Annotated in this window: 55 protein-coding genes and 1 tRNA gene (1 of these 56 cut by a window edge); 29 read left to right on the forward strand and 27 right to left on the reverse strand. The window is 63.4% G+C overall.

The window, feature by feature from the left end; genetic code table 11:
* Nucleotides 1-725, forward strand: partial view of a M23 family metallopeptidase gene (locus ACYG9Z_RS10105; RefSeq protein WP_023751721.1) — the 3' portion only. 1,246 nt of this gene lie to the left of the window's left edge; the window shows 725 of its 1,971 coding nt (coding positions 1,247-1,971); the start codon falls outside the window, past its left edge; the stop codon is at nucleotides 723-725.
* 173 nt (nucleotides 726-898) lie between these two features.
* Here ACYG9Z_RS10105 and ACYG9Z_RS10110 read toward each other — a convergent pair whose 3' ends face one another.
* From ACYG9Z_RS10110 to ACYG9Z_RS10150, 9 genes are all read right to left on the reverse strand, one after another.
* Nucleotides 899-2,458 carry an MFS transporter gene (locus ACYG9Z_RS10110; RefSeq protein WP_023751720.1) on the reverse strand — a complete coding sequence of 520 codons (1,560 nt, stop codon included), beginning with the start codon at nucleotides 2,456-2,458 and terminating at the stop codon, nucleotides 899-901.
* Between the two features lie 102 nt (nucleotides 2,459-2,560).
* A complete protein-coding gene (locus ACYG9Z_RS10115) occupies nucleotides 2,561-4,078 on the reverse strand; it encodes a L,D-transpeptidase family protein (RefSeq protein WP_023751719.1) in 1,518 nt (505 codons plus the stop codon).
* A gap of 292 nt (nucleotides 4,079-4,370) precedes the next feature.
* Nucleotides 4,371-4,727 carry an MmcQ/YjbR family DNA-binding protein gene (locus ACYG9Z_RS10120; protein ID WP_023685771.1) on the reverse strand — a complete coding sequence of 119 codons (357 nt, stop codon included), beginning with the start codon at nucleotides 4,725-4,727 and terminating at the stop codon, nucleotides 4,371-4,373.
* A 71-nt stretch (nucleotides 4,728-4,798) separates the two neighbouring features.
* Nucleotides 4,799-7,405 carry an ATP-dependent chaperone ClpB gene (gene clpB / locus ACYG9Z_RS10125; RefSeq protein WP_023672968.1) on the reverse strand — a complete coding sequence of 869 codons (2,607 nt, stop codon included), beginning with the start codon at nucleotides 7,403-7,405 and terminating at the stop codon, nucleotides 4,799-4,801.
* Between the two features lie 208 nt (nucleotides 7,406-7,613).
* Nucleotides 7,614-8,609 (reverse strand): DUF4167 domain-containing protein, encoded by a 996-nt coding sequence (locus ACYG9Z_RS10130; RefSeq protein WP_023693990.1) that lies wholly within the window; start codon nucleotides 8,607-8,609, stop codon nucleotides 7,614-7,616.
* A gap of 304 nt (nucleotides 8,610-8,913) precedes the next feature.
* The gene (gene prmC / locus ACYG9Z_RS10135) at nucleotides 8,914-9,792 is read right to left on the reverse strand and encodes a peptide chain release factor N(5)-glutamine methyltransferase (RefSeq protein WP_023748457.1); all 879 of its coding nucleotides are present in this window, start codon (nucleotides 9,790-9,792) and stop codon (nucleotides 8,914-8,916) included.
* On the reverse strand, nucleotides 9,785-10,864 hold the full coding sequence (prfA, locus tag ACYG9Z_RS10140) for a peptide chain release factor 1 (protein ID WP_023712842.1): 1,080 nt from the start codon (nucleotides 10,862-10,864) through the stop codon (nucleotides 9,785-9,787). Before prfA ends, prmC begins: the two co-directional genes overlap by 8 nt.
* 8 nt (nucleotides 10,865-10,872) lie before the next feature.
* Complete coding sequence (gene ptsP / locus ACYG9Z_RS10145; RefSeq protein WP_023693992.1) at nucleotides 10,873-13,143, reverse strand: phosphoenolpyruvate--protein phosphotransferase; 2,271 nt, start codon at nucleotides 13,141-13,143, stop codon at nucleotides 10,873-10,875.
* Between the two features lie 83 nt (nucleotides 13,144-13,226).
* Nucleotides 13,227-14,480 carry an aspartate kinase gene (locus tag ACYG9Z_RS10150; protein WP_023685777.1) on the reverse strand — a complete coding sequence of 418 codons (1,254 nt, stop codon included), beginning with the start codon at nucleotides 14,478-14,480 and terminating at the stop codon, nucleotides 13,227-13,229.
* A 245-nt stretch (nucleotides 14,481-14,725) separates the two neighbouring features.
* Here ACYG9Z_RS10150 and ACYG9Z_RS10155 point away from each other — a divergent pair, with 245 nt between their 5' ends.
* The 4 genes from ACYG9Z_RS10155 to ACYG9Z_RS10170 all read left to right on the forward strand — a co-directional run bounded on the left by ACYG9Z_RS10155 (nucleotide 14,726) and on the right by ACYG9Z_RS10170 (nucleotide 18,057).
* Nucleotides 14,726-16,567: a CHASE3 domain-containing protein gene (locus tag ACYG9Z_RS10155; protein ID WP_023751718.1), complete on the forward strand. Its 1,842-nt coding sequence runs from the start codon at nucleotides 14,726-14,728 to the stop codon at nucleotides 16,565-16,567.
* Nucleotides 16,564-16,863, forward strand: a complete 300-nt coding sequence (locus ACYG9Z_RS10160) for an antibiotic biosynthesis monooxygenase (protein WP_023685779.1) — start codon at nucleotides 16,564-16,566, stop codon at nucleotides 16,861-16,863. Before ACYG9Z_RS10155 ends, ACYG9Z_RS10160 begins: the two co-directional genes overlap by 4 nt.
* Before the next feature lie 84 nt (nucleotides 16,864-16,947).
* Entirely contained in the window at nucleotides 16,948-17,697 is a 750-nt protein-coding gene (ubiG, locus tag ACYG9Z_RS10165; protein ID WP_023672976.1) for a bifunctional 2-polyprenyl-6-hydroxyphenol methylase/3-demethylubiquinol 3-O-methyltransferase UbiG, read from the forward strand.
* A gap of 126 nt (nucleotides 17,698-17,823) precedes the next feature.
* Nucleotides 17,824-18,057, forward strand: a complete 234-nt coding sequence (locus tag ACYG9Z_RS10170; RefSeq protein ID WP_460222897.1) for a hypothetical protein — start codon at nucleotides 17,824-17,826, stop codon at nucleotides 18,055-18,057.
* Nucleotides 18,058-18,144: 87 nt separating this feature from the next.
* Here ACYG9Z_RS10170 and ACYG9Z_RS10175 read toward each other — a convergent pair whose 3' ends face one another.
* Nucleotides 18,145-19,035 (reverse strand): DMT family transporter, encoded by an 891-nt coding sequence (locus tag ACYG9Z_RS10175; RefSeq protein ID WP_023727011.1) that lies wholly within the window; start codon nucleotides 19,033-19,035, stop codon nucleotides 18,145-18,147.
* A 101-nt stretch (nucleotides 19,036-19,136) separates the two neighbouring features.
* Here ACYG9Z_RS10175 and ACYG9Z_RS10180 point away from each other — a divergent pair, with 101 nt between their 5' ends.
* Nucleotides 19,137-19,622 carry a MarR family winged helix-turn-helix transcriptional regulator gene (locus ACYG9Z_RS10180; protein WP_023672979.1) on the forward strand — a complete coding sequence of 162 codons (486 nt, stop codon included), beginning with the start codon at nucleotides 19,137-19,139 and terminating at the stop codon, nucleotides 19,620-19,622.
* Nucleotides 19,623-19,626: 4 nt separating this feature from the next.
* On the opposite strand, the gene ACYG9Z_RS10185 is transcribed toward ACYG9Z_RS10180, so the two are convergent.
* The 4 genes from ACYG9Z_RS10185 to ACYG9Z_RS10200 form a co-directional block, all read right to left on the reverse strand.
* The gene (locus ACYG9Z_RS10185; RefSeq protein ID WP_023701430.1) at nucleotides 19,627-20,052 is read right to left on the reverse strand and encodes a DUF1178 family protein; all 426 of its coding nucleotides are present in this window, start codon (nucleotides 20,050-20,052) and stop codon (nucleotides 19,627-19,629) included.
* The gene (locus ACYG9Z_RS10190) at nucleotides 20,049-20,915 is read right to left on the reverse strand and encodes a carbon-nitrogen hydrolase family protein (protein ID WP_023751717.1); all 867 of its coding nucleotides are present in this window, start codon (nucleotides 20,913-20,915) and stop codon (nucleotides 20,049-20,051) included. Before ACYG9Z_RS10190 ends, ACYG9Z_RS10185 begins: the two co-directional genes overlap by 4 nt.
* Nucleotides 20,916-21,001: 86 nt before the next feature.
* Entirely contained in the window at nucleotides 21,002-21,283 is a 282-nt protein-coding gene (gene grxC, locus ACYG9Z_RS10195; protein ID WP_023672982.1) for a glutaredoxin 3, read from the reverse strand.
* Between the two features lie 21 nt (nucleotides 21,284-21,304).
* Entirely contained in the window at nucleotides 21,305-22,090 is a 786-nt protein-coding gene (locus ACYG9Z_RS10200) for a ComF family protein (RefSeq protein WP_196813620.1), read from the reverse strand.
* Nucleotides 22,091-22,162: 72 nt separating this feature from the next.
* Between ACYG9Z_RS10200 and ACYG9Z_RS10205 the strand changes: the two genes are divergently transcribed.
* The gene (locus tag ACYG9Z_RS10205; RefSeq protein WP_023733657.1) at nucleotides 22,163-23,035 is read left to right on the forward strand and encodes a methyltransferase domain-containing protein; all 873 of its coding nucleotides are present in this window, start codon (nucleotides 22,163-22,165) and stop codon (nucleotides 23,033-23,035) included.
* 12 nt (nucleotides 23,036-23,047) lie between these two features.
* On the opposite strand, the gene ACYG9Z_RS10210 is transcribed toward ACYG9Z_RS10205, so the two are convergent.
* The 5 genes from ACYG9Z_RS10210 to argJ all read right to left on the reverse strand — a co-directional run bounded on the left by ACYG9Z_RS10210 (nucleotide 23,048) and on the right by argJ (nucleotide 26,194).
* Nucleotides 23,048-23,230 (reverse strand): Flp family type IVb pilin, encoded by a 183-nt coding sequence (locus tag ACYG9Z_RS10210; protein ID WP_023672984.1) that lies wholly within the window; start codon nucleotides 23,228-23,230, stop codon nucleotides 23,048-23,050.
* Between the two features lie 124 nt (nucleotides 23,231-23,354).
* Nucleotides 23,355-23,663 carry a hypothetical protein gene (locus tag ACYG9Z_RS10215; RefSeq protein ID WP_023751716.1) on the reverse strand — a complete coding sequence of 103 codons (309 nt, stop codon included), beginning with the start codon at nucleotides 23,661-23,663 and terminating at the stop codon, nucleotides 23,355-23,357.
* Nucleotides 23,664-23,760: 97 nt separating this feature from the next.
* Nucleotides 23,761-24,177, reverse strand: a complete 417-nt coding sequence (mutT, locus tag ACYG9Z_RS10220) for an 8-oxo-dGTP diphosphatase MutT (protein WP_023685791.1) — start codon at nucleotides 24,175-24,177, stop codon at nucleotides 23,761-23,763.
* Nucleotides 24,174-24,923 carry a GNAT family N-acetyltransferase gene (locus ACYG9Z_RS10225; RefSeq protein WP_031244048.1) on the reverse strand — a complete coding sequence of 250 codons (750 nt, stop codon included), beginning with the start codon at nucleotides 24,921-24,923 and terminating at the stop codon, nucleotides 24,174-24,176. Before ACYG9Z_RS10225 ends, mutT begins: the two co-directional genes overlap by 4 nt.
* 29 nt (nucleotides 24,924-24,952) lie before the next feature.
* Entirely contained in the window at nucleotides 24,953-26,194 is a 1,242-nt protein-coding gene (argJ, locus tag ACYG9Z_RS10230; RefSeq protein ID WP_023751714.1) for a bifunctional glutamate N-acetyltransferase/amino-acid acetyltransferase ArgJ, read from the reverse strand.
* A 169-nt stretch (nucleotides 26,195-26,363) separates the two neighbouring features.
* Between argJ and ACYG9Z_RS10235 the strand changes: the two genes are divergently transcribed.
* Nucleotides 26,364-27,590, forward strand: a complete 1,227-nt coding sequence (locus ACYG9Z_RS10235; RefSeq protein ID WP_023751713.1) for a caspase family protein — start codon at nucleotides 26,364-26,366, stop codon at nucleotides 27,588-27,590.
* A 139-nt stretch (nucleotides 27,591-27,729) separates the two neighbouring features.
* A complete protein-coding gene (locus tag ACYG9Z_RS10240; protein ID WP_023714960.1) occupies nucleotides 27,730-28,317 on the forward strand; it encodes a TetR/AcrR family transcriptional regulator in 588 nt (195 codons plus the stop codon).
* Nucleotides 28,318-28,361: 44 nt separating this feature from the next.
* Here ACYG9Z_RS10240 and ACYG9Z_RS10245 read toward each other — a convergent pair whose 3' ends face one another.
* A complete protein-coding gene (locus ACYG9Z_RS10245) occupies nucleotides 28,362-29,282 on the reverse strand; it encodes a peptidylprolyl isomerase (protein ID WP_023686683.1) in 921 nt (306 codons plus the stop codon).
* A gap of 244 nt (nucleotides 29,283-29,526) precedes the next feature.
* Here ACYG9Z_RS10245 and secA point away from each other — a divergent pair, with 244 nt between their 5' ends.
* Nucleotides 29,527-32,259, forward strand: a complete 2,733-nt coding sequence (gene secA / locus ACYG9Z_RS10250; protein WP_023751712.1) for a preprotein translocase subunit SecA — start codon at nucleotides 29,527-29,529, stop codon at nucleotides 32,257-32,259.
* Nucleotides 32,260-32,451: 192 nt separating this feature from the next.
* Here secA and ACYG9Z_RS10255 read toward each other — a convergent pair whose 3' ends face one another.
* The gene (locus ACYG9Z_RS10255) at nucleotides 32,452-35,040 is read right to left on the reverse strand and encodes a helix-turn-helix transcriptional regulator (RefSeq protein ID WP_031244046.1); all 2,589 of its coding nucleotides are present in this window, start codon (nucleotides 35,038-35,040) and stop codon (nucleotides 32,452-32,454) included.
* 244 nt (nucleotides 35,041-35,284) lie between these two features.
* Here ACYG9Z_RS10255 and ACYG9Z_RS10260 point away from each other — a divergent pair, with 244 nt between their 5' ends.
* The 6 genes from ACYG9Z_RS10260 to ACYG9Z_RS10285 all read left to right on the forward strand — a co-directional run bounded on the left by ACYG9Z_RS10260 (nucleotide 35,285) and on the right by ACYG9Z_RS10285 (nucleotide 39,032).
* Nucleotides 35,285-35,557: a DUF4242 domain-containing protein gene (locus ACYG9Z_RS10260; protein WP_023673765.1), complete on the forward strand. Its 273-nt coding sequence runs from the start codon at nucleotides 35,285-35,287 to the stop codon at nucleotides 35,555-35,557.
* Entirely contained in the window at nucleotides 35,535-35,840 is a 306-nt protein-coding gene (locus tag ACYG9Z_RS10265; protein WP_081731383.1) for a hypothetical protein, read from the forward strand. Before ACYG9Z_RS10260 ends, ACYG9Z_RS10265 begins: the two co-directional genes overlap by 23 nt.
* Before the next feature lie 156 nt (nucleotides 35,841-35,996).
* The gene (locus tag ACYG9Z_RS10270; RefSeq protein ID WP_023751710.1) at nucleotides 35,997-36,500 is read left to right on the forward strand and encodes a hypothetical protein; all 504 of its coding nucleotides are present in this window, start codon (nucleotides 35,997-35,999) and stop codon (nucleotides 36,498-36,500) included.
* Nucleotides 36,501-36,947: 447 nt separating this feature from the next.
* Nucleotides 36,948-37,898, forward strand: a complete 951-nt coding sequence (locus tag ACYG9Z_RS10275; protein ID WP_023711755.1) for an IS1595 family transposase — start codon at nucleotides 36,948-36,950, stop codon at nucleotides 37,896-37,898.
* Nucleotides 37,883-38,581, forward strand: coding sequence for a DUF433 domain-containing protein (locus tag ACYG9Z_RS10280; protein ID WP_023711754.1), 699 nt, complete (start codon nucleotides 37,883-37,885; stop codon nucleotides 38,579-38,581). The genes ACYG9Z_RS10275 and ACYG9Z_RS10280 overlap by 16 nt, the downstream gene beginning before the upstream one ends.
* Before the next feature lie 4 nt (nucleotides 38,582-38,585).
* Nucleotides 38,586-39,032, forward strand: a complete 447-nt coding sequence (locus ACYG9Z_RS10285; protein ID WP_023711753.1) for a DUF5615 family PIN-like protein — start codon at nucleotides 38,586-38,588, stop codon at nucleotides 39,030-39,032.
* A 359-nt stretch (nucleotides 39,033-39,391) separates the two neighbouring features.
* Here the strand turns inward: ACYG9Z_RS10285 and ACYG9Z_RS10290 are convergent, their stop codons facing one another.
* Nucleotides 39,392-39,736, reverse strand: coding sequence for a hypothetical protein (locus ACYG9Z_RS10290; protein WP_023711751.1), 345 nt, complete (start codon nucleotides 39,734-39,736; stop codon nucleotides 39,392-39,394).
* Between the two features lie 524 nt (nucleotides 39,737-40,260).
* On the opposite strand from ACYG9Z_RS10290, the gene ACYG9Z_RS10295 reads away from it, so the two are divergent.
* From ACYG9Z_RS10295 to ACYG9Z_RS10310, 4 genes are all read left to right on the forward strand, one after another.
* Nucleotides 40,261-41,604 carry a lipopolysaccharide biosynthesis protein gene (locus ACYG9Z_RS10295; RefSeq protein ID WP_245259877.1) on the forward strand — a complete coding sequence of 448 codons (1,344 nt, stop codon included), beginning with the start codon at nucleotides 40,261-40,263 and terminating at the stop codon, nucleotides 41,602-41,604.
* Nucleotides 41,604-42,884: a GNAT family N-acetyltransferase gene (locus ACYG9Z_RS10300; protein WP_023751708.1), complete on the forward strand. Its 1,281-nt coding sequence runs from the start codon at nucleotides 41,604-41,606 to the stop codon at nucleotides 42,882-42,884. Before ACYG9Z_RS10295 ends, ACYG9Z_RS10300 begins: the two co-directional genes overlap by 1 nt.
* A gap of 75 nt (nucleotides 42,885-42,959) precedes the next feature.
* Complete coding sequence (locus tag ACYG9Z_RS10305; RefSeq protein WP_023751707.1) at nucleotides 42,960-44,111, forward strand: YncE family protein; 1,152 nt, start codon at nucleotides 42,960-42,962, stop codon at nucleotides 44,109-44,111.
* Nucleotides 44,112-44,250: 139 nt separating this feature from the next.
* Nucleotides 44,251-44,826, forward strand: a complete 576-nt coding sequence (locus ACYG9Z_RS10310) for a cation transporter (protein ID WP_023673757.1) — start codon at nucleotides 44,251-44,253, stop codon at nucleotides 44,824-44,826.
* Nucleotides 44,827-45,014: 188 nt separating this feature from the next.
* On the opposite strand, the gene ACYG9Z_RS10315 is transcribed toward ACYG9Z_RS10310, so the two are convergent.
* Nucleotides 45,015-45,099: transfer RNA gene (locus ACYG9Z_RS10315), tRNA-Leu, on the reverse strand.
* A gap of 206 nt (nucleotides 45,100-45,305) precedes the next feature.
* Between ACYG9Z_RS10315 and ACYG9Z_RS10320 the strand changes: the two genes are divergently transcribed.
* Together ACYG9Z_RS10320 and ACYG9Z_RS10325 are read left to right on the forward strand one after the other, a co-directional pair.
* Nucleotides 45,306-45,890, forward strand: coding sequence for a YqaA family protein (locus tag ACYG9Z_RS10320; protein ID WP_023751706.1), 585 nt, complete (start codon nucleotides 45,306-45,308; stop codon nucleotides 45,888-45,890).
* A 62-nt stretch (nucleotides 45,891-45,952) separates the two neighbouring features.
* Nucleotides 45,953-46,471: a disulfide bond formation protein B gene (locus ACYG9Z_RS10325; protein ID WP_023714966.1), complete on the forward strand. Its 519-nt coding sequence runs from the start codon at nucleotides 45,953-45,955 to the stop codon at nucleotides 46,469-46,471.
* A gap of 265 nt (nucleotides 46,472-46,736) precedes the next feature.
* On the opposite strand, the gene ACYG9Z_RS10330 is transcribed toward ACYG9Z_RS10325, so the two are convergent.
* Nucleotides 46,737-47,294, reverse strand: a complete 558-nt coding sequence (locus ACYG9Z_RS10330; RefSeq protein ID WP_008874122.1) for an HNH endonuclease — start codon at nucleotides 47,292-47,294, stop codon at nucleotides 46,737-46,739.
* Between the two features lie 127 nt (nucleotides 47,295-47,421).
* The gene (locus ACYG9Z_RS10335) at nucleotides 47,422-48,063 is read right to left on the reverse strand and encodes a DNA-3-methyladenine glycosylase family protein (protein WP_023685318.1); all 642 of its coding nucleotides are present in this window, start codon (nucleotides 48,061-48,063) and stop codon (nucleotides 47,422-47,424) included.
* 74 nt (nucleotides 48,064-48,137) lie between these two features.
* Between ACYG9Z_RS10335 and gluQRS the strand changes: the two genes are divergently transcribed.
* Nucleotides 48,138-49,013 carry a tRNA glutamyl-Q(34) synthetase GluQRS gene (gene gluQRS / locus ACYG9Z_RS10340; protein ID WP_023685319.1) on the forward strand — a complete coding sequence of 292 codons (876 nt, stop codon included), beginning with the start codon at nucleotides 48,138-48,140 and terminating at the stop codon, nucleotides 49,011-49,013.
* Here the strand turns inward: gluQRS and ACYG9Z_RS10345 are convergent, their stop codons facing one another.
* Nucleotides 49,014-49,301: a hypothetical protein gene (locus ACYG9Z_RS10345; protein WP_023671677.1), complete on the reverse strand. Its 288-nt coding sequence runs from the start codon at nucleotides 49,299-49,301 to the stop codon at nucleotides 49,014-49,016.
* 218 nt (nucleotides 49,302-49,519) lie between these two features.
* Between ACYG9Z_RS10345 and ACYG9Z_RS10350 the strand changes: the two genes are divergently transcribed.
* On the forward strand, nucleotides 49,520-50,395 hold the full coding sequence (locus ACYG9Z_RS10350; RefSeq protein WP_031193215.1) for a DMT family transporter: 876 nt from the start codon (nucleotides 49,520-49,522) through the stop codon (nucleotides 50,393-50,395).
* On the opposite strand, the gene ACYG9Z_RS10355 is transcribed toward ACYG9Z_RS10350, so the two are convergent.
* A complete protein-coding gene (locus tag ACYG9Z_RS10355; protein ID WP_023671675.1) occupies nucleotides 50,392-51,243 on the reverse strand; it encodes a YihY/virulence factor BrkB family protein in 852 nt (283 codons plus the stop codon). The two genes, ACYG9Z_RS10350 and ACYG9Z_RS10355, sit on opposite strands and share 4 nt — an antisense overlap.
* Nucleotides 51,244-51,303: 60 nt before the next feature.
* Here ACYG9Z_RS10355 and ACYG9Z_RS10360 point away from each other — a divergent pair, with 60 nt between their 5' ends.
* The 5 genes from ACYG9Z_RS10360 to ACYG9Z_RS10380 all read left to right on the forward strand — a co-directional run bounded on the left by ACYG9Z_RS10360 (nucleotide 51,304) and on the right by ACYG9Z_RS10380 (nucleotide 54,781).
* The gene (locus ACYG9Z_RS10360) at nucleotides 51,304-52,170 is read left to right on the forward strand and encodes an SDR family oxidoreductase (RefSeq protein ID WP_081732471.1); all 867 of its coding nucleotides are present in this window, start codon (nucleotides 51,304-51,306) and stop codon (nucleotides 52,168-52,170) included.
* Nucleotides 52,171-52,194: 24 nt separating this feature from the next.
* On the forward strand, nucleotides 52,195-52,386 hold the full coding sequence (locus tag ACYG9Z_RS10365) for a twin transmembrane helix small protein (RefSeq protein WP_023671673.1): 192 nt from the start codon (nucleotides 52,195-52,197) through the stop codon (nucleotides 52,384-52,386).
* A 19-nt stretch (nucleotides 52,387-52,405) separates the two neighbouring features.
* On the forward strand, nucleotides 52,406-52,987 hold the full coding sequence (locus ACYG9Z_RS10370; RefSeq protein WP_023671672.1) for a cob(I)yrinic acid a,c-diamide adenosyltransferase: 582 nt from the start codon (nucleotides 52,406-52,408) through the stop codon (nucleotides 52,985-52,987).
* A gap of 29 nt (nucleotides 52,988-53,016) precedes the next feature.
* The gene (locus ACYG9Z_RS10375) at nucleotides 53,017-53,817 is read left to right on the forward strand and encodes a rhomboid family intramembrane serine protease (protein WP_023685321.1); all 801 of its coding nucleotides are present in this window, start codon (nucleotides 53,017-53,019) and stop codon (nucleotides 53,815-53,817) included.
* Nucleotides 53,818-54,031: 214 nt separating this feature from the next.
* Entirely contained in the window at nucleotides 54,032-54,781 is a 750-nt protein-coding gene (locus tag ACYG9Z_RS10380) for an electron transfer flavoprotein subunit beta/FixA family protein (RefSeq protein WP_023685322.1), read from the forward strand.
* Nucleotide 54,782 lies beyond the last annotated feature (1 nt).

Below are 54,782 nucleotides of genomic sequence, written 5' to 3' on the forward strand. Positions count from 1 at the left end.
GCGTCGACTTCCAGTCCAGGCTCAATCCATCTGACCGCATCGACGTGCTGTTCTCGCAGCCGGACGGCGACGACCAGGCCTCCGACGAATCGGAACTGCTCTATGTCTCGTCGACCTTCGGCGGCCAGACGCGCAATTTCTACCGATTCCAGATGCAGGACGGCTCGACCGACTATTTCGACGAGGACGGATCTAGCGCCGAGCAGTTCCTGTTGCGCAACCCCCTGCCCGCCGGGAAATTCCGCTCCGGCTTCGGCGCCCGCCGACATCCGATCCTCGGTTATGTCCGCATGCATACCGGCGTCGACTGGGCGGCGCCGATCGGAACGCCGATCATCGCCGCCGGCAACGGCACCATCGAAAAGGCCGGCTGGGCCGGCGGCTACGGCAAACAGATCATCATCCGCCATGCCAATGGCTACGAGACCTCCTACAATCACCAGAGCGCCTTTGCCAAAGGCATCGAACCGGGCGTTCATGTCCGCCAGGGCCAGACCATCGGCTTCCTCGGTCAGACCGGCCTCTCCACCGGCCCGCATCTTCACTACGAGCTGATCGTCAACGGCACCAAGGTCGACCCGATGCGCGTGCGCCTGCCGGTCGGCAAGGTGCTGAAGGGCGACGACCTGGTCGCTTTCAAGCGCGAGCGCGAGCGCATCGATGAACTGCTCAAGCAGGAAGACAGCAATCCGCTGAAGGTCGCGAGCGCCAAGATCGAAGGCTAATGCATGTCGCCCAGAAGTGTGCCGCGGTTCTGGGACAACGACATGCCTCAAAACAAACACTTAAAGCGCGTCGTATGAATCCGTTTCAACGCGACGCGCTTTAAGCCGTCACACTCGACGCCGGCGAATCATCATCGCCCCATCAGAGCATTCCGAATCGGGTCGGCTCCGAATCAGGTCGACTGCTCCTCTTCGGCTCGTGACCAAGGCAGCTTTTGCCCCGAAACGGTGTGCCAGGCGATAATAGCGGCAAGCAGGCAAAGCACGGCCGTCACTGTCGACACGGCCGCGAACGCCGCATCGCTGGCGGCGAGCCGTGTTGCATCAAGGTCTGGCGCCAGGCCGGCCAATGCCGGTTCGCCGAATCCCGGAATGCCCGGCCTAGCGCTGGTATCGAGCATCGTCGAATAGACCCAGGCCGCGAGCGAGCCCATCGCCGCCACAGCAATCAGCCCGCCAATGCGCGAAACCGCATTGTTGATGCCGGAAGCGGCGCCGGTATCCTTGTCCTCGACCGCGGTCATGACCGCCGTCGACAGCGGCGACACCACCAGCGCCATGCCGAGCCCCATCACGGCCATCAGCGGAAAGATACCGGTCCAGAAATTGTGCATGCCGGCATGAGTGAGCAAAGCCAGCCCGGCAAAGGCGATGGCGACCACCAGGCAGCCGCTGGCGATCGGAAAACGCGGACCGATGCGATCCGACCACTGGCCGACGAGACCCGACAGCATCGCGATCGACGCCGACAGCGGCAGGAAGATGAAACCGACCTCTTTGGTGCTCAGCCCCCATCCGGCGATCAACAGCATCGGCAGGTAGAACAGATTGGCCGACAGCGCGAAATATAGGAAGAAGGTGGCGAGGTTGGCGCCGGCGAAGGCGCCAATCCGAAACAGCTTGAGATCGATCATCGGCTCGCGCTGCCGAAGCTCGAAGACGATGAAGATGATAAGCAGCACGGCGCCTGCGGCGATGCTCGGCCCCGACATCAGCCCGCTGCCTTCGGCGCTCATCGAGGTTAGTCCGTAGGCAAGCGCCCCGAAGGCAAGCGTGGCGAGAGCGGCGCCGCCGAGATCGAGGCTTCGCTGCTCCGTCGGCGCGTCGGCGGGAATCTTGGCCAGCAGGAGATAGATCGAGATCAGCCCGAGCGGCAGGTTGACGGCGAAGATCGCCCGCCAGATACCGCCGCCAAAGGCCGACAGAACGAAGCCGCCGAGCACCGGACCGAGCGCCGTCGTCAGCGCCGAGGCGGCGGCCCAGATGCCGATCGCCCGGCCGCGCTCCTTCTTCGGATAGGCCTTGGCGATGATGGCGAGGCTGCCCGGCACCATGATCGCCGCACCAATGCCCTGAATGGCGCGAAAGGCGATGAGCACCAGCGCATTCGGCGCCACCGCGCAGGCCAGCGAAGCGACGATGAACAGCGCAATGCCGGCAACGAAGGCGCGCCTGAGGCCAAACCGGTCGCCGGCGGCGCCGCCGGCCAGAATCAGCGCCGACAGCGTCAGCGCATAGGCGTTGGAAATCCACTGGACCTCGGCCAGGCTGGCGCCGAGGTCGACGCGCATTGCCGGCATGGCAATGGCCAGGATCGACCCGTCGATGAAGCCGAGCGCTGACGCCAGGATCGCCGCTACCAGCACGAACTTGCGCTGCGACTGCGGACAAAATGTACCGTTGGAAAGCGACCTGGTCAGGGGAACGGCTGCGGCTTCGCTCGGAGACTTCATGAGCGTCTGCTTAGACTTGTTGCGGGCCGGCAACAACCAGCCAGCACCCTGCGCTCATGAATCCAGCTTTGGATATCGGCCTGCCTTATGGGCAGGCCGATATCACTGCGCTGGAGCGCTCACTTGCTCCGCAATATCATCGGCCGAGGGACCGCCGACGAACTCGACGGTGACGCCCGGCGACACCAGCTTGGCCAGTTCACGCGCATCCCAATTTGTCAGGCGCACGCAGCCATGGCTTTCGGTCTTGCCGATCTTGGAGGGATCGGGCGTGCCGTGAATGCCATAGGTCGGCTTGTCCAGCGCAATCCACACCGAGCCGACCGGGCCGTTCGGACCCGGCGGGATGGTCAGGATCTTGTCGTTCTGGCCCTGCTTGAAATTGATGCTGGGGTTGTAGGTGTAGTTAGGATCGAGCGCCACGCGCGACACCGTATGGGTGCCGGTCGGCGAGGGCGTGTCGGCTGAACCGATGGTGGCCGGATAGGCCGCGACCAGCTTGCCACCGGCGTCATAGGCGAACACCTGCTTCTTGTCCTTGTCGGCGACGATGCGGGCAACCGGCGTCGCCACCAGCCTGCCGAAATTGGCGACCTTGATGATGGTGCCGGGACGGCTGAAGTCGGCCTCGGGATTGAGCCCCTTCAGGTAGTTCTCGTCCATGTGGAACCGTTCGGCCAAGGCTTCGGTGACGGAGGTGTAAGCCATGCGGTCGAGCTGCGCCTTCTGGCTGTAATCCTCCGGTATCGAGGCGACATAAGGCCCGGCCGCGTCCTCGGGCGTGATCGTATAATTGGCGAAAGCATCGCCACCGGTTTGCGCCAGCGCAGCCTGGATGCCGACCGCGTCGGTCGAGCGCAGATTGCTGCCGGTGATCTGGTTGTAGGCGGCAAGCGCCTTGTCGACATTGGAGCCGAAGCGCCCGTCGACGACGCCGGGTGAAGCGCCGGCGCGGTCGAGCAGCACCTGCAAGGCGGCTACATCCTGGCGTGCGCCGAGTGAAAGCGAGGGATCGACCACGGTCTTGCCACCGGCTTTCGGCGGCAGCGCGCCCTGGTCGGCGGGCGCCGCCGGTTCGGCGGGATCGATAGAGGCTTCGTTCAGCGGCTGGCGCTTGACGGGCCGCGGTTCAGCGGATTTCGGCGCTTCCGGATAGGTGTCGCTGTCATTGGCATCATCCTGCGGAGCGGCCTCCAGGAATCTGTCGCTTTCAGGATCGTATTCATCAACCGGCGGGCCGGGGATTCGTCCCTGATCGTCCAGTTGCCTGCGGCGGAAACGCGCCATGTCTTCGGGATCGTCGAGATAGTAGCGGTCGTCGTCTTCGACCGGTGCGCGTCCAAGCTCACGTGCCCGCATTTCCCGGCGCAGCGCGCGGCGGTCGAGCCTGGTCTGCGGCGGCTGGATGGCGATGACCTTGCCGGTCTCGGCATCGACGATGACGCGGTTGCCCCTGGCGTCGTAATAGATGTCGAGATTGCCGTCCTGGGCAAGCACAATGCCGCCGCTATCGGCGGCGCGGACGGCCGGCAGTGCGTTGTCCATAGTCGGCGATGCCATGGCGCTGGACGTGAGCAGCCCGGCGGCGAGCACCGAAAAGGCAAGGATCGTGCGGAACATGGTGGTCAAACTCTCCGGTACTTACAGCGCCGCGCGTCCGTTTGGACGCGCAAAGGACGCTGTAACACTTCATGTCTGCGCATGATCCTTTCCGAAAATCGAATTTCGATTTTCGGGGTCATGCGTAATTGCCGCCGCCCGGCAGTGTTCCCACCAGAACGTTCTCGCCACCGTTTGGATGCGCAAGGAACGCCCTGATCGTCAAAAGCCTGCAGGCAAACCCCTTCGCCAGCAAACCACAACATAAGCTTTCCAACATGAACCGGGCATGAAGATGGCGGATTACTGGTTGCTACAGGCCCAATTCCTTGCGCGTCTGCTTCGTCAGCTTGAGGACGACGAGGCGGTGGCTTTCGCCGAGATAGTCCTTCAGCGCATCATCATCCATGCTCTGGCTTGTCTGACGCTGGATCCATTTCATGCCGCGCGAGGCGAGATAGGGCGCCGGCCGGCAGCCGGGCTGATCCTTCAGCACGTCATAAGCCATTTCAGAGCATTTGAAGGTGACGAAGACGCCACCCTCCCGGTCATGGCCGGCGATGGTGAAGACCTTGCCACCGACTTTCCAGACATCGGCCCCGCCCCACTGCACGACATGCGTCGTCTGCGGCAGCGAGGCGCAGAAGCTGTTGTAGTCGTCCAGCGTCATCTGCACCCCCGTCAAAGGATTGTTGTTTCATAAGAAAATGCCGCGCGTCCGGTCGGACGCGCGGCGTTGGATCAGGCTGCCGCGTCGGTCGGCACCACAGTGGGCCTGGACCGGAAATTCAACCGGTCGGAGCCGGCGGTGACCTTGACGGTCGAGCCGTCGAGTATCTCGCCAAGCAGGATTTTTTCCGCCAGCGGATCTTGCAGGTCCTTCTGCATCACCCGCTTCAGCGGCCGCGCGCCATAGGCCGGGTCGTAGCCCTTCGCCGCCAGCCAGTCGATCGAATCCTGGTCGAGCGACAGTGTGATCTTGCGGTCGGCGAGCAGGCTTTCCAGCCGCTTGAGCTGGATCTCGACGATGCGGCCCATATCCTGCCGGCGCAGCCGGTGGAACAGGATCACCTCGTCGACGCGGTTGAGGAACTCCGGCCTGAACGAGGCTCTCACCACGCTCATAACCTCGTCGCGCACGGCATCGACGTCCTGCTCTTCGCCGAGATTGACCAGATATTCGGCGCCGAGGTTCGACGTCATGACGATCAGCGTGTTGCGGAAGTCGACCGTGCGGCCCTGCCCGTCGGTCAGCCGCCCGTCGTCGAGCACCTGCAACAGCACGTTGAAGACATCCGGATGCGCCTTCTCGATCTCGTCGAACAGCACGACCTGATAGGGCCGGCGCCGCACCGCTTCGGTCAGCGCACCGCCTTCCTCATAGCCGACATAACCGGGAGGCGCTCCGATCAGCCGGGCGACCGAGTGCTTCTCCATGTATTCCGACATGTCGATGCGCACCATAGCGCTCTCGTCGTCGAACAGGAAATTGGCCAGCGCCTTGGTCAGTTCGGTCTTGCCGACGCCGGTCGGTCCGAGGAACATGAACGAGCCGATCGGCCGGTTCGGATCCTGCAGCCCGGCCCGGGCACGACGCACGGCCTTGGACACCGCCTGTACCGCTTCGCCCTGGCCGACGACTCGCTTGCCGATCTCGTCTTCCATGCGCAGCAGCTTGTCGCGCTCGCCCTGCAGCATCTTGTCGACCGGAATGCCGGTCCAACGCGACACGATATGGGCGACGTGGTCGGGCGTGACCACCTCTTCGACCATGCCGGCCTTGCCGTCCTGGGCTTCGGCTTCCTTCAGCTTCTTTTCCAGTTCCGGGATCTTGCCATAGGCAAGCTCGCCGGCGCGCTGGAATTCACCCTTGCGCTGGGCAATGGCGAGGTCGTTGCGGGCCGCGTCGAGCTGCTTCTTGAGGTCAGCGGCGAGGCCAAGCTTCTGCTTTTCCGACTGCCATTTGGCGGTGATCTCGGTCGATTCCTCCTCGAGGCCGACGAGTTCCTTTTCGAGACGCGCGAGCCGGTCCTTTGACGCCTCGTCCTTCTCGACCTTCAGTGCCTCGCGCTCGATCTTGAGCTGCATGATGCGGCGATCGATCTCGTCCAGCGCCTCGGGCTTGGAATCGACCTGCATCCTCAGCCGCGACGCGGCTTCGTCGACAAGGTCGATCGCCTTGTCCGGCAGGAAACGGTCGGCGATGTAGCGGTTGGACAAGGTCGCCGCCGCGACCAGCGCCGAATCCGAGATGCGCACCTTGTGGTGCTGCTCGTACTTCTCCTTCAGGCCACGCAGGATCGACACGGTATCTTCGACCGACGGCTCGTTGACGAAGACCGGCTGGAACCGGCGGGCAAGGGCCGCGTCCTTCTCGACATGCTTCCTGTATTCATCGAGCGTGGTCGCGCCGACGCAGTGCAGTTCGCCGCGCGCCAGCGCCGGCTTCAACAGGTTCGAAGCGTCCATGGCGCCATCGGCCTTGCCGGCGCCGACCAGCGTGTGCATCTCGTCGATGAACAGGATGATGCCGCCGGCCGCCGAGGTGACTTCGTTGAGCACGGCCTTCAGCCGCTCCTCGAACTCGCCGCGATATTTGGCGCCGGCAATCAGCGCGCCCATGTCGAGCGCCATCAACTGCTTGTCCTTCAGCGATTCGGGCACGTCGCCATTGACGATGCGCAGCGCCAGACCTTCGGCGATCGCCGTTTTGCCGACGCCCGGCTCGCCGATCAGCACCGGGTTGTTCTTGGTACGCCGCGACAGCACCTGGATGGTGCGGCGGATCTCGTCGTCACGGCCAATCACAGGGTCGAGCTTGCCGGCGCGGGCATCGGCGGTGAGGTCGCGCGCGTATTTCTTCAGCGCGTCATAGCCCTGCTCGGCGCTCGCCGAATCGGCGGTACGGCCCTTGCGGACGTCGTTGATCACCTGGTTCAGCGCCTGCGCTGTGACGCCGGCCTTGGACAGGATATCGGCCGTCTTAGCCGACTTCTCCATCGCCAGCGCCTGCAGCAGCCGCTCGACCGTGACAAAACTGTCGCCGGCTTTCTTGGCCAATTCCTCGGCGGTCGAAAACACCTTGGCCAGCGGCTGCGCCAGATAAAGCTGGCCGTTGCCGCCTTCCACCTTGGGCATGGCCTCAAGGGCGGTCTCGACGCCAAGCTTGACGTCGCGCACGTTGCCGCCGGCGCGCTCTATCAGCGAGGCGGCCAGCCCCTCGTCGTCATCGACGAGGACCTTCAGCATATGTTCGGGAGTGAATTGCTGGTGATTGCGCGAGAGCGCCATGGTCTGGGCGGACTGAATGAATCCGCGGACGCGCTCGGAGTATTTCTCGAGGTTCATATCTGTCTCCTTCCATCACCGGCCCGCTTTGCGGCACCGGATCAGATTGCGGTGACGGACCCGCTCATCCGAGCCGGGTCCAGTTCACGCCAGATATGGGGCGCAAGCCATTGCCGCTCAAGACGTCCGGCTGATGATATTGCATGGCCGAGCAAACGAAAACGGCGGAGATTTCTCTCCGCCGTTTCATCGACTTATGTCTTGTGGGTCAGTTGTTGGCGTCGACGGCGAACGGGTCGCCGGCAGGGCTTTCGGCCGGCGCCGCATCCACCACGTCAACAGCGGCAGCGGTCTCGCCGGCGCCATCCACCACCTGGCCACCACCAGACTGTTCGTCACCGACCTGATCGGCATTGTTGCGCGGGCGGCGCGGACGCCGCGGGCGACGGGCAGCGCCGCTCTCGGCGGCTGCCTCATTGAGTTCGGCCCGGGCGGCAAGAGCCGCCGGCGACAGGTTTTCGTACAGCGGCGCCGGCTCGGAGAAACCGCTCTCGGCTTCGGGCTCAACCGCGGAAACGGTTTCCGCCTGTGCCGGGGTTTCGGTGAAGCGCTGCTGGTCGCCGCGCTGGCCGTTCTGCTCGCCACGCTGGGCAAAGTCGCCACGCTGGTCGTTCTGGCCATAGCCGCCATTGGGGCGGCGGTCACGGTTGCGGCCATTGTTGTCGCGGCCGTTGTTGTTGCGGCCATTATTGTCACGGCCATTATTGTCACGGCCACTGTTGTTCTCGCGGCCGTTTTCCTGGCCGTATGCGAGTTCGGCCGGCGTGCCCTCAATCGTCGGCTGCGGACCGTTGCCGTGGTTCGCCATCGGCGCTTGAGTCTCGCCGCCATTGCCGCTGCCGGCATTGTCAAAATCGTCGCGATCTTCATCGTCGTCGAATTCGTCGCGGTTCTGCGGGGCATTCTGGATCGGCATCTGCGCCTGTGCGGCGGCAATGATGCGGTTGTAGTGCTCGGCGTGCTGGAGGTAATTTTCCGCCATAACCCGGTCGCCGGCGCTTTGCGCATCACGGGCCAGAGTGGCGTATTTTTCGGCGATCTGCTGAGCCGATCCACGGATTTTCACGTCCGGGCCGTTGCTCTCGTAGTTGCGCGTCAGGGGATTTGGGCCCTTGCGGTTGTTGTTGTTGTTATTGTTGTTGCCACCGCCGCCGCCATTGTTGTTGCGACCGCGCATGCGCCTGTTCTGCTGTTGTGGCCTCATAAGACTCTCTTCATTTTGAAATTTTCGAAAAACGTTTCGCGAACGGAGGCGCTCATGCAGCCAGCCGTTTCGTTTCTTCACCGGCGTTCGCCCGCATCAATTGCGTTGGCGCCACGTGTCATCCTGTTCCGGTTACATCACTTGCCGGACGATTCCCGCACGAAGCTTGGGCGTCGTTTGCGCAAGAAGGCAGCTATTTCCAAGGAAAACCGAATCGCTAAGAGCACTGCCTGCTTCGTCTCATCCGGTTAGGGCGGACCCTAGCCGCATTCCCCGGCATTGCCAAGCGCTTTTTTGCACTGCGTCAAGGCTTTCCCTGTTCAAACATAAGAACCCTGTCGTTTCCGCCAAGATCGACAAATGCCCCGGCCAGCCTGTAGCCGGCTGCCGCGAATATGTCTTTGACCTCATTGCGCTGCGTGTGGCCGATCTCGACCGCTATCTTGCCTTCTGCTTCCAGAAACTTTGCCGCCTCGGCGGCGATGATCCTGTAGGGGCCAAGACCGTCCACACCGCCATCAAGGGCTCTGTGCGGATCGAAATCGCGGACCTCGTCCTGCAGATTTCCAATGTCTCCAGACGATATATAGGGAGGGTTTGCGGCAATTACATGGTATCGGCCCGAAACTTTTTCGAACCAGTCGGACTGCAGCCCCACGAACCGGCCGGCGAGTCCGAGTTGCTCGGCATTGCGTATCGCGGTTGCCAGCGCGTCTTGTAAAATATCGACCCCGGTGGCGGTCGCGGCCGGAACCGCGCTGAGCAGCGCCAGCGCAATCGCGCCGGTACCGGTGCCGAGATCGAGGATACGGCATTCCCCCAGCCTTTTGGCCGTCGCGCCGGCAAAAGGCAGGATCGCCTCGACCAGCGTTTCGGTGTCCGGCCGCGGCTCCAGCGTTTCCGGCGACAGCGACAGCCGCAGGCCGTAAAACTCGCGAAACCCGAGGATGCGGTGCACCGGTTCGCCGGCCATGCGGCGCTGCAGAGCAGCGCCGATTGCGGCAACCGCACCCGCATCGACCGTCCGTTGCGGGTCGGCGATCGCCTGCGTACGGTCCGTGCCGGAAAAATGTTCGACGATCAGCCTGGCATCCAGCGCCGGGTCGGAAAGGCCGGCCGCGGCAAGCCGCTCCCGCGCCGCCCGCAACAACGGCCCGAGCGCGCCGGGCAACATGTCAGCCATCGAGGCCGATATCGGCGAGCAGCTTCGACTGATGGTCGGCGATCAGCGCATTGATGACCTCGTCGAGCTCGCCCATCATCACCCGGTCGAGCTTGTAGAGCGTCAGGTTGATACGATGGTCGGTAAGGCGGCCCTGCGGGAAATTGTAGGTGCGGATGCGCTCCGAACGGTCGCCCGAACCAACCTGCGATTTGCGTGACTCCGAGCGCTCCTCGTCTGCCTTGCTGCGCTCGAGGTCGTAAAGCCGCGCACGCAGGATCTGCATGGCTTTCGCCCGGTTCTGATGCTGCGACTTCTCCGCCTGCACCACCATGATACCGGTCGGCAAATGGGTGATGCGCACCGCAGAATCGGTGGTGTTGACGTGCTGGCCGCCCGAACCCGAGGCGCGCATCGTGTCGATCCGGATGTCTTCGGCGCGAATGTCGATGTCGACCTCTTCGGCCTCCGGCAGTACGGCCACCGTCGCCGCCGAAGTGTGGATGCGCCCGCTGGCCTCGGTCGCCGGCACGCGCTGCACGCGGTGCACGCCGGATTCGAATTTCAGATGCGCAAAGACGCCCCTGCCGGAAATGGTGGCGATGATTTCCTTGAAGCCGCCGGCATCGCCGTCGCTGGCCGACACCGTCTCGAAGCGCCAGCCGCGTTCGGCGGCATAGCGCTCATACATGCGAAAAAGGTCGCCGGCAAACAATGCCGCCTCGTCGCCGCCGGTGCCGGCGCGGATTTCAAGGATGGCGTTCTTGTCGTCGGCCGCATCCTTAGGCAACAGCAGGATCTGGATGTCCTTTTGCAGCTGTTCGATACGCGCTTCGACGCCCGGCAGATCTGCCTCCGCCAGGGCCCGCATCTCGGCATCGGTGCCCTTGTCGGCAAGCATCGCCTCGAGGTCGGCTTGCTCGCGCTCGACTGAGCGCAGTTCCCTGACCTTGGCCACCATGTCCTGCAGCTCGGCATATTCCGAGGCCATCTTCACATAGGCATCGGCCGCCGGGCCGGCCGACATCTGCGCTTCGAGCATCTCGAAACGCTTGACGACCTGATCCATACGCTCGCGGGGAAGATTGACCATGGCTAATGCTATAGCGGGATGGAGCGGTCGTCGGCGAAGGCCTGCAGCAGCGCCCGCATCGGCAGCCCTTGAGCTGGCGCCATCAGATTGTCGGCAAAGAAAGCCTCCAATTCCTCCAGTGGCAGTTCGGTCAACATCGCCTTGACCGGGCCGATCGAGGCTGGAGACATCGAGATCGAGCGGTAGCCAAGGCCGATCAGCGCCATGGCGGAAATAGGTTTTCCGGCAAGCTCGCCGCACAGCGTCACCGGCGTGTGGTTGCGAACCCCGGCGTCGGCGATCTGCTTCAGAACCCGCAGGAAAGGCGTCGAAAGCGTGTCGAAGCGGTCGGAGAGCTGCGTGTTCCCCCGATCGACCGCCATGACGAACTGGAACAGGTCGTTGGAGCCGACCGAGACGAAATCGACCGCCTTCATCAACTCGTCGAGCTGGAACAGCAGCGACGGCACTTCCAGCATGGCGCCCACCTTGAGGCTGGTCGGCAGATGGTGGGCAAAGCGGGAGAGATGCCGCACTTCGCGGTCGATGATCTCGCGCGCCTGGGCGATTTCGCCGAGTTCGGTAACCATCGGCAGCATCAGCTTCAGTTCGCGCCCGCCGCAGGCCTTCAGCAGAGCGCGGATCTGGGTCCTGAGCAGACCCGGCCGGTCGAGCGTCAGCCGGATCGCGCGCCAGCCGAGCGCAGGGTTTTCTTCCTGGATGGCGCCCTTGAAGTAGGGCAGCACCTTGTCGCCGCCGATGTCGATGGTGCGGAAGGTGACCGGCTTGCCGCGCGCCGCGTCCAGCACGTCGCGGTAGAGCCGCTCCTGCGCCTCGGCACGCGGGAAGGTCGAGGCGACCATGAACTGCAATTCGGTGCGGAACAGGCCGATGCCGGCGGCACCCGCCTCGGCCAGCTGCGGCAGGTCGACGGCCAGGCCCGCATTCATCAGCAGGTCGACCTGGACGCCGTCCTTGGTCACCGACGGCTTCTTGCGCAGTTCCCGGTAGACTTCCTGCCGGCGCGCCCGGAAGCGCACTTTTTCGGCATAGGCAGCTTCGAGGTCGGGCTGCGGCCGCAGATGGATGGTGCCTTCCTCGCCGTCGACGATGATGGCATCGCCGTTTTCCGCCATGGAAACGGCGCCCTTCATCTGGCCGGCGACCGGAATGCCCATGGCGCGCGCTACGATGACGACATGGCTGGTGGCAGCGCCGTCTTCCAGCACCACGCCGCGCAGCTTGTCCCTGGGATAATCAAGGAGTTCGGCCGCGCCCATCGAGCGCGCGACCAGGATGGCATCCTTCGGCAGTGACGCCGCGACGTCGTCAGGCCCGCGCCCCATCAGCTGGCGCAGCAGCCGGTTGGCGAGATCGTCGAAGTCGCTCATCCTCTCGCGCAAATAAGGATCGGTCATGTGCAGCATGCGGGCGCGCATGTCGCTTTGGACCTTTTCCACCGCCGCTTCCGCTGTCAGGCCGTTGCGGATCGCCTCTTCCAGCCGGCGCACCCAGCCGCGGTCGTTGGCAAACATGCGATACGCTTCGAGCACCTCGCGATGTTCGCCCTCGAAGGCGACATCGCGCCGCTCCAGCATGTCGTCGATAGAAAGCCTGAGCGAACCGAGCGACGTCTCCAGCCGGCGCACCTCTTCCTCACTGTCCTCGTTGAACAGATTGGTGACGACGATGCGTGGCTCATGCAGCACGACATGGCCGAGGCCGACGCCCTCGTTGAAGGACAGGCCGGTAAAGCTGACGGGACGGCGCAGATCGAGTTCGAGGCCGGGCCGGGTCAGGCGAGCGAGATCGCCGGTGGCGATCATCTCGGCGATCACCATGGCGGTCGTTTCCAGCGCCTCGACCTCGTCGTCGCGGTAGTGGCGCATGGTCTTGTTCTGCACCACCAGCACGCCCAGCGTGCGCCCTGCCCTTAGTACCGGCACGCCGAGGAAGGAATTGTAGATCTCTTCGCCCGTCTCCGGCAGGTAGGCGAAGGCCGGATGTTCCTGTGCATTGGAGAGGTTGAGCGGCCGCGCGCTCGCGGCAATGGTGCCGACGAGGCCCTGCCCCAGCCGCAGTTGCGCCAAATGGACGGCGTTCGGGTTCAGACCTTCGGTGGCATAGAGTTCGAGCACCGAATCGGCGCGCAGCACATAGAGCGAGCAGACCTCGGCGACCATGTTGGAGGCGATGTCGCGCACGATCCGGTCGAGCCGCTCCTGCGGCTCCAGCGGCTCCTGCATGAGCTCGCGGAGCCGTTTCAGCAGAACGCGCGGGCCGCTGGCCGTATCACGCATCGCGGCTTCTTCTCCAATGGGCATTTTGCCCGCCGCAGTTTCCACTGCGACCGGCGCACACGCAACAACTCAAATCGCTCTCGCTACTGCTTATCCAGACCGTACACGGAATGCAAAGTACGAACCGCGAGTTCCGTGTAGGGACCGTCAATCAGTATCGAAATCTTGATCTCGGAGGTAGTGATGGCGCGGATGTTGATCGCCTTGTCGGCCAGCGCCTTGAAAGCGGTGGCGGCCACACCGGCATGGCTGCGCATGCCGATGCCGATGACCGAAACCTTCGACATGCCGGCTTCCGACTGCACCACGTCATAGCCGATCGAAGCCTTCAGACGCTCCAGCACGGCCAACGCCTTGTCCACGTCGCCGGACGGCACGGTGAAGGTCATGTCGGTGAACTTGCCGTCCTCGGAGATGTTCTGGACGATCATGTCGACATTGATGTTGGCCTCGGCCAGCGGGCCGAAAATGCCGGCGGCAACGCCCGGGCGGTCGCCGACGCGGCGCAGAGAAATCTGCGCTTCGTCCTTGGCGTAGGCAATTCCGGTGACGACCTGCTGTTCCACGATCTCTTCCTCGTCGCAAATGAGCGTTCCCGGAGGATTGAGCAAATCCCCCATTCCGGGCGCATCGGGATCGTCGAAGGACGACCGCACGAACGTACGCACCCTGTGCACCATGGCAAGCTCGACCGAGCGCACCTGCAAGACCTTGGCGCCGAGCGAGGCCATTTCGAGCATTTCCTCGAACGAAATCTTGTTGAGCCGCCGCGCCTTCGGCTCGATGCGCGGATCGGTGGTGTAGACGCCGTCGACATCGGTGTAGATGTCGCAGCGATCGGCCTTGACCGCCGCGGCAATGGCCACCGCGCTTGTGTCGGAGCCGCCGCGGCCGAGCGTGGCGATGCGGTTGTCCGGGCCGATGCCCTGGAAGCCGGCGACGACAGCCACCTGGCCCTCGCCGAAGCGCTTGATCAGGAACGCGCCGTCAATGTCGAGGATGCGCGCCGCGCCATGCGCGTTGTCGGTCTTGATCGGGATCTGCCAGCCCTGCCATGAGCGGGCATGCACGCCCATATTCTGCAGTGTGATCGCCAGCAGGCCGGCAGTCACCTGCTCGCCCGAGGCGACCACGGCGTCATACTCGCGCGCGTCGTGCATGGGCGAGGCTTCGCGCGTCCAGCCAACCAGTTCATTGGTCTTGCCCGCCATCGCCGAAACCACGACAGCGACCTCATGGCCGGCATCGACCTCGCGTTTGACGTGACGCGCCACATTGCGGATGCGGGCGATGTCGGCGACGGAGGTTCCGCCGAATTTCATCACGATGCGCGCCATGGAAGCGAAATGCCTTTGACTGAAGCCGGCCCAGGACCGAAAGGGGAAGTAAGCGCTCGACAGAAGCCGGCCGCTGAATGCGCGCCTCCTTAGCCAAATGATGACGGTTTCGCAAGGCTGGCGGCGGATGCCGGCTTCAGGATCGCGGCATATTGCGTTCGGCCCCGCCGCCGCTTACCAAATGCTGCCCGCGGGAAACTCCTTTTGGTCCGGCATATCGAATGATTGTTCGCCTTCGACGCGCCATGCGGTGGCAATCGCTGCCGCTGTTCATCGGCTTCGCCGTGCTGGCGTTGATCGTCGGCACACGCGCCGTGCTGGTCGAGACCCAGAGAGCCAATCGTGAGGCCGCGCGCGAGGCGGTCGAGTATCAGGAATTGCTTTCCGGTTTGCTTGCGATGGCTCAGGAGGCCGAGACCAGCCAGCGCGGCTATCTCCTGACCGGCGAGAAATCCTACCTCCAGCCTTATCGGCAGGCGGTCGACGCCATTCCGGGCCAGCTTGCCCGCATCGACGGCATGACCGCGCCGGACGACGAACTCGTGCAGCAGATCAACCACGTCAAGGACGCGCTTTCACAAAACCAGGCCGAATTGGCTGAGACGATTGCACTCTACGATCGCGGCGATGCGGCAAAAGCTCTGGAACTGGTCCGCAGCGGCCAGGGCAAGGCCGCCATGGACCAGATCCGGGCCAGCATGGACACGATCCGGCGCATTGGCGGCGCAGCCATCGCCGCGCGCGACGCTCATACCGACCGGGTCGAAAACTGGCTGCGAATCGGCTCGATAGCGGCGCTGCTGGCGATCTTCCTGCTTGGCGCCTACACGGTTCGCCTTTCGCGCCGCCGGTTCCGCGCAGTGGCGATCGCCCAGGAAGAGCTGATGCGCAAGAACATCGAGCTCGGCAACGAAATCCAGACGCGTGAAAAGGCCGAATCGCAGATCCGCCAGATGCAGAAGATGGAGGCTGTGGGCCAGCTGACCGGCGGTATCGCCCACGATTTCAACAACATGCTGGCGGTGATCATCAGCGCCATGAACCTCGCCCAGCGCAAGCTGACGCGGGGCGAGCACGACATCATGAAATTCATCGAAGCGGCGACCGATGCGGCGACCCGGGCCGCAAACTTGACGTCACGGCTGCTTGCCTTCTCGCGCCAGCAGCCGCTCGCGCCTCAGGTTGTAGACGCCAATCGTCTGGTCGCCGGCATGTCGGACCTGCTTCGGCGGGCGCTTGGCGAAACCCTCCGCATAGAAACCGTGCTGGCTGGCGGCCTGTGGAAGACCCATGCCGATCCGAGCCAGCTCGAAAATGCCATTCTCAACCTGGCGGTCAATGCGCGCGACGCAATGGGCGAGGACGGCAAGATGACCATCGAGACCGCCAACAGCCACCTCGACGAGGGCTACGCCGCCACCCATGCCGAGGTCAAAGCCGGCCAGTATGTAATGATTGCGGTCAGCGACACCGGCGCCGGCATGCCGGCGGACGTCATGGAGCGGGCTTTCGAGCCATTTTTCACCACCAAGCCAGTCGACAAGGGCACCGGCCTCGGGCTGAGCCAAGTGTTCGGCTTCGTCAAACAGTCCGGCGGACACGTCAAGATTTACTCGGAACCCGGCCAAGGCACCACGATCAGGATCTACCTGCCGCGCTTCTTCGGCCCGGAAGAGGCCGCCATATCTTCGGAACGAGCCGGAAATCCTGCCGTGCCGGTCACCGAAACCATCCTTGTCGTGGAGGACGATCCACGCGTGCGGGCTTCCACCACGGATGCCATGCGCGAACTCGGCTACACCGTCATTCATGCCGCAAGCGGCCAGGAAGCGCTGGAAAAGCTGGGCGACAACCCTGGTGTGGCGCTCATGTTCACCGATATCGTCATGCCGGTGATGAATGGGCGCAAGCTCGCCGAGGAGGCGCTGGCGCGCATGCCGAAGCTGAAGGTGATCTTCACCACCGGCTTCACCAGGAACGCCGTCGTCCACAATGGCGTGCTCGACCATGACGTGCATTTCCTGGCCAAGCCCTTCACCATCGAGCAGCTGGCGGCGAAATTGCGCGACGTGCTGGACGCAAGATGACCGAGACCCTGGAAATCGTCACCTTTCGCCTCAAGCCTGGAGCGGAAGCGGCCTTTGCCGCCGCCAACAACCTGGTCGCCGACTGGCTGGCGCGGCAACCTGGTTTCGTAAACCGCTGCCTGGCGCGGCGGGACGATGGCGGATGGGTCGATGTGGTGCGCTGGCGAAGTCGCGAGCAGGCTCTCGCCGCCGCGGGCCGCATCATGGCCGAGATCGGCGATTGCGAAGCGATGCGGGCCATCGATCCCGCAAGTGTTGCGATGGAACATTCGGCAATTGTGATCTCGAGGCCATAGGTCGACTAGCCAGCAGTCGCAAAAACCGTCCTTGACTTTCTTGCCCCGGCACCCGACTTCCTAGCGTCCGAGGAGACCCGCCCCATGCCAGAGGCCCGACGATCGACAATCGATGCCGGAGAAGTGGAACGCTTTTCCGCGCTTGCCGCCGAATGGTGGAACCCGAACGGCAAATTCCGTCCGCTGCACAAATTCAACCCGGTCCGGCTTGCCTATATCCGGGACCAGGTGGCGGCGCGCTTTGGCCGCGATCCGCGGGCGGCGCGGCCGTTCGAAGGCCTGCGTTTCCTCGATATCGGCTGCGGCGGTGGGTTATTGTGCGAGCCGATGGCAAGGCTTGGCGCCGAAGTGGTCGGCGCCGACGCCTCGGCAACCAACATCGAGGTGGCGAAGCTGCACGCGGCCGAAGGCGGCGTGACGGTGGATTATCGCGCTACGACCGCTGAGGATTTGGCCGATTCCGGCGAGAAATTCGACGTCGTCCTCAACATGGAAGTTGTCGAGCATGTTGCCGATGTCGACCTGTTCATCGGCAAGTGCGGCGAGATGGTCAAGCCCGGCGGCATCATGTTCGTGGCTACCATCAACCGCACGCTGAAGGCACTGGGCCTGGCCATCATCGGCGCCGAATATGTGCTGCGGTGGCTGCCGCGCGGCACCCACCAGTTCGGCAAGCTGGTGCGGCCCGAAGAGCTTGAAAAGGCGCTCGGCAGCGCCGCCATGACCATCATCGACCGTACCGGCGTGACCTACAATCCTCTCGCCGACCGCTGGGCACGCTCCAAGGACATGGACGTCAACTATATGGTGCTGGCGGAAAAACGATCGGTCTGAACGAAGGGGCGGCCGTGGACACTATGAGGGCCCGAGAGCTGGCGCTCGATCTGCCCGAAACGGTCGAGCAATCGCATTTCGGCAAGGCTGACTGACTTCCGCGTCCGCAACCGTATCTTCGTCTCGCTGCCCGAAGCCGACCGTGCTGTCGTCAAGCTCGACCGCGACCAGCAAGAGATGATGGCCGCGGCTGAGCCATCGGTTTTCAGGCCCGTGACAGGCGGCTGGGGCCAAAAGGGATGGACGTCGATTATGCTCGAAGCCTGCGACGAACAGACATTCCGCAGCGCAGTTCGGACGGCCTGGCGAAACGTCGCCCCGCCGGCGCTACGGAAGCGCCTCGACGCGAGCCAAATTTGAGCTTGAGCAGTTCGAGCAAAGTGTGAAGCGGTTTTCCCGGGAAAAGCGCATAGCGCTTTGCCTAGGGAATTGCGTAAACCAAAGACCCTATGCCTTCTGGCTCTGCGCCTTGGTGGTGATGATCACGCCGATGGTGATGATCACCGCGCCGGCCCAAGTCAGCAACTGGTAGTGCTCGCCGAGGAAGATGGTTCCGGCAAACAGGCCGACGGCCGCCGCCACATAGCCGATCTGGCTGAGATAGACCGGACCGCCCACGGCCTGCAGCCGGAAGAAGAAGGCAAACATCGCCGAGGCCGAAGCGACTTGCGCCACGACAACCAGCGGCACGGCCCTGAGCGGGGCGAAAGCGCCAACGCCGAACAGCGTGAGAATGCCGATCAGCAGCAGCGTCGCCGAGGCCAGGTGGCTGCCGACGGCCAGTTCGATCGGACCGGTGCCTTCGGGCCAGTCGACGGTGCGATAGATATTGCCGGCGGCAAGGCTGACCGGGATCAAAAGTCCGACCAGTACCCAGAAGAAATCGGCCGGCTGGCCGGCCTCGCCGCGAGTCACCGCCACCATGACCGCGCCGATGAAGCCGACGGCGATACCGATACTGCCGAGCATATTTGGCCGTCGAACGCCGAGCAGGATCGAAAACACCAGTGTGATGACCGGCGACAGCGTGAACATGATGCCGGTATAGCCGGCGCCGAGATGCGGGATAGCCGAAAACATCAGCAGATTGGGCACGGCGTAGGACACGGCGGCGGTGATGAAGAAATAGCGCAGTCTGTGCGAGGTGAGCCGCATGCGCTCGCCGTTCGCGAGCAACGCGCACAGCAGCACGCCCCCGGCGCCGAACGAGATAACGAAGGCCCAGACCATGGCCGGAACGCCGGCAGCCGTCGCCAGCTTGCCGAACGGCAGGGTCAGGCCGAGCAGGCCGCCGGTGACGACCAGCAGGCCAAGCGCCGATTCCCAGAGAAATTTCATCGGATGGTCCCGTCACTCACTTGCGGCACTGGGTCGAAACTGTATCTTGAGGTAGCATACCACAAAGATTCTTAACGTCAAGATACTTAGCGGTGAGACAGATGGATCGCGCGGCAAAGGCGGTGGAGCAATGGAAGCGGGAACGGCCGGACCTGGAGGTGTCGCCAATGCTGGTGCTTGGGCGGCTGAACGAAGCCTCGTCGCTAATCGCCCGCGAGCGCCTCGCCCCGCTGTTTGCCCGTTTCGGACTGCAGGCCGGCGAATTCGATGTGCTGGCGACGCTGCGCCGCTCCGGCCAGCCCTACGCGCTGACACCGACCGCTCTATACGAGGCGACGATGGTGACCTCCGGCGCCATGACCAACCGGCTCGACCGGCTTGAGAAGGCCGGACTGATCCTGCGCGGCCCGCACCCCAACGACCGGCGTGGCATTGTCGTGCAACTGACCGAAAAAGGTCTGGCCTTGATCGACGAAGCCCTGACCGCCCACGTCGCCAACGAGCATGAAATCCTCGCCGGGCTCACCGGCACGGAGCGGGGGGCACTGGCTCAGTTGCTTGGCAAATTGATCGATAGCGCCAGCTGATCGCTCAATTGCGCTCCTCGGGAAAACTCGGGATCGGCATGAAATCGATGCCATCCTCGGCCAAGCTCTTGGCTTCGTCCAACGTCGCCTCGCCATAGATGCCGCGCGCATCGCTCTCGCCGAAATGGATCTTGCGCGCTTCTTCGGCAAACTTGTCGCCGACATAGTCGGCATTCTCGCGCACCTTCTCGGCCATCGCCTTCAGTTGCGCCAGCGCCTGCTTCTGGGTTTCGCCCATGGCCAGCGCGATCGTTTCTCGGCTGCGCGCGGTGGACACCGCCGGCGCCATCAGCGCCTTTTGCACCTTGTGTGAGCCGCAGCTCGGGCAGTCGACAAAGCCACGCTTTTTCTGCGTGTCGAAATCGTCATTGCTGCGAAACCAGCCCTCGAATTCGTGCTCGTGCTCGCAGATCAGGGCAAAGCGGATCACGAAGCCGCGCCCCTGAGCCGCGGCGCTTCCACTGCGCCGGCATTGACGGCAAAATCACGCGCGTTCTTGAGATTGGGGATTTTCTTACGCGCGGCCGACGACTGCGCCGTGTCGATCTCGGCGATGATCACCTCCGGATCGTCATGGTCGGCCTCGGCGAGAATTCGACCCCATGGGTCGACGATCAGCGAATGGCCATAGGTTTCGCGGCCATCCTCATGCAGGCCACCTTGTGCTGCAGCAACCACATAGGCGCCGTTCTCGATGGCACGGGCTCGCAGCAGCACATGCCAGTGCGCCTCGCCGGTCTGGCGGGTGAAGGCGGCAGGCACCGACAAGAGGTCGGCGCCGGCCATCGCCTCGGCGCGGAACAGCTGTGGAAAGCGTAGATCGTAGCAGACGGCAAAGCCGAGACTAGCGCCGTCGATCTCGGTGACGACGGCCTCGGTGCCCGGCTCATAGGCGGCGGATTCGCGCCAGCTCTCGCCATTGTCGAGGTCGACATCGAACATGTGGATCTTGTCGTAGGTGGCAAGGGTGGCGCCGTCCGGCCCAAACAGCAGCGCCCGGTTGGCGAGCTTGCCGTCGGTGCGCAGGATGGCGGTCGAGCCGATGTGCAGGAAGACGCCGAGTTCGCTGGCGAGCTTGCGCGCGGCCGCCACGACGATGTCCTTTTCTTCCAAGGTGAAGGAAGCAGCCCTGGCTTCCTTGTCGCGGATCAGCGCACCGGTCATTTCCGGGGTCTGGATGTAGGTTGCACCGAGGCCTGCCGCTTCGCGCACCAGCCGTTCGAGATCGACCGCGTTGCGCTCGGGGCTCTCGCCCGAACGCATCTGGATCGCCGCCGCCTTGAAAATACCCATCGTCACGTCCTCTTTGAGCAATTCCAGGAAAAGTGTGTAACGGTTTTCCGTCCGGAATTGCGTAAAAACAAAGACATAGAGCGGCGCTACGAACCGCTCTTTGTCGTCGAGCCGTTGGCAAGCAGCCTATCCAGCTGCCCCCGTGCCTCCAACTCGTGGAGGTCGTCGGAGCCGCCGACATGCGTGTCGCCGATGAAAATCTGCGGAAAGGTCGAGCGGCCATGCGCCCGCGAAATCATTTCCTGGCGCAATTCCGGCGAAAACGAAGCGTCATGCTCGGTGTAGGCGACGCCCTTGCGGTCGAGCAACCGCTTGGCCGCTGCGCAATAGCCGCACATCATACGGGTGTAAATCGTCACATCGAGCATCGGTCCGTGCCTTTCCTTGCCTTATATAGTCGCGGACTCGTCGGCCCGAAAGTCCCCCGGCAGGACACGCGCAAAGGTCAGCACATCGACCGCTCCGGCGCCGCCCTTCTTCAGCGCCTTGGCGACCGAGCGCACAGTAGCGCCGGTGGTGTAGACATCGTCGACCAGAAGCACGCGGCGCCCAGTGATCTCGATTTCGGCTTCCGCAGGCACACGGAAGGCGGCGCGCACATTGTCCTCGCGCTCCTGCCGCTCCAGCCCGACCTGCTGGCGCGTGAGCTTGACGCGCCGGACCGCCGAGGGCGAGAAAGGCAGCCCGCTAAGCTGCGCAACCGCCCTTGCCAACTCCGCCGACTGGTTGAACTGCCGCCGAAAGAAGCGCCGCCAGTGCAGCGGCACCGGTACGACGACATCGGCGTCTGCAATTACCTCAGCGCCGGCGCGCAGCATCCAGCGCGCCATCCACGGCGCCAGATCGGTGCGATCCTGGTATTTCAGACCTTGCACCATCTGGCGGGCGACACCTGAATAGGCCACGGCCGCCCGCGCCCGCTCGAACGGCGGCGGATCGGCGATCGCCTCGGCCGACAGGAATCCCTCGCCCATATCGTGCGTGAATGGCGTGCCCATCACCGCGCACCATGGCCGCTCCAGCAGCCTGAGTTTCGGCCAGCAGGCACCGCACAAAACGCCGGGTTGCGAGACGTGCCTGCGACAGCCGGCACAGACCGGCGGGAACAGCATCCGCGCCGGCCAGTCCAACATGGCCAGTTTCAACATGGTTTGAGCGAGGCTCTTGATCTCCATCACCGGATCGGCCACGTGGTTTTGTCGTCCGCGCCAGGATATCACTAGACGGACAAACAGGGATGTCTACCGTTGCAGCCGATCATCGATACTGAACTTTGGCTGGTGCGCAAGCGCAGGGCGCTGGCCCACCCCGTAGCCGGCGCGGATTTTCTGATGCGGCGGGCGGCGGAAGACCTTGCCGACCGGCTCGGCGCGGTCGAGCGGAAATTCGGCAAGGCCGCGGTGCTGTTTTGCCAGACGCCGGACGCAACGGACGTGGTCGCTGCAAGCGGCAAGGCAGCGGAGATCGTGCGCGTCGAGGCAGATCCAGCGTTTCTGGACGGCCGGCCAGGGCTGATAGCACCGCTGGAAACAGTGCCGTTCCAGCCGGAAAGCCTCGACCTCGTCGTTTCACTTCTGTCGTTGCAGGCGATGAACGACATTCCCGGCATGCTGGTGCAGATCCGCCGCGCTCTGCGGCCCGACGGGCTTTTCCTCGGCGCCTTTGCCGGCGCCGGCACGCTTTCCGAATTGCGCGAAAGCCTGCTCGCCGCCGAGACCGAACTCTATGGCGGCGCCAGCCCGCGTGTCATCCCCTTCACCGATGTTCGCGACGCCGGCGCACTGCTGCAGCGCGCCGGACTGGCGCTGCCGGTGGCCGACGTCGAAACGGTGACCGTCCGCTACGATACCCTCTTCGACCTCATTGCCGATCTCAGGGCGATGGGCGAAACCAGCGCGCTGACTGATCGCAGCCGGCGACCGGGAGCGCGAAAGCTTTTTACCCGTGCCGCCGAAATCTATGCCGAACGCTTTTCGGACGCTGATGGCCGCATCAGGGCAAGCTTTTCCATCGTCTGGATGTCGGGCTGGGCGCCCGATGCCTCGCAGCAAAAGCCCTTGAAACCGGGTTCGGCGAAGGTCTCGCTGAAGACGATACTGGAAAACCCCGGCGGGCGGTGACGGCGCTCCGGATCAGTGCTCGGCGAAGGCGTTTGCGAGCCTGCTGTTGTTGTCGCTGAACAGAAACTGGATCGCATTGCTGGCCTTGCCGACACCCCCGACGATGGCAAGCGACAGCACCGCAACGATCAGGCCATATTCAATGGCCGTGGCGCCTGTTTCGTCCTGCAAAAATCGGCGCAGCAATGGCTTCATGATCGTCGATCCCTCTCATCCCCGACCATATCGCCGACCTGTTAAGAAAGGTTAACGGCACAAGCTTAACAGGCTGTGAAATGGGCCTGCGTTGAAGTTCTCACGCTGGTGTTGACCTTGTTGGTCAGCAGTCGCCGCTGCGTTGGCCGCCGGCGCGGATGATGCAGACTGAGCTCGGTGAGGGCTGCAGCACGCTTCTGCGCAGCGTATAGGTGGCCCGCGAGCCGATTGAACCCGTGCTCATCGGGTCGAGACCGCCTGCAAGAGCATCGCGGCTGGATGATCGCGTCTGGTTGTCCAGCACGGGGACCGCGATCAGCGCCAGCGCCACTGCGGCCGAGCCGAACAACAGCGTGACGCGCAATAAGCCGACGCCGGCGGCGCGAAAGCTGCGATCTGGCCGGATCGAGTCCCATTCCCTGTCGAGGCTCATGCAATCGCTCCCCGCGAACCCGCTTTGCCGCAATTTTTCACGACGAGATAAATCTTCCATTAACGCTGGCTAGATCAGACCGCGAAATGGCTTTGTATCACAACAGGTCGATGAGGAACTGGATTAGCGGCGCGTCGGCCGGCGGCATGGGATAGTCGCGCATCTGCTTTGGCCGCACCCATTTCAACGCCTGCCCTTCCCTGGGCTGCGCGATGCCGCGGAAGCGGCGGCAGACGAACAGGGGCATCAGGAGATGGAAATCATCATAGGAATGGCTGGCGAAGGTGAGCGGCGCCAGGCAAGGAATGTCAGTCTCGATGCCGATTTCTTCCTGCAGTTCGCGGATCAGGCATTGTTCCGGCGTCTCGCCTGGCTCTACCTTGCCGCCGGGAAATTCCCACAGGCCGGCAAGCTGTTTGCCCTCGGGCCGCTGCGCCAGAAGCACCCGCCCATCGGTATCGACCAGCGCGCACGCGGCGACCAGCAGCAGGCGTTTGCCGGTGATCTCGCTCATGCGCCCGGCGGCCGGCGATAGTGGTAGCGATAGACTTCGTCGAAGCCCAGCGAGCGATAGAGCGCCAGCGCCGGCGCATTGCTGGCCTCGACCTGCAGCCAGGCTTCGCGAGCGCCACGCAGCCTCGCCCACTTCAGCGCCGACAGGATCAGGTTGCGGCCATGGCCCTGATTGCGCGCCGACTTGGCGGTGGCGATCTCAAACAGGCCGGCAAGATCGCCGTCATGGACGCAGATCAGCACCGCCAGAGGGTCGGCCCCTTCCTCCAGCGCAAACAGCCCGACTTCGGGTTGGATAGCGCCGATGATTTCCGAAAGACCGGGCCGCAGCGATGCATCCGAGCCGCTGACCTTGAGCGACGCGCCGAGAAAGCGGCTGATATCCTTCAGCGGAATCTGGTCCATGGCCGGCGCCAGTTGCGCGTCCGCCAGCGGCAGCCGCATCACCAGGGATTCGTCGAATGTGCTCCAGCCCTCATTGTCGAGATGCTTGGCTAGGTCCGGCCCCGACAGCGGCGAGATGCGGAAGGTCAGCGGCCTGCCATAGGCGTCGAAGCGCCGGCTGGCGCGGCCGATGCGCTCGGCAATGTGCTGGGTGTCGCCGGGATCGAGCGGGTTGACCGAGTTCAGCCGCTTGGCCGGATGGCCGGCTGTCAGCCGCACCACCCAGGTGCCGTCATAATGCACGGCCGCCGCCGGCCAGGCGCGAAACCCCGCAGCCTCGTAGCGGCGCACGATGGCGAGCATGCTTGCCGGATGCCTGGAAGCCAACTCCATCAGCTCCGGTAATCGCCATTGATGGCGACATATTCCTTGGTGAGGTCGCAGGTCCACACCGTCGCCTTGCCGCGGCCGATACCGATATCGGCGCGGATGCGAATGTCGTCGCGCTTCATATAGGCCGAGGTCGCTTCCTCGGAGTAGCCCGGGTCGCGTTCGCCCTCATGCGCCAGACGGTTGTCGCCGAACCAGATCGACAGCCGGTCGCGATCGGCCGGCTCGCCGGCCTTGCCGACGGCCATGACGACGCGGCCCCAATTGGCGTCCTCGCCGGCAACCGCCGTCTTGACCAGCGGCGAATTGGCGATGGACAGCGCGATGCGCTTGGCCGAGCGCGCCGATTTGGCGCCGGTAACGGTGACTTCGACCTGCTTGCGGGCGCCCTCGCCGTCGCGCACCACTTGCAGCGCCAGCGATTTGAGCACCTTGCCCAGCGCCCGGCGGAACGCGCCGAGACGCGCATCCTTGGGATCGCTGATGGCGGGCGCGCCGCGCTTGGCAGCGGCTCCGGTGGCGAACAACAGCAGCGTGTCGCTGGTCGAGGTGTCGCTGTCGACGGTGACGGCGTTGAAGGTCTTGGCCGTGCCGCGCGACAACAAGTCCTGCAGCACGGGGGCGGCGATCGGCGCATCGGTGGCGATGAAGGACAGCATAGTCGCCATATCGGGCGCGATCATGCCGGCGCCCTTGGAGATGCCATTGATGATGACGTCGGTGTCGCCGAGCTTGACCGTCGCTGTCGCCACTTTCGGATAGGTGTCGGTGGTCATGATGGCCTTTGCCGCCTCGATCCACAGATCCGGCTTGCCGTCCTTGACCAGTCCGGCCAGCAAATGGCTGAATTTGGTGGTGTCGAGCGGCTCGCCGATTACCCCGGTAGAAGCGAGGAACACTTCGCCTGGCGTGCAGCCTGCGGCCTTGGCCGCGGCCTCGCCGGTCAGTTGGGTGGAGGCGCGGCCCTTCTTGCCGGTGAAGGCGTTGGCGTTGCCGGAATTGACCACAAGCACCCGCGCCTTGCCGGCGCCAAGGTTCTCGCGGCAGAAGTCGACCGGCGCCGAGGGGCATTTCGACTTCGTGAACACGCCGGCAACCGCTGTGCCGGCATCGAAGACCATGGCCAAGAGGTCGGTACGGTTCTTGTACTTGATCCCGGCCTCTGCGGTGGCGATGCGCACGCCCTCAATGGCAGGCATTTTGGGATATTTCTTCGGCGCGAGCGGCGAAATCGTTGCGTACATTGGGGACCTCGGGCGACGGAAAAACGCTAGGCGAAGGCCGGTTTGCCCGATAGCACGGCCCGGCGCAAGGGCGTTTTCTTGGCCGCCGCTGTGGGCAAGCCACCAGGGATTAAGCTTGCATTTCAAATCCGTTGGCGTCGGCGGGGCCTCTGGCGTTATGATATCGGCCATGGGCAGGCTGGTGATCTTGGCGGTGGCGTTTATGGGGCTTTTGCTCCTGAGCGCCGATGCGCAGCCGGAACGGCGCGTGGCGCTGGTCATCGGCAATGGCACCTATGCCGAAGCCGGCACGCTCACCAATCCGGTCAACGATGCGCTCGATATTGCCGGCAAGCTGCGCTCGATCGGCTTCGACGTCATCGAGGGCAACGATCTCGGCAAGCGCGAACTCGAGCGCAAGATCGGCGAATTTTCCGATGCGCTGGAAGGTGCGGGCGTCGGGCTTTTCTATTACGCCGGCCACGGCTTGCAGGTGGAAGGGCGCAACTACATCGTGCCGGTCGACGCCCGGCTCGACATGCCGGTCAAGCTGCAGCTCGAAGCCGTGCCGATCGACGAAGTCCTCGACATCATGGAGCAGCAGACCAAGGTCAGCCTGGTTTTCCTTGACGCCTGCCGCAACAATCCCTTTGCCCGCAGCCTGAGCCGCACCGCCACCACGCGCTCGGCAACGGCGCTTGCCGGTCTGGCGCAGTTCGATTCGACGCGCGGCTCCTTCATCGCCTTCTCGACGGCGCCAGGCGCTGTCGCCATGGACGGCACCGGGCGCAATTCGCCGTTCGCCGCCGCCCTGCTGCGACACATGGCCGAGCCCGGCCAGAGCATCAACGACATGATGATCGCGGTGCGCCGCGACGTGGTTTCCGAAACCCGTGAGGGCCAGCGCCCATGGGAACAGGGCTCGCTGCTCGAACGGTTTGAGTTTGTGCCTGACGGTGTGGCTGCAGCGCCGCCGCCGGCCGTTGCGCCGGCGCAGTCCAGCCAGGTGGCAGCGCTCGAACGTTCCGTTGGCGACGACAAAACCGCGATCGAGAAATTTCTGCGCGACGACTATCTTGCGCCCGATGCCGCGGCGATCGGCGAGACCGTCAAACGGCTCTATGCGCCTTCCGCCACCATCTTCGGCACGCGCTATGACAGCGACGCCGTCGTCAAGCTCAAGACGGACTGGTTCGCGCAATTTGCATCCTGGTCGTTCAGTCTAGAGCCCGGCAGCCTCAATGTGACGCGGCAGGGCGAGAACCGCGCCGAAGCCGTGTTCGCGATGAGCTACGACTATATGTCGAAAGACAAATCGGCGGCGCGCATGACCGGCAAGGCACGCGTCACGCTTGGGCTGGTGAAGAGCGACGGCCAGTGGCGGATCGCCTCGGAAACCTCGCAAGCGATGAACTGAAAATCCCCGCGCAGGGCGAACGTGAGGCCTGCTTCTACAAGCGCTGGAAACGGGCCGTTTCGTTTGCCTGCCAGCTCACCTATACTGCCGGCGAGATTGTTGGCCAGGATTGCCGGCGAGATTGTTGGCGAGGACAGACATGGGCGAGGATCCGGCGCGCAGATCGATCGGGGCGCGGCGCAACCCAGACAGCGCCGAGGCCATTCTCGAGGCCGCGGAGGCGGTGCTGGTCGAGGCCGGCTATGCCGGCTTCTCCATAGAGGCCGTGGCGCGGCGGGCGCGCGCCGGCAAACCCACGATCTATCGCTGGTGGCCGAGCAAGGCGGCCCTGCTGTTAGAGGTCTACAAGCGGCAAAAGCGTGTCGACGTCCCCGATACCGGCAGTCTCGAAGACGACCTCGTCGGTTTCCTGAGGAACCTCTTCGCGCATTGGCGCGACACATCCTCGGGCAGCGTATTCCGCTCGCTGATCGCCGAGGCCCAGTCGGACGAAGCGGCGGCCGCGGCCCTGACTGGCTATGCCGATGGGCGCGTGTCCCACACCGCTCGGATCATCGAGCGCGCCAAAGCGCGCGGCGAGGTTGCGGCCGATATCGACGCAGCGCTGGTCGCCGACCTCATCGCTTCCTATGCCTGGAAACACCTTTTGACCAACCGGCTGGACGAAGATGAGGCGACAATCCTTGCCACTGTCCGCTATGTGATGTCAGGCATCTCCCGCAATTGAAAAGGGCGCCGAACGGCGCCCTTTGCATGTTTTCGGTGCCGGCCTTACTTGCCGGCTTCCATCGTGTCGACGGCCTTCTTCAGATTGGCGTCGGGGATTTCAACCTTTGCGGCGCCGCGCAGCTGCTTGACCAGTGCGAAATACTTGTCGCGGATCACCGCCTGCTTGGCCTGGTCCTTGACGTCGTCGAAGGCCGGCGGCTGTTTGGTGCGCTTGTCCTCGAGCTTGATGACATGCCAGCCGAATTGCGTTTGCACCGGCTCCTTGGTGTATTTGCCGATTTCGAGCGCAACTGCCGCCTTGTCGAATTCCGGCACCATCTGCCCCGGGCCGAACCAGCCGAGATCGCCGCCATTGGTTTTGCCCGAGGGATCGCTGGTATGCTCGTTGGCGAGCTTCTGGAAGTCGGCACCGCCATCGAGCTGCTTGATAATCGCCTCGGCCTCTTCCTTCGTCTTCACGAGGATGTGACGGGCATGAATCTCATTGACCGGCGGCGTGCTGGCGATTTCCTGATCGTAGCGGGCGCGCACCTCGGCATCGGTAACCTTGTCGACGACGCCCTTCTCGACCATCTCGCCATGCAGCGCGCGCTGCTGCAGGAACGCCATGCGGCGCTGGAATTCGGGATCCTTGTCGAGCCCAGTAGCGACCGCCTGGGCGGCCATGACGCGGATTTCGATGGCCGCCGAAAGGGCGGCGGCGCGGCGCTGCTCGGGTGGCAACTGCGAGAACTGCTGCGACAGCTCGCCCTCGGCAAGCCCAAGGTCCGCCTCGGTCAGCTTCTGGCCATTGACGGTAGCGATAACGGCGTTCGGATCGACGGGGGCTGCCGCCGGCGCTGCTGCGGCATCGGCCGGGGCGGGAGCGGCTTCCTGGGCCATCAGCGGAGACAGCGACAGGGCCGACAGGCCGAAAGCCAAGCCAAGGCTGGCGAGCGACGCACGGCGAAACAGTAAGGACATCAAGATTAACTCCAAGGCGGGATTGGTAGGGCTTGCAGATCAGCCGGATTGTGGCGGAATTTGGCGCTGCCCATAGGGCTAACGCGGCGTTGACATCAGTTGAGCCCCCTCTTATCTGTCCAACGACTTTGCGTCCAGAACCGTTTTCCGGGCGCTTTTTGTGTTTGTCCGCGTTTCACGCGGAATTGATGGGGCCGGCCGGCGCTCATCTCAAAATTGAGAATTCTATCGAAAGGACCATCGGATGGTCAGTCTCGGCGGTCTCGCCCGTAAGGTTTTCGGTTCCTCCAACGATCGTCGCGTAAAATCGACCCGGCCGCGTGTCGAGGCGATCAACGCCATGGAAAACGAGATGCGGGCGCTGTCCGACGCCGAGCTTCAGGCCCGCACGGAAAAATTCCGCCAGGATATCGCCAACGGCGCCACGCTCGATGACCTGCTGGTGCCGGCCTTCGCCACCGTCCGCGAGGCATCCCGCCGCGTGCTCGGCATGCGCCCGTTCGACGTGCAGCTGATCGGCGGCATGGTGCTGCACAATGGCGGCATCGCCGAAATGCGTACCGGCGAGGGCAAGACCCTGGTCGCCACCCTGCCCGTTTATCTCAACGCGCTTGCCGGCAAGGGCGTCCATGTCGTCACCGTAAACGACTACCTTGCCACCCGCGACTCCGAATGGATGGGCCGCGTCTACAAATTCCTCGGCCTCTCGGTCGGCGTCATCGTCCATGGCCTGTCCGACGAGGAACGCCGCGTCGCCTACGCGTCCGATGTTACCTATGCCACCAACAACGAGCTCGGCTTCGACTATTTGCGCGACAACATGAAGTATGAGCGCGCGCAGATGGTGCAGCGCGGCCACAATTACGCGATCGTCGACGAAGTCGATTCCATCCTGGTCGACGAGGCGCGCACGCCGCTGATCATTTCCGGTCCGCTCGAGGACCGTTCGGAAATGTACAACACCATCGATGCCTTCATGCTGCAGCTCGGCCCACCCGACTACGAGATCGACGAAAAGCAGAAGACCTCGATCTTCACCGAGGAAGGCACCGAGAAGCTGGAAAACCTGCTGCGCGCGGCCGGCCTGCTCAAGGGCGAGTCGCTCTATGACGTCGAGAACGTCGCCATCGTCCACCACGTCAACAACGCGCTGAAGGCGCACCGGCTGTTCCAGAAGGACAAGGACTACATCGTCCGCAACGACGAGATCGTCATCATCGACGAATTCACCGGCCGCATGATGCCGGGCCGCCGCTATTCGGAAGGCCTGCACCAGGCGCTCGAAGCCAAGGAGCATGTGGCGATCCAGCCGGAAAACCAGACGCTGGCCTCCGTCACCTTCCAGAACTACTTCCGCCTCTACAAGAAGCTTTCCGGCATGACCGGCACGGCGCTGACCGAGGCCGAGGAGTTCGGCAACATTTACGGCCTCGAAGTCACCGAGATCCCGACCAATCTGCCGGTCATCCGCAAGGACGAGGACGACGAGGTCTACCGGACGGTCGAGGAGAAGTACAAGGCGATCGTCAAGGAGATCAAGGAAGCGCGCGCCAAGGGCCAGCCGACGCTGGTCGGCACCACCTCCATTGAAAAATCCGAGCAGCTGGCCGAGCGCCTGCGCAAGGAAGGGTTCAAGGATTTCGAGGTGTTGAACGCCCGCCACCACGAGCGCGAGGCCGCCATCGTCGCCCAGGCCGGCAAACCCGGCGCCATCACCATCGCCACCAACATGGCGGGACGCGGCACCGACATCAAGCTCGGCGGCAACGCCGAGATGCGCATCGAGGACGAACTGGGCGACATGCCTGCTGGTCCCGAGCGCGAGGCGCGCGAAAAGGAAATCATTGCCGATGTCGAGCGCCTGAAGGAAAAGGCGCTGGCCGCCGGCGGCCTCTACGTGCTGGCCACCGAGCGCCATGAATCGCGCCGCATCGACAACCAGCTCCGCGGCCGCTCCGGCCGCCAGGGCGACCCCGGCCGTTCGAAATTCTTCCTGTCGCTGCAGGACGATCTGATGCGCATCTTCGGCTCCGAGCGCATGGACGGCATGCTGCAGAAGCTTGGCCTCAAGGAAGACGAGGCCATCATCCATCCGTGGATCAACAAGGCGCTGGAAAAGGCGCAGAAGAAGGTCGAAGCGCGCAACTTCGATATCCGCAAGAACCTGTTGAAATACGACGACGTCTCGAACGACCAGCGCAAGGTGGTGTTCGAGCAGCGCATCGAATTGATGGACGGCGAAGGCCTGTCCGAGACGATCGCCGAGATGCGCGAAGGCGTCATCGAGGAGATCGTCACCAAGAACATCCCCGAAAACGCCTATGCCGAGCAGTGGAACGTCGCCGGCCTCAAGGCCGAGGTCGCCGAATTCCTCAATCTCGACCTGCCGGTCGAGGACTGGGTCAAGGAAGAAGGCATTGCCGAGGACGACATCCGCGAGCGCCTGACCAAGGCCGCCGACGCCGCCGCCAAGGAGCGCGCCGAGCGCTTCGGCCCAGACGTGATGAGCTATGTCGAACGCTCGGTGGTGTTGCAGACGCTCGATCATCTGTGGCGCGAGCACATCGTCAACCTCGACCATCTGCGTTCGGTCGTCGGCTTCCGCGGCTACGCCCAGCGCGACCCGCTGCAGGAATACAAGAGCGAGGCGTTCGAGCTGTTCCAGGCGCTGCTCGGCAATCTGCGCCAGGCCGTCACCGCGCAATTGATGCGCGTCGAACTGGTCCGCCAGGCCGCCGAAGCACCGCCGCCCGAAGCGCCTGAAATGTTCGGCAGCCACATTGACGGCACCACGGGCGAGGACGATTTCGAGGGCGGCGAGACCGCACTTCTGGTCCGCCAGGAGAGCAACGCCATCGTCGCTCCCGAAGACCGCGATCCGAACAACCAGGCGACCTGGGGCAAGATCGGCCGCAACGAAGCCTGCCCCTGCGGCTCCGGCAAGAAATACAAGCACTGCCACGGCGCGTTTGCCTGATTTCGAAGGCTAGGTCGGCGGGACAGCACCCCCCTCTGGCCTGCCGGCCATCTCCCCCTCAAGGGGGGAGATCAGCAGCTTCGGCGCCGTAACTTCTTTCAATTTCGACAATTGGCGAAAGCCACAGTGACAGCCAATCTCCCCCCTTGAGGGGCAGATGTCCGGCAGGACAGAGGGGGGTGCGAAGGATCCTCACAACAACCCCGAATCGCGCGCGGTCGCTGTCGCCTCGCCGCGCGACACCGCATCCAGCTTGCCCAGCACCGCCGAGACATGGTGATCGACCGTCTTTGGCGAAATCGTCAATTGCTCGGCGATCCGCTTGTTGGAGAGGCCGCGTTCGATCAGCTGCAGCACCTGCATCTGGCGCAAGGTGAGGCCGGCGAGGTTGGCGCGCGTCGAGCGGCGCGGGCCGCGGGCGATGCCGCCAACGCCGTTCCTGCGCATGATATCGCGCAGGCGCTGGGCCGCCGGCCTTGCCCCCAGGCCGTCGAAAATATCCAATGCCAGACGCTGCCCCTCGTCATCGCCGAGGATGAGCGCCAGTCCGCGCTCGTATGGCGCATTCAATTCGGACCAGAGTGCCGAAGCCGAACGCCAGTCGCCGGTCAGGAGCAGCCGGTATGGTGTCGCCATCTCGGCGGTGTCGCCGGCCGGCATATCGGGAGAGAGCAATGTTCGCCACAGCGCCAGCTCCCCGACATGGGCACGCGAGCGCACCGGCGTTTCGGCGCGGGTGATCAGCGCCAGCGCCTCTTGCCTGTCGGCCAGGCCCAGCCATGCCTGCTCCGCCATCAGCGCTGCGTAAGAGCTCAGCATCTGCAGGTCGCCGCCGCTTCCGACCAGGCGCGCCATTTCGGCGAACAGCGGCTCGGCCGAGGGATCGCCGCGCCTCAGGCGCAGTTTCGCCAGTGCCAGCAGCGCCGGAAACCGGCCCACGGTGGTTGTCCGCTCATTGTCGATGACATCGCTTGCCGTCGCGGCGGCCTCATCCCATTGGCCCTGACGCAGCTGCACATCGGCCAGCATGCCCCTGAGATAGTCGCGCCAGGTGCCGAGGTCGTTCTCGGTGCAATAGTGGATGCCGCTCTCGAGCACCGGACGTGCCGCGTCGTAGCTCATCTGGGTGATCTCGAAACAGGCGCGGTTGGTGAAGGCGCGCGCGGCATGTTCCTGGAAATTGCCTTGGAGCGCAATTTCAAGGCTTTCGTCGAGGCGCAGGCGTCCGGCATCCGGATTGAGCCACTGCTCGACGCAGCCGACATTGTTGAGGGCATGCGACGCGATGTCGGGACGGTTCATGCGCGCAGCCAGCGCCGCTGCCTTCTCGCCATAGAACAGCGTGTCTTCCACCCTCTCCGAAAGCATCGCCAGATGCGAAAGGTTCGAATAGGCCATGGCGAGTTCGGGACCGGCGGGAGCCGCTTCCAGCATCGCCACAGCCTCGGCGCCGAAGGCGGCCGCCGCCTCGCGGTCATCGCCCATTTCGCTCAGCCGGGAGAGCCATCTCAGGCTGTCGCCCTCCTTCAGCCTGTTGCCGTCTGCCTGATGCAACCGGCGCGCCTGTCCCTGCGCTGCAAGCGCATCATCGATCTTGCCGATGAGATGGCACTCGAAGGCATGACTTTCGTAGAGCGCGGCGCGCTCGATCACCGGCAGGCTGTCGGCCTGCTGCAGGGCGATCTCGTAATAGCCGGCGGCATCGCGATGGGCGCCGACGCGCGACGCCTCGCGCGCGGCGATTGGCGCAAGTTCGCGCACCGCCGCCAGATTATGCGCCTCGACCGCATGATGCACCAGGCGGCCTGTGGAGACGTCGCCATTTTCGAGCAGTGCCGCCAGCGCACGCTGGTTGAATTGCCGCCTGTGCGACGTCGTCAGCATCATTTCGATGGCGCGCCGCGCGATGTCGTGCCGGAAGGCGTAGCCGTCGCCCAGATCGTCGAGCAGGCCGTTGGCGACACACTCGGCCAGCTGGCCGGCGCTGGCGACGCCGCACAGGCCCTGCAGGGCCCAGGCGTCGGCGCGGCGCGGAAACACCGACACCGCGTCGAGCATGGCCCGGGCGCCAACCGACAGCCGCTCGGCCCTTGCCAGCACGGCGTCGCGCACGCTTGCCGGCAGCGCCATTTCGTTTTCGGCGCACAACAATTCGGTGACGAAGAAGGCATTGCCTGCGGTCGCCCGGTAGATGGCGTCGCCATCGCGGCCGGCCGCATCGGCGAGCGACAGCACGGCCGCCTGGCTGAGCAGCGGCACGTCCATGCGCGCCACGCTGCCGGTCGGGATTTCGCCAAGGGCGCGGCGCACGCGCATCTGTCCTTCGCTGCGGTCGGTGCGCGCCGTGAGCAACAGCAGGATGTGGGTGTTGGCGATACGCCGGCCAAGGAAGCGCACGAAATCGAGCGTCGCATCGTCGGCCCAGTGCAGGTCTTCGATCACCAGCAGGCTCGGTCCCTTGGCCGCAAAGGCGTCGAGCGCATCGGAAAACAGCGGCAGTCTCTGCCCATGCCGGGCGTCGATTGCGCGCGGCAGCGCCCATTGCGCCTCACGGGCCAGATCGTAAAGCGGCCCCAGCGGATCGGGGATCGACAGATCCTCGCAAGCGCTGCGCAACGTCGCCGCGCTCTCTCCGACACGGGCCGCGAATGCCTCGACAAGCGCCGTCTTGCCGGCGCCGGCCTCCCCGGCCAACACGGCGACGCGGCCATGGCCGCCTATTGCATCGCCAAGCAGGCTCTCCAACTGCTGCAGCTGCGTCTGCCGTTCCAGAAGCATCATTATCATCGTCTCATACGATCGGAGTTTTCCCACCATGGCGGGCCGCTCACGATTAGCCCGTGAAGAAAGCGACGCAATGTGACTTTGCACACATTGCCGTGCCTCTTTCCACAAAGAACGACGCCAATATAGGGAATCGTCCCGCCAAATATGGGGAATCGTTCCGATGCGCGGGCCGGGCCGGCGTGGTCAACGTCCAGCCGCGCTCCGATCGAGCGTGAACCAATGGAAAAGGAAACCTTCCATGCCTCGCTACCTGATTGAACGCACATTTCCGGACGGCCTCAACATACCGATGACCGACATCGGCGCCAGCGCGGTGGGCGGCGTCGTCATGCGCAATGCCGAAAAGGGCGTCACCTGGATCCAGTCCTTCGTCACGCCCGACAAGAAGCACAGCTTCTGCATCTACGACGCGCCGACGCCCGAAGCTATCCGCAGCACCGCTCAGAAAAACTCGCTGCCGGTCGACAAGATCACGGAGGTGCGGGTTCTTGACCCTTACTTTTACCTCTGATCCTGCGTTCGGTCGCCACGGTGATGAGCATCAAACTGTCCTTCGCGGCCATGGCGAACTGCCTGATGGCCTGCCGCTCGGTGGAATCGGGCCTGTCCTGGGAAAGACCGGCCGGCCAACCTCCGTGCTCGGCCGTCTATGGCGGTTCGCGTCGAAGCTGCCTGCGTATCTGTCTGAAAGGCGGCGCTTGCCCCCGGAAGGCGACTATCTGAGGCGCGACATCGGGCTATCGGAGCGGGACGTCCCGCAGGAATATTGGCAATATTACTTTTGGGATCGTTGATTTTTCACGGTTTTTAAGGGCTGCGGCCAAAGCCCGGCAACGGAAGCCGCATCGCATGAACCGGGACGGATAAACCAAATCCTAAACCAACGCCGCAGCTTCGGGCAGCCTGATCGGCCGCCGTCGCCTCGAGCGTCAACAAACGGACGGAAGACCATGACCATAACTCTTTGGACGACACGCTTCGCGGCTTTCGCCGCCATCTCGATCACGGCGGGTGCGGCCGCCCAGGCGCACGACGCCAACCCGCTGGCCGAAAAGGTGCGCGCCGCCAACAGCCGCTTCGAAAATGTGGCAGCCGCCACTGCCGAAGGCTATGCCCCCATCCCTTGCGCCAGCGGCATCACCGGCGGCGCCATGGGCATCCACTATGTCAACGGCGCCTATCTCAAGGACGATGCCGTCGATGTCGCCAAGCCCGAAGCGGTGATGTACGAGCCGACGGCCGACGGCGGCCTGAAGCTAATAGCGGTCGAATACATCACCTCGAAAGGCCCGGCTTCGCTCGAAGGCCAGCTGTTCAACTTCAACAGCGCCCCCAACCGCTACGGCCTTGGCCCGTTCTACGAACTGCATGTCTGGGCCTGGAAACAGAACCCGACCGGCGCCTTCGCCGACATGAACCCGAACGTGTCGTGCGACGCGATGAAGGGGATGTAACCCCTTCCCCATGTGACACCTCCGGCACCGGACACCCGGTGCCTGGCCTTCCCCCTTGGCGGGGGGAGGGGCGAGCGCAACGCCGACCGGCTCCCCAGTCTTCCCCGGCGTTCGCTCGCCTTTCGTTTTGCCACCGATGTCGCCAAGCCCTAGGCGCCCGACCCGATGGCTGACGGAAAGATAGGAATATTTTCTTGACACGGTGACGACAGGTATGCTACATTTTTGTCCATGGTGCTGATTTGCGCCGACGACCCGCCGCCGAGGCGGGTTTTGTTTTCCTGGGCGATTCACTGCTGTTGCTTCACGACGCCTCTTTGGCCCCAGGCTGGCGTAAACAGAATTCGTGTTCAACAGCAACCGCGCATTGACGCTACGGTTGGCGATTATGTACTTTACAAACACGGCGTGTCGGTGTTAGTGTGAAACCACACTAGAGGCACGGTAATGAGCATCCTTTCCGAACCCCGCTTCCACAACGAAGAAGCTGCTTTCGAGCGGCTGGAAGCGATTGTGTGGCCGGAAGATCCGGTTTGCCCGAAGTGCGGCAACTGCGAACAGACGCGCATTACCCGTGTCACTGGCGCGACCGCTCGCACCGGCCTTCGCCGCTGCTTGGAGTGCAAGAAGCAGTTCACCGTGAAGGTCGGAACAGTGTTCGAAAGCAGCCATGTTCCGCTGCATAAGTGGTGGCAGGCTGCGCACCTGCTCGCGTCCAGCAAGAAGGGCATCAGCGCTCATCAACTGCACCGCACGTTGCAGGTCCAGTACAAGACCGCGTGGTTCATGTTCCATCGCTTGCGCGAGGCGATGCGCGATGGCGGCTTTTCCCCAATGGGCGGTTCCGGCAAGATCGCGGAAGCGGATGAAACCTACATTGGTCGATTGCAGGGTGTTCCGAAGCAGCGCGGCGGCGGCCACAAGAACACGGTTCTTACGCTGGTAGAGCGCAGCGGCATTGCCCGCTCTTTCCATATCGACACCGCTACCGTCGCTCGCGTTATTCCAATCGTTCGGGCGAACATCGCTAAGGAAAGTGCGTTGATGACGGACGAAGGTCCGCACTACACGCGCGTTGGCAAAGAGTTCGCGATGCACGGCACTGTCAACCATAGGAATGACGAGTACGGCAGGACCGAACGTGACGCCGCAGGCGAGAAGATCTCCGTCAGCACCAACACGGTTGAAGGCTTCTACAGCATCTTCAAACGTGGCATCAAGGGTGTCTATCAGCACTGCGGCGAACACCACCTGCACCGCTATCTCGCCGAATTCGACTTCCGTTACAGCAACCGCATCGCGCTTGGCGTCGATGACAACAACAGGACGGTTAAGGCTATGGCGGGCATCGTAGGAAAGCGTTTGAAATACCGGGACTCATCATGGGCGCTCGCGTAACCAAGGGAACGGACCCGCTTCTTGCAGGGTTCTTCACCCTGAAGGATGCCGCGCGCCTACTGCAGATCGACAACACCAACCGAATACGGGCATGGCTGACCGGCTGGAATAACAGCGGGTCCGGGCCTGTTATTGAACGCGATTTCGAAGGTCGAACAGTCAGCTTTTTAGATCTGATGGAAATACGGTTCGTAGACCATTTCCGAAGGCAGAAAGTGCCTATGCCGACCATCCGAAGAGCGGCGCAGCAGCTTAGGAATGACTGGAAAACCAAGCACCCGCTCGCATATTCGAATTCCGATAAGTACCTGACCGACCGCCGCAAGATATTTGCCCAAGCGGCAGAATCTGAAGGCGACAAAGCGACTTGGGACTTGGCTACCAATCAATACGAGATGTGGGTAGCCATTGAATCTATCGTTGCGAAGAACGTGGCGTTCAACCCGGCGACAGAAATAGCGCAAACCTGGCACCCGCTAGGAAACGAGTTTCCAAACGTCATCGTTGACCCGCGCCTGGCTTTTGGTCAGCCGGTCATAGGGAAGAGACCCACGCCGACAGCCACGCTGCTTAGGCAATGGAAGGCCGAAGGCGGCAATGTTGAACGGGTCGCGAAGTGGTTTCGCGTCGAACCAAAAGACGTGAACGAAGCAGTAGAGTTCGAATTGTCTCTGGCGGCATAGCGGATTGAAGATAAGGGCTGATGAACACGTTTCACCCGAGATCGTTGACGCGGTCCGCCGCATAATTTTGACTCCGGCATTTGCCTTCGACCATGTCTATGATGCCGGCCAAAAAGGCATGTCAGACGAGCATTGGATTACCAAATTTGCAAAGGCTGGCGGGAACGCAATCCTGACCGCTGATACAGATTTTATCCATAAGCATCCGCAGGTTTTGGCGGTGTTCAATACGGGCATGAAGGTCATCCATATGCCCAAGAAATGGGGAATGGCGGGTGGCTACCTACAGGCGTCACATATCCTCGCTTGGTGGCCTCGAATAGAAGCGAAGCTCGGCGAGATGAAGCAGCGCGAATGCTTCCAGCCTGAGTGGAATGTTAGCGGCGAAACGGGTCTGTTCAAAAAGGTGGATATCGACTTTGCCAAAGCCCATAAAAAAGCCAAAGCCTGACCAGTCGCAGGCATTTATCGATATGGCTCGCGAACTTGGCGCGGATGGGAAAGACTCGTCCGCTGAATTGTTGATGGGCAAGCTGGCGCACATGCCGCCCGACCCCAAGACGACAATGCTAGTTCGCAAGAGGGCTAAAAAAAAGCCGGCCAAATAGAACCCTCCGAAAGAATTCGTTTACGGAACGGGTTCACCGTGCGGGCGTTGAGGGGATGCTATGGCAGAAATCATTCAGTTCGTGCGCAAACGCCGCCCCGACGAATATCCGACCTTCACAAAGGTAGTGGATGGGGAGACCTTCGAATGCGTTGACGTGGACGCTCTGAGCCCACGTCAACGCGAGAAGTTTTTCGAGGGTCTCAAGCGACCTTCGTGATGTGGTCGCTGTTCGTCGGCAGGGCGGTCGCGGAACCTGTGCTGAACAATTTATCGCAATGCGTCAGCATCGATTCGATGAAACGCCCGTGGTAGACGCCGTAACCCGCCGCGGACGTGTTGACCTTGTTGTTGCCGATGAAGTTCATCGTCAAGCGTCCGGTGTAGATCACCGGGCGCAACCACGCCAGATGCTTCCACTGGTCCGGCGTGTGGGTAAAATCGCCGTCCTTGTCGTAGGACCAAGTGACGACATGCTTTTCGTCAATGGCCTTCCTGAAGGCGGCGAGGAGCTTATGTGGGTCAGTAGTCTCGAAGTTAATAGCCATTGGCTCTTTCCTAAATGCAGGGCAGAGCCACGCCCGGTCGAATGAAGTTCGAATGCGTCTGCGACGGCTCACCGTTCTGGTCGCGGACGTCGCGGGAGCTGGTCGGTTAGGACCGCTCCCGCAACTGATTCAAATATATATCAAAACTGGCGCAGAGTCGAGATGCGGCACTAGATGCAGTGACGTTTCCAAAACGTTCCGCGGAAACCACTACATGTAGCGGCTACAGCATTTAACCGGATAATGCGCGTGTTCGCAAAGTACGTAATCGCCCTATGGTTGTAAGAACACGCCTTGTTTGTTCACGACGCAAATTTCAGAATGGCAGCGTCGCATCATCCGCCTGCCGGCACCTTCTCCCCGTATAGTGACGGGGAGAAGGGAGCCTGCCTGCCCACCCTTTCTTAATGTGTCTCCGCTACACCAAAACCCAGAAAATATCCGGAAAACGGAGAGACATCGGGGTGCGCTTTTCCGCGGCGACGACGGCCGGGCGGTTCTTGCCGCAGCGCTTGGCGTTGCGCATGAGGCCGTTGCTTGGCCGCATCGATGCGGTGCTGTTCACCGCCGACGAACGCGGCGAAGCCGGCCGCATGTCGCTGATCGCCTTTGCCATCCGCATCGTCAGCGCCGTCATCGCCTTCATCAGCCAGGTGCTGATGGCGCGCTGGATGGGCTCGTTCGAATACGGCATCTTCGTCCTCGTCTGGGTGACGATGGTCATCGTCGGCAACCTCGCCTGCCTCGGCTTCCACACCTCGGTCATCCGCTTCATCCCCGAATATCGCGAACGCAACATGCTGGCCGAGCTGCGCGGCATCGTGGTCGCCAGCCGCCTGTTCGTGCTGATTGCCTCAACCGCGATCGCCGGACTAGGCGCACTGGGCGTCTGGCTGTGCGCGAACTGGATCGAGAGCTACTATGTCATGCCCTTCATCCTCGGCCTGTTCTGCCTGCCGATGATCGCCATGGGCGATCTGCTGCAAGGCCAGTCACGCGCCAATTCCTGGGCGTTGTTTGCGTTGTCGCCGACCTATCTGGTGCGGCCGGTGCTGATCCTGGCGCTGATGGCGCTGATGCTGGCAATGGGCTATGCGCCCGACGCCAGGACAGCGATCTTCGCTTCGATCGCCGCCACCTACGCCACCACGCTCGGCCAGCTCATCGGCGTGACCACACGCATGGGCAGGAATATCCCGGCCGGGCCGATGAAGGTGCATTTCGCCGAGTGGTTCATCGTCTCGCTGCCGATCTTCCTGGTCGAGAGCTTCTTCTTCCTGCTCACCAACGCCGACGTGCTGATGGTCGGCGCCTATCTCCAGCCCAATGACGTCGCCGTCTATTTCGCCACCGTCAAAACGCTGGCGCTGGTGCATTTCGTCTATTTCTCCGTCAAGGCCGGCGTCGCCCAGCGTTATGCGCAGTTCACCCATGGCGAACCGGAAAAGCTCGCCGCCTTCGCCCGCGAGACCGTGTCATGGACGTTCTGGCCGTCGCTGCTGATGGCGCTGCTGGTCCTGGCGCTCGGCGAACCGATGCTGGTGCTGTTCGGGCCCGAATTCACCGCCGGCTATCCGCTGCTGTTCCTGCTTGTGTTCGGCGTCGTGGCGCGCGCCGCCGTCGGCCCTTGCGAAAGCCTGTTGACGATGAGCGGCAACCAGAACATCTGCGCCGCCGTCTATGCAATGACGCTGGCCTTCAACATCGGCCTCAACGTGGTGCTGATCCCGCTCTTTGGCCTGTGGGGGGCGGCGATCGCCACCAGCCTCGCCATGGTCTTCGAGGCCAGCGCCCTGTCCTTCACCGTCTGGCGCAAGCTCCGCATCGTCATGCTGATCTTCGTGCCCGCTGCCGAGGGAGCCGCCTGATGGCCGCCATCCCGCTGATCGAGGAAACCAGCGGCGGCCCGGCCGGCGCAATGGTGTCGGGCCTTGCCGGCCTGGCGCGCGACGCCGATCCGGCGCATCTCGAGATCCTCGCCAACAACCGGCCGCTGCGCAAGCTGGCGATCTATCCGGCTTCGGCCGGCTTCGAACTGGTCGAGGAACTCGACTATCTGTGCACCCGCACGATCGAGCCCAACGTCTTCTTCAACCCGCGCTTTCTGGCGCCGGCCATGCCCCGGCTGGAAGATCGCGAGGTCAAGCTGGCGGTGATCCGCGACGGCGACGAATACCGCAACCGGCTACGCCTGCTGGTGCCGTTCTCGGTCGAACGGCCGGCCGTGCCGCTCGGCGTTCCGGTGATGCGCACCTGGTCGAGCCCGTTCGGCCCGATCGGCACGCCGCTGGTCGACCATGACGACCCGATCGGCGTCGTCGAGGATTTCTTCGGCATGCTGTCGCGGCCGCATCTGAAGCTGCCGAAGGTCTTCGTGCTGCCCGACATACGCCTCGACGGCCCGTTGGCCAGCGTGCTGGCCACCGTTGCCGAGACGCGCGGCCTGACAATGGTCACCACCGGCAAGGCGGACCGGCCGGTGCTCGAAAGCACCCTCGACGGCGAGGCCTATTTGAAAGCATCGCTGCGCGCGCACCACTACCGCGAATTCCGCCGCCTGAAACGGCGCCTGGGGGATCTCGGCAGGCTGGAACATATCGTGGCGCGGGGACCGGACGAAATCCGCCACGCCATCGAAAGTTTCCTGACGCTGGAGGCGGCCGGCTGGAAGGGCCGCGAGCGCACCGCCATGGCCATCGACCGCTACCGCGCCGCCTTTGCCCGCGAAGCCGTGCACCGGCTGGCCGAGCACGACATGTGCCGCATCCATTCGCTGACGCTGGACGGCCGCACGATCGCCTGCCTGGTCGTCTTCGTCGAAGCCGGCGTCGCCTACACCTGGAAGACCGCCTATGACGAGACGCTGGCGACCTATTCGCCGGGCACGCTGCTGATGATCGAGGTGACCAGGCAGCATCTCGACGACCCCAACATCATGATGACGGATTCCTGCGCCGTGCCCGACCACCCGGTGATGAGCCGGCTGTGGAGCGAGCGCAAGCCGATGGGCTCGCTGGTGATCGGGCTGACGCCGGATGCCGATCGGCTGGCCCGCCAGGCGGCTTCGCAGCTGCACCTCTACCGCGAGACCCGCAACATGGCCCGCCTGCTGCGCAATCGCGTGAAGAGTTTGCTGGGACGGCGATAGCCACTGGATCAACGGCAAGACACCAGCTATGGCTCCGGCGGCAATTTCGGCCGGCCTTCACGACAAGCCATCCTGATGATCAGAACCTTTTTGCGTCACGCCGGTCCCCGTGCGGCCTTTTTGCTGCTTGCGCTGCTGCCTGTCCGCGCCTGGGCCGATAGCTGTCCCGAGGATTGCAGCGAGCCCGCGCCGTCCATCAACATCTACAGCCACACCGCCGCCGGCCATCTCAGCCCGGCCACGCTGGGTGCACTGCCGCGCGTCTATGTGCCGAACCGCTCCTCCAACAGCGTCACGGTGATCGACACCATGACACTCAAGGAAGTCGACAGGTTCCCGGTCGGCAGCAAACCGCAGCACGTCGTGCCGTCCTGGGATCTGAAGACGCTCTGGGTCGCCAACAATGGCACCGGCAAGAACGGCAGCCTGACGCCGATCGACCCGATGACCGGCAAGCCCGGCCCGCAGATCGCCGTGGACGATCCCTACAATTTGTATTTCATGCCGGGCGCGGCCATCGTCGTCGACGAAGCCCTGGAGCGGCTCGATTTCCGCGATCCCGACACCATGGCGCTGAAGTCGAGCCTGCCCACACCCACTTGCCCCGGCATCAACCACGCCGATTTCTCGGCCGACGGCGCCTACGCGATTTTCACCTGCGAATACGGCAATGGCGGACTGGCCAAGATCGACCTGAAGAACCAGAAGGTGCTTGGCCATCTCGACTTCTCGAAAATGGGCATGCCGCAGGACATCCGCCTCTCGCCCGACGGCAAGGTTTTTTACGTCGCCGACATGATGAATGACGGCGTGTTCCTCGTCGATGGCGACAGTTTCAAGGAAATCGGCTTCATCCCGACCGGCATCGGCGCCCATGGCTTCGTCGTCAGCCGCGACGGCAAGCGGCTCTATGTCTCGAACCGGGGCTCGCACAAGATGGAGCAGGGCCAGGCAAAGGGACCGGGCAGCGTGACGGTGATCGACTTCGCTACCCGCGCGGTCGTCACGCAATGGCCGATCCCCGGCGGCGGCAGCCCCGACATGGGCAACGTCAGCGCCGACGGCAAACAACTATGGCTGTCCGGCCGCTTCGACAGTGCCGCCTACATGATCGACACGACATCAGGCGCGGTGACCAAGTTTCGGGTTGGCTCAGAGCCGCACGGCCTGACGGTGTGGCCACAGCCGGGGCGGTATTCGCAAGGGCATACGGGGAATATGCGCTAAGTCCGTGTTCGAGGCGCGGCTCGAACGCAAAAGGTCGCAAGGGCAACCGCCCATCGGCCGGGACCCGGAACGAGCAGGGGCTTTCCTTGGAAACCGCGAAGCTGTAGCTCCACACACTGGTTTCGGATACTGCCAGAAGATGAACCTTCGCCGCATCGTCCTCATCGTCGCGCTTCTCAATCTTGCCTATTTCGGGATCGAGTTCGCTGTGGCGCTCGCCATTGGATCAGTGTCCCTGTTCGCCGACAGCATCGACTTTCTTGAAGATGCTTCCGTGAACCTCCTTATCCTGCTCGCACTTGGGTGGTCTGTGCGCTCCCGTGCGCGGGTGGGGATGGCATTGGCGCTCATCCTTCTCATGCCGGGTCTGGCAACGCTCTGGACGGCTTGGGAGAAGTTCAACGTGCCGGTGCCGCCGCAGCCCATCGCCTTGACCTTGGCGGGACTTGGCGCTCTCGCCGTCAACCTGTCCTGTGCCTACATGCTGGCCGCGCACCGGCATCGTGGCGGCAGCCTCACAAAGGCGGCCTTCCTGTCGGCCCGCAACGACGCCTTGGCCAACATCGCCATTATTGCCGCAGGGTTGGTCACGGCCTTGCTCTGGCATTCCGCGTGGCCCGATTTGGCGGTGGGATTGGGGATCGCGGTCATGAACGCCGACGCGGCCCGCGAAGTGTGGGAAGCTGCCCGTGAAGAACACCGTGCGGCGGCCTGAGAGCACGTAGAGCGGGGCTACCGGCCGCCGCTGATTGGCGCTATCGCTGTCATCCTCAGCAGCCGCGGTTGGCTCTGTGTTCGAGGCACTGTTCGAACCCGGAGGGTTCGCAAGGGCGACCGCCCGTCGGCCGGTCAGGCCGCCCCATCGGAGCCCATGAGCGAAGCGAACTGGCGTGAGATCAAAAATGGTGCCCCTAGCCGGAATCGAACCAGCACTCCTTGCGGAACTCGATTTTGAGTCGAGCGCGTCTACCAATTCCGCCATAGGGGCTCAGGCCAGGAGGCCTGGATGGGCGCGGACTATACGGTCGGAGGCCTGTTCGTCAACTGGCCAAATGCGCCGCCGTGCCCTGCTTGCGGCAAAAGCCCGCCTTTCTGTTTCATGACGCTCCTGCCATTGTGCGGCGCGGAAAATCTTTCTAGACAGACGCGCATCAAAGCGCGTTGCGTCTGGGCAACCTGCATCCAGGAGAGCCGATGCTTCGCGGACTTTACGACTGGACCTTGTCGCTGGCGGCCCGCAAATCCGCCGAATGGTGGCTGGCCTTCATCGCCTTCGTCGAAAGCTCGGTGTTTTTCATACCTGCCGACGTCTTGTACCTGCCCATGGCGTTGGCGAGGCCCGAACGCGCCTATCGCTATGCGCTGACCGCCACTGTCGCGTCGGTGCTGGGCGGCATTGCCGGCTGGCTGATCGGTTACTATGCCTACGACACGATAGCACGGCCGATGCTGGAGCACTTTGGCGGCCTTGACGCGTTCGAGAGGTGGCAGTCATCCGGCACCGGGCTGATGCTGGTGCTGCTTGTCACATCGGGTGCCGCCCACTTGCCGCCGATCAAGGTGGTCACCATTCTGGCAGGCGCCCTCCACGTCAATCTTTTCGCCTTCATCGTCTCCGCCATCCTGGCGCGTGGCGCCCGTTTCCTGCTTCTGGCCTGGCTGCTGCGCCGCTATGGCGAAGAGATCAAGGAATTCATCGAGAAGCGTTTGGGATTGATCGTCGGCGCCGGCGCCGCCGCCCTGATTTTGCTCTATATCCTCGTCAAATACGCCTTCTGACCGCCCAAGGCGGGCGGTGGGTCAGGACTATGCCGGCGGACGGCGAATTCAACGGACGAAACATGACAGCCACGATGACAGCCGATACCGGACGCCAGCGCACGCGCACCGCTTTGTTTCTCGCCGTCGCCATGGCCGCCACGGTCGGCTCCGCGCTCGCCTTCCAGCACATAGGCGGCTACATCCCCTGCCATCTCTGCCTGGAGCAGCGCACGCCCTATTATATCGGCGCCCCGCTGATGCTGCTGGCGGTGATCGCCTCGATGTTCAGCGCACCCGCATGGCTGACGCGCGGCCTGCTTGCCGTCGGCGGCCTGCTGATGCTCTACGGGCTCTATCTCGGCGTCTATCATTCGGGCGTCGAATGGGCCTGGTGGCAGGGCCCGGCCGATTGCACGGCCGGCGCCGGCCCGGTCGACACCGGCGGCAAGGGCGTGCTCGACGCGCTCGACAAATTCGTGCCGCCATCGTGCGACAAGGCAGCCCTTCGTATCCTCGGCCTGTCGCTGGCCGGGTGGAACGCCATAGCCAGCTTCATCCTCGCCGCCATCGCCTTCCGCGGCGCGCTGGCGCGCGACTAATCAAGTGCGAGGTCGCGCCATGCGGCCAGTCTCTAAATGTTGGCACCGCCCCTCATTGCCCTGCCGGGCATTTCTCCCCGTGTAGTGACGGGGAGAAAGACGCAGTCATCAATGGTTTCGCCAATCCCGAACGCTGAAAGAAGGGCGCCAGATTTGCAGCCAATTCCCTTCTCCCCGTCACAATACGGGGAGAAGGTGGCGCAGCCGGATGAGGGGCAGCACCTGACATCGGCGATTGCCCTGGCAAGGCCGATCGGGCCAATCCCTACGGCTCCAACTCCACATCCCAGTAGAGATAATCCATCCAGCTTTCATGCAGATGGTTGGGCGGGAACAGCCGGCCATTGTTGTGCAGGTCGTGCACGGTCGGCTGGTAGGGCTTCTGCAGCGGCCACATCTTGGCGTGCGCCGGCATCATGCCACCCTTCCTCAGATTGCAGGGTGAACAGGCGGCCACGACATTCTCCCACGTCGTCGCCCCGCCGCGATGGCGCGGGATGACGTGGTCGAAGGTCAGATCCTCGGGCGTGCCGCAATACTGGCACTGGAAGCGGTCGCGCAGGAACACGTTGAAGCGGGTGAATGCCGGGTGCCTCGACGGCTTCACATAGGCCTTCAGGCTGACGACGCTGGGCAGCTTCATCGAAAAGGTCGGCGAAGACACCGCATGCTCGTATTCGGCGACGATGTTGACCCGGTCGAGGAACACCGCCTTGATGGCGTCCTGCCAGGACCAGAGCGACAAGGGGTAATAGCTGAGCGGACGGTAATCCGCATTCAGCACCAGCGCAGGAAGCCCATCCGGAGATACGGCAACCGTCACTTGTTGACCTCCTCGTTCTAGAACCGATCGGCGCGGATACTGTAAGCCCGACATGACAGGGATGTGAAGCGGATTGTCATCAGCCAAAAGCGGCAAAAATGCAGGATTTTCATGCTTTTTTACGGTTTCAGGCCGGAGGTGCTGCGTCCCGGCCCCTGGTTTCGCGATAATAGGACCAGAAAAGCCGCGATGCGACACCTCGCCACGGGCTCCATGATTCGGCCAGGGCGATCAGCGTTTTCTCCGGCGGACGCGGCTCGATGCCGAGCGCGTGGCCAACCGCGCTCTGCAGCGCGACGTCGCGCGCGGGGAAAATATCGGGGTGGCCGGCGGCAAACAGGAGATAGACTTCCGCCGTCCACGGGCCGATGCCCGGCACCGCGATCATAGCCGCGATCGCCTCTTCGGCGTCGAGCGAACAGAGGTGATGCAGGTCGAGCCCCTCAACCACGGCCTGCGCAACCGCGATCAGACCGCGCTGCTTCGGCCGCGACAGCCCAGCCTCACGAAACATGTCCTCGCCGGCGGCAAGGATCGCCTGCGGCGTTAGCGGATCGACCAGTTTCACCAGCCGGCCGAAAATGGCATCGGCGCTCGCACGGGATACTTGTTGCGAAACGATAATGGAGGCCAGGCTTCGAAAGCCGGGCTCCGACAGCCGCAGCGGCACCTCGCCGGCCATGCCGCGCACCTTTTCCAGGCGCGGATCGATTGCGCAAAGCGCATCCAGCCCGCGCGCAATATCGTCCAGTGTCGCGATGCGTTGCATGTTTTCTTGTTCCTGAACCGACCTCACGGTAGCAATTGGCAAAACCGCTGCACAACCCGATTGCCGCTTGTGAGATGACGCTCCTGACATTCCGCTTCGCGCCGAGCCCGAATGGCGAACTGCATCTCGGCCATGCCTATTCGGCACTGCTCAACCAGCAACTGGCGCGTGCGGCCGGCGGCCGCCTGCTGCTGCGCATCGAGGACATCGACACGATCCGCTGCACGCCTGAATTCGAGGCTGGCATCTTTCGCGACCTCGAATGGTTAGGTCTCGAATGGGAACAGCCGGTGCGGCGCCAGGCCGAGCATTTCTCCGACTATCAGGCCGTGCTCGACCGGCTGGTCCGCGAAGACCTCGTCTACCCTGCCTTTATGAGCCGTGGCGAGATCAGGGCCTTCATCGCCGACAGTGAAAAACGCGGCCGCGACTGGCCGCGCGACCCGGACGGCGTGCCGCTTTATCCCGGCGCCGACAAGGCGCTGCCGATCAGCGAACGCAACCGCCGCATCGCCGAAAATGCGCCCTTCGCCTGGCGCCTCGACGTTAAGGCGGCGCTGGCGCGCGTCGGCACGGATTTGTCCTGGCGCGAATTCACCAACGAGACGCTTTCGGCGACGCAGCGCGTCGAGGCGCGTCCGCAGGACTGGGGCGACGTCATTCTGGCGCGCCGCGACATACCGACCAGCTATCACCTGGCCGTCGTCGTCGACGACGCCCTGCAAGGTGTGAGCCATGTCGTGCGTGGCCGCGACCTCTATTCCGCGACCGGCATCCAGCGCCTGCTGCAGGAATTGCTCGGCCTCGGCCAGCCGCAGTATTTCCACCACCGTCTCATACTCGGACCGGATGGGCGCAAACTGTCGAAGAGTTTTGCTGATACCGGCCTTGCCGCGCTGAGGCAGGCAGGCATGTCGCCGGACGATGTCAGGCGGCTGGTCGGGCTATGACTAAAGCCGGGCCAGCCCCGCCTTGAGCAGCGCCAACGCGCCGATAAACGCGAAGGCGCCGCCCAGTCCCCAGGCAACCGCGAGCTTCAGATCTCTCAGGACGATGCCATGTTCGTTCGCGGCCATGACCGCGGCGAAAAAGCCGAGCGTGAACAGCAGCGTGTTGCCGGTCGACCCAAAACCGTCCTCCTGCATGATGGCGTCGAGCGCTGAGCCGAAGAAGAAGCCGAACACGGCCACACTGGCCACCGTCATCAACAGCCAGCTTGTATCGAGATGCAACAGCATGCGCGCTCCCTGTCGAAGCCGAAACGCCATGTCGCCGGATCGATCGACAGAAGTCGATTGCCCTGACGCCGCCCTTTGAATTCGGCCACCTCCTACATCAGGATGAGCTTATGTACCAATTGTTTCACTTTGCTTGCCGGATTGAACCGCATTAGAGCAATTGCCGTATTTGTCTCTTCACCGAATCGGACCTCTCCACCGGAAACGGCTTCCCCGAAATGCACAGTCTCAAGCGGTTCATCCCCGCCTCGTTTGTCGTCCTGTGGGCGACAGGTTTCATAGGCGCGCGCTACGCCATGCCCTGGGCGGAGCCCTTCACCTTTCTGGCCGCCCGCTTTGTCATCGCCGCCTTGCTGCTCGCCGGCCTGATGCTCGTGCTTGGCTCGAAGCGAGCCACAAGGGTAGAAGCGCTTCACGCCACGGTCTCTGGCATCCTCATGCATGGCATCTATCTCGGCGCGGTGTTCTGGGCGATCCACAGGGGCATGCCCGCCGGGCTTTCGGCGCTGATCGTCGGCCTGCAACCGCTGATCACGGCCGTGCTTGCCGGCCGGTTCCTCGGCGAGGCCATCCTGCCGCGCCACTGGGCCGGCCTTGCCGTCGGCCTTGTGGGGGTGATCATCGTGCTGTGGCCGAAGCTCGGCGCTCTCGGCGGCGGCGTTACGCCCGAAACCCTGTCGGCGTCGCTGGTCTCGGTGCTGGGCATGAGCGCCGGGACCATCTGGCAGAAGCGCTATGCCTCGGGTGGCGACCTGGTGGCGGCGACGATGTGGCAATATATCGGCGGCGGCTCGCTGATGATCCTGGCTTCGCTGGCCCTTGAGACCCACACGGTGATCATCAACGGCGAACTGATCTTCGCCATGGCCTGGCTGGTCCTGGTGCTGTCGATCGGCGCCATCTTCTTGCTGATGGTGATGATCCGCGACGGCGAGATGTCGAAGGTCGCGTCGCTGTTCTACCTGGTGCCGGTCGTCACCGCTGTCATCGCCTGGGCGCTGTTCGGCGAACGGCTCAGCCTCGTGCAGATCGTCGGCATGGCAATCGCGACGCTCGGCGTCGGGCTGGCCACGGCTCGGCCAGCCAAAACCTAGCTGCCGACACGTGCGCGCGCTTCGAGAAAGCGGCTGATCGCGGCGTTGAGTTCGCCGCCGAGGATGAAGATTGCCGACAGCATATAGAGGAAAACCACGGCGATCATGATCGAGGCAAGCCCCGCATAGGTCGTCACATAGGACGAGAAGTGATCGAGATAGGTCGCGAACATGGTCGAGCCGACAAGCCACGCAGCCAGAGTGAAGATGATGCCAGGCACCAGCGAGACAAAGCGGCGCTTGCCCGCCGGCAGCCAGTAGTGGACGGCAAACAAGCCACCAATGATGACGGTTGAGGCGATGACGTAGCGCCACAGCGTGATCGTGCCCGTATAGGGTTTGATCCACTCGAAATGAGCTTCCGCCAGCCGCGCCAGCAAAGGCGCAAAGACCAGGAGCACGCTGATCGCCAGGAAACCGGCCGTCGCGATCAGCACGAAGAAAATGCTCTGCACCCGGCGGTAGATGATGCCGCGCGTTTCGGCGACGCGGTAGGCGCGGTTGAGCGAGGTGCGCAGCGCCTCGATGCCGTTGGAGGCGAAATAGGCCGCCAGAAGCACGCCGTAGGTCAAAAGATCGGTGCGCCGCACGGTCAGCACGTTGAGCACCTCGCGCGCGATAGGCTTGGCGATCTGTTCGGGCCAGGTGTCGAAGACCAGGTGCACGGCAGTATCGGCGAACGCCTGCGCACCGAGGAAGCTCGCCAGCGTGGTGGCGAAGATCAGGAACGGGAACAGCGCCATGAGCGAAGTGATCGCCAGATGGCTGGCCATGGCCCAGCCGTCATCGGTGTTGAAATGGCCAAGCGCGTCATAGAGCACGCGGCGCAGCACGACGATATTCCGCATCAAGAGCCGCGTTCCCTTCGATTGTCTCGACGCCGCGAATATGGGAAGGGATTGTGGCAAATGGCAACCCTTGCTCAAACCACGATGCCGCCTGCCAAAGAGTTGCGCACCATCATCGTCACCGGCGCCTCGTCCGGGATAGGCGCCCACTGCGCCCGTGCGCTGAAGGCGGATGGCTGGCGCGTGTTTGCAACGGCGCGCAAGCCGGATGACATAGCCGCACTTGAAGCCGACGGCATCGAGGCCTTTTATCTCGACTACCGTGAGCCGGATTCCATCGCAGCACTTGCGGCATCGGTGCTGGAGCGGACAGGCGGACGCCTCGACGCCCTGTTCAACAACGGCGCCCATGCACAGCCCGGCGCCGTGGAAGACCTGCCGGTTGCGGCATTGCGCGAGCAGTTCGAGGCCAATTTCTTCGGCTGGCACGACCTCACCCGACGCATCGTACCGGTAATGCGTCGCCAGGGACATGGCCGCCTCGTTCATTGTTCCTCGATCCTTGGGCTAGCGCCGGTGCCTTTTCGCGGCGCCTACTCAGCCTCCAAGCACGCGCTCGAAGGCCTGATGCTGTGCATGCAGCAGGAACTCAGGGGCAGCGGCATCCATGTCTCGCTGATCGAACCGGGGCCGGTGACCTCGAAAATCGCCAGCAACGGGCTGTTCTGGTTCCTGAAAAACATCGACCACGAGAATTCCGTCCACCACGTCGCCTATGCCGCGCAGCTGGCGCGGCTTCGGGCCGGCGGCAGCTCATCACGGCTGAAAAAGGGGCCGGAGGTGGTCTATGCGGCCTTGCGCCATGCACTTCTGTCGCGGCGCCCGCGCCCGCACTATGTGGTAACAGTGCCGGCCAGGATTGGCGTGATGCTCAAGCGCATCCTGCCGGCATCGATGCTCTACCGCGTTCTGGCCGGACGCGCCTGATCGCAACAGAACTGGGAACAGATCATGGCAACCGTCATCAAAGTCCTCCTCGTCCTCGTCATGGTCGCCGTGGTGATCGTGCTTGTCCGCGGCCTCATCAACATGATGCGCGGCGGCTCCGGTGTGAGCTCGAACAAGCTGATGCAGGCACGCGTGCTGCTGCAGGCGCTGGCGTTGGCACTGATCCTGCTGGTGGTGTATTTCACCCGCAAGTGACGGCCGTTCGGGAGGCGACGTGGTCAAGCTCAACAAGATCTACACCCGCACCGGCGATGACGGCACCACTGGCCTCGGCACCGGTGAACGCAGGCTGAAATCCGACCTGCGCGTCGATGCCTACGGCACCGTCGATGAAGCCAATGCCTGCATCGGTATCGCCCGCCTGCACACAGCGGCAAGTTATCCCGCCATCGACGCCATGCTGTCCCGCATCCAGAACGATTTGTTCGACCTCGGCGCCGATCTCGCCGTGCCCGACGACGGCAAGCCGCTGGGCTACGAGCCGCTGCGCATCATCGCCTCGCAGACCGACCGCGTCGAAAAGGATATCGACCTTCTCAACAAGGATCTGCAGCCGCTCAAATCCTTCGTGCTCAATGGCGGCACGCCGGCGGCGGCAGCACTTCATCTTGCCCGCACCGTGGCGCGACGGGCCGAGCGGATCATGGTGGCGCTGGCGCAGGACCCGGCCGAACATGTCAATCGCGAGGGGCTGAAATACATAAACCGCGTCTCGGACTTTCTGTTCGTCGCCGCTCGTGCGGTCAATGACAACGGAAATGCCGACGTGTTATGGGTGCCCGGCAAGAACCGCTGAATTTTCGAAGGCGGGAAAGGGCTTGGGGCATGTTCATCCCGCTTTACGACTCCAACAGGTTGCGCCACATCCGGCTGCAATATGTGACGATCGGCCTGATCGCGGTCAACGCGCTTGTGTTTCTCATCACCACGATCGGCGGCGAAAATTTCAACAACGCAGCCGTGCTCGGCTTCGGCTTCATTCCTTCGGTTGTCCACGACACGGCAGAACTCTCGCCCCAATTCGTCGTCATTCCCGAGAGCCTGAGTTACCTTACCTATGCCTTCCTGCATGCCGATATCTTTCATCTCGGCGGCAACATGCTGTTCCTGTGGGTGTTCGGCGATAATGTCGAGGACGCACTCGGCCACATCCGCTACCTCATCTTCTACCTGCTTTGCGCCATCGCCGGCGCCTTCTTCCAGGGGCTCGTCGCCTGGAGTTCGGAGGTTCCGCTGATCGGTGCCTCCGGCGCCATTGCCGGCGTCGTCGCCGCCTATCTGGTCCTCTACCCCCGGGTGAAAGTGTGGGTGCTGGTCTTTGCCCGGATTCCGCTGCGTATCCCGGCCTTCATCCCGCTGATCCTGTGGATCGGCTTCCAGGTGGTGATGTTTGCCGCCGGCGGCGAAAACCAGATATCCTGGGCCTGCCATATTGGCGGCATCATTGCCGGTGGCGTGCTGGTGCTCATTATGCGCAGCCGCGGCGTGCCGCTGCTCGCCGGTGGCGACGGCGAGCCGCAACCCGCCGATCAGCCAGCCGCTTCTACTGGGCCGGCGCCAGCCGGTCCCGCTCCCGTGCAACCTGAGACGCGTTGGGGCCGGGGTGGCGCTTCCGGTCACAAGTGAACCGATTTGGGTGGTTTGGCCGCTGCCGTGGCATATTGACGTGTTGCGTCGCCACAACTACGGAGAGCGCCACCGCTAGGCGGCAGAAGACCAGAATTCGTCCGGCCAGGATTCCGTTTGGCCGGAATTCAGTCAGGAATGTCGGCTTTCGACAACTCTGCGGAGGCGCACGCTGCTATAGCGCGCCCGGATATCTCAGGAGAGGTGACAGACAATGAAGATCCTTGTGCCCGTGAAGCGGGTTGTGGATGCGAACGTCAAGGTTCGCGTCAAGGCCGATGGTTCGGCGGTGGAACTCGCCAACGTCAAGATGGCGATGAACCCGTTCGACGAGATCGCGGTGGAAGAGGCGCTCCGGCTGAAGGAAGCCGGCAAGGCCGAAGAGATCATCGTCGTTTCGGTCGGCCCGCAGCAGGCGCAGGAAACGCTCCGCACCGCGCTCGCCATGGGCGCCGACCGCGCCATCCTGGTCAAGACCGACGAGCAGACCGAGCCGCTCGGCGTCGCCAAGGTGCTGAAGGGCGTCGTTGACGCCGAACAGCCCGGTCTCGTGATCCTCGGCAAGCAGGCGATCGATGATGACTCGAACCAGACCGGCCAGATGCTGGCCGCCCTGCTCGGCTGGGCACAGGGCACTTTCGCCTCCAAGGTCGTGATCGACGGCGACAAGGCCAAGGTGACGCGCGAAGTCGACGGCGGCCTGCAGACGGTGGAACTGAAGATGCCGGCGATCATCACCGCCGATCTTCGCCTCAACCAGCCGCGCTATGCCTCGCTGCCCAACATCATGAAGGCCAAGAAGAAGCCGCTCGACGAAAAGAGCCCGGCCGATTACGGCGCCGACGTCAAGCCGCGCCTGAAGGTGCTCAAGACCGAGGAGCCCAGCGGCCGCAAGGCGGGCGTGAAGGTCAACAGTGTCGCCGAACTGGTCGACAAGCTCAAGAACGAAGCCGGCGTGCTCTGAG

Source organism: Mesorhizobium sp. RSR380A (assembly GCF_054719385.1).

Bases quoted from the DNA above. Each gene is read 5' to 3' on its own strand.
- ACYG9Z_RS10320 (WP_023751706.1), top strand. From the start codon at position 45,306: ATGCTTCGCGGACTTTACGACTGGACCTTGTCGCTGGCGGCCCGCAAA.
- prmC (WP_023748457.1), bottom strand. From the start codon at position 9,792: ATGGCTGACATGTTGCCCGGCGCGCTCGGGCCGTTGTTGCGGGCGGCG.
- ACYG9Z_RS10130 (WP_023693990.1), bottom strand. From the start codon at position 8,609: ATGAGGCCACAACAGCAGAACAGGCGCATGCGCGGTCGCAACAACAAT.
- argJ (WP_023751714.1), bottom strand. From the start codon at position 26,194: ATGTACGCAACGATTTCGCCGCTCGCGCCGAAGAAATATCCCAAAATG.
- ACYG9Z_RS10345 (WP_023671677.1), bottom strand. From the start codon at position 49,301: ATGCTGTTGCATCTCGATACAAGCTGGCTGTTGATGACGGTGGCCAGT.
- ACYG9Z_RS10295 (WP_245259877.1), top strand. From the start codon at position 40,261: ATGAGGCCGTTGCTTGGCCGCATCGATGCGGTGCTGTTCACCGCCGAC.
- ACYG9Z_RS10120 (WP_023685771.1), bottom strand. From the start codon at position 4,727: ATGACGCTGGACGACTACAACAGCTTCTGCGCCTCGCTGCCGCAGACG.
- ACYG9Z_RS10210 (WP_023672984.1), bottom strand. From the start codon at position 23,230: ATGAAGCCATTGCTGCGCCGATTTTTGCAGGACGAAACAGGCGCCACG.
- ACYG9Z_RS10240 (WP_023714960.1), top strand. From the start codon at position 27,730: ATGGGCGAGGATCCGGCGCGCAGATCGATCGGGGCGCGGCGCAACCCA.
- ACYG9Z_RS10310 (WP_023673757.1), top strand. From the start codon at position 44,251: ATGAACCTTCGCCGCATCGTCCTCATCGTCGCGCTTCTCAATCTTGCC.
- ACYG9Z_RS10110 (WP_023751720.1), bottom strand. From the start codon at position 2,458: ATGAAGTCTCCGAGCGAAGCCGCAGCCGTTCCCCTGACCAGGTCGCTT.
- ACYG9Z_RS10190 (WP_023751717.1), bottom strand. From the start codon at position 20,915: ATGGGTATTTTCAAGGCGGCGGCGATCCAGATGCGTTCGGGCGAGAGC.
- ACYG9Z_RS10155 (WP_023751718.1), top strand. From the start codon at position 14,726: ATGCGGTGGCAATCGCTGCCGCTGTTCATCGGCTTCGCCGTGCTGGCG.
- prfA (WP_023712842.1), bottom strand. From the start codon at position 10,864: ATGGTCAATCTTCCCCGCGAGCGTATGGATCAGGTCGTCAAGCGTTTC.
- ACYG9Z_RS10160 (WP_023685779.1), top strand. From the start codon at position 16,564: ATGACCGAGACCCTGGAAATCGTCACCTTTCGCCTCAAGCCTGGAGCG.
- secA (WP_023751712.1), top strand. From the start codon at position 29,527: ATGGTCAGTCTCGGCGGTCTCGCCCGTAAGGTTTTCGGTTCCTCCAAC.
- clpB (WP_023672968.1), bottom strand. From the start codon at position 7,405: ATGAACCTCGAGAAATACTCCGAGCGCGTCCGCGGATTCATTCAGTCC.
- ACYG9Z_RS10175 (WP_023727011.1), bottom strand. From the start codon at position 19,035: ATGAAATTTCTCTGGGAATCGGCGCTTGGCCTGCTGGTCGTCACCGGC.
- ACYG9Z_RS10290 (WP_023711751.1), bottom strand. From the start codon at position 39,736: ATGGCTATTAACTTCGAGACTACTGACCCACATAAGCTCCTCGCCGCC.
- ptsP (WP_023693992.1), bottom strand. From the start codon at position 13,143: ATGCGTGATACGGCCAGCGGCCCGCGCGTTCTGCTGAAACGGCTCCGC.
- ACYG9Z_RS10235 (WP_023751713.1), top strand. From the start codon at position 26,364: ATGGGCAGGCTGGTGATCTTGGCGGTGGCGTTTATGGGGCTTTTGCTC.
- ACYG9Z_RS10255 (WP_031244046.1), bottom strand. From the start codon at position 35,040: ATGATGCTTCTGGAACGGCAGACGCAGCTGCAGCAGTTGGAGAGCCTG.
- ACYG9Z_RS10360 (WP_081732471.1), top strand. From the start codon at position 51,304: ATGGCAACCCTTGCTCAAACCACGATGCCGCCTGCCAAAGAGTTGCGC.
- grxC (WP_023672982.1), bottom strand. From the start codon at position 21,283: ATGCTCGATGTGACGATTTACACCCGTATGATGTGCGGCTATTGCGCA.
- ACYG9Z_RS10245 (WP_023686683.1), bottom strand. From the start codon at position 29,282: ATGTCCTTACTGTTTCGCCGTGCGTCGCTCGCCAGCCTTGGCTTGGCT.
- ACYG9Z_RS10275 (WP_023711755.1), top strand. From the start codon at position 36,948: ATGAGCATCCTTTCCGAACCCCGCTTCCACAACGAAGAAGCTGCTTTC.
- ACYG9Z_RS10180 (WP_023672979.1), top strand. From the start codon at position 19,137: ATGGATCGCGCGGCAAAGGCGGTGGAGCAATGGAAGCGGGAACGGCCG.
- ACYG9Z_RS10115 (WP_023751719.1), bottom strand. From the start codon at position 4,078: ATGTTCCGCACGATCCTTGCCTTTTCGGTGCTCGCCGCCGGGCTGCTC.
- ACYG9Z_RS10215 (WP_023751716.1), bottom strand. From the start codon at position 23,663: ATGAGCCTCGACAGGGAATGGGACTCGATCCGGCCAGATCGCAGCTTT.
- ACYG9Z_RS10270 (WP_023751710.1), top strand. From the start codon at position 35,997: ATGACCATAACTCTTTGGACGACACGCTTCGCGGCTTTCGCCGCCATC.
- ACYG9Z_RS10335 (WP_023685318.1), bottom strand. From the start codon at position 48,063: ATGCAACGCATCGCGACACTGGACGATATTGCGCGCGGGCTGGATGCG.
- ACYG9Z_RS10300 (WP_023751708.1), top strand. From the start codon at position 41,604: ATGGCCGCCATCCCGCTGATCGAGGAAACCAGCGGCGGCCCGGCCGGC.
- ACYG9Z_RS10150 (WP_023685777.1), bottom strand. From the start codon at position 14,480: ATGGCGCGCATCGTGATGAAATTCGGCGGAACCTCCGTCGCCGACATC.
- ACYG9Z_RS10350 (WP_031193215.1), top strand. From the start codon at position 49,520: ATGCACAGTCTCAAGCGGTTCATCCCCGCCTCGTTTGTCGTCCTGTGG.
- ACYG9Z_RS10380 (WP_023685322.1), top strand. From the start codon at position 54,032: ATGAAGATCCTTGTGCCCGTGAAGCGGGTTGTGGATGCGAACGTCAAG.
- ACYG9Z_RS10365 (WP_023671673.1), top strand. From the start codon at position 52,195: ATGGCAACCGTCATCAAAGTCCTCCTCGTCCTCGTCATGGTCGCCGTG.
- mutT (WP_023685791.1), bottom strand. From the start codon at position 24,177: ATGAGCGAGATCACCGGCAAACGCCTGCTGCTGGTCGCCGCGTGCGCG.
- ACYG9Z_RS10325 (WP_023714966.1), top strand. From the start codon at position 45,953: ATGACAGCCACGATGACAGCCGATACCGGACGCCAGCGCACGCGCACC.
- ACYG9Z_RS10305 (WP_023751707.1), top strand. From the start codon at position 42,960: ATGATCAGAACCTTTTTGCGTCACGCCGGTCCCCGTGCGGCCTTTTTG.
- ACYG9Z_RS10355 (WP_023671675.1), bottom strand. From the start codon at position 51,243: ATGCGGAATATCGTCGTGCTGCGCCGCGTGCTCTATGACGCGCTTGGC.
- ACYG9Z_RS10260 (WP_023673765.1), top strand. From the start codon at position 35,285: ATGCCTCGCTACCTGATTGAACGCACATTTCCGGACGGCCTCAACATA.
- ACYG9Z_RS10200 (WP_196813620.1), bottom strand. From the start codon at position 22,090: ATGGAGATCAAGAGCCTCGCTCAAACCATGTTGAAACTGGCCATGTTG.
- ubiG (WP_023672976.1), top strand. From the start codon at position 16,948: ATGCCAGAGGCCCGACGATCGACAATCGATGCCGGAGAAGTGGAACGC.
- ACYG9Z_RS10280 (WP_023711754.1), top strand. From the start codon at position 37,883: ATGGGCGCTCGCGTAACCAAGGGAACGGACCCGCTTCTTGCAGGGTTC.
- ACYG9Z_RS10225 (WP_031244048.1), bottom strand. From the start codon at position 24,923: ATGCTCGCCATCGTGCGCCGCTACGAGGCTGCGGGGTTTCGCGCCTGG.
- gluQRS (WP_023685319.1), top strand. From the start codon at position 48,138: ATGACGCTCCTGACATTCCGCTTCGCGCCGAGCCCGAATGGCGAACTG.
- ACYG9Z_RS10375 (WP_023685321.1), top strand. From the start codon at position 53,017: ATGTTCATCCCGCTTTACGACTCCAACAGGTTGCGCCACATCCGGCTG.